Raw genomic sequence first — 56,859 nt, forward strand, 5'->3', positions numbered from 1 at the left:
CAGCATGGCCGAGATCAGTTGGCGGTCCTGGTCATTCAGGCGAAGCTGCCCGGCGTAGGTGCGCGCCAGGAGGTCGACGACGATTGCCAGTTTGATGGTCGACGCGGTCCAGATGAGCGCTCCCGCATTGGGATTGCGGTATGCGGCGCCGGTGCTGCGGTCGCGCAGCACATATCCGACGGTGCCGGGCCGCGTGGCCAGGTAGGCATTGGCCGCGGCAATACGGGCCGACAGGTCGTCCGCGCGCGCCACCGGGGCGGGAACGATCAGAGCGAGGGTCAGAAACAGGACGGAGAGCGCACGAATCATGTTTCAGCTCAGCAGCATTCGCGTCGATCGCTCGAGGAGTTCGGCGATCTGCTGATACGACGCGTAGCCCATCCCGGCGCGCACGAGGGCGCCGGCGTACAGCAACTCGAGGGTTTCGACGACGGCCGGGTCGGCATCGGGGCCCAGGGCCTCGGCCAGCCGCCGGTTGATCTCCTGGGCGATCCGCAGCCGCAGGTGTTCGACGTCGGGATCCTTGCCCAGCAGCGCCGTGGTCACGGCGCCGGCCAGTTCGGGTTCGTCCGAGACCAGCAGGGCGGTATCGCGCAGTACGGCGACCGCACGGGTGGTCGGGTCGGGGGAGTCGTTCGGCGGGGCGGGGGTGTTGGCGAGTCGGCGCCAGAACACCTCGGCGACCAGATGTTCCTTGGAGGAGAAGTAGGTGTAGGCAGTCGCCGCGCCGACGCCGGCCTCCGCGGCGACCATCCTGATGGTCAGCCCGGCGAATCCCTCGCGGCTCAGGACGTCGACGGCCGAGCGGCCGAGGCGGTCGACGGTGTCGGCCTGCTTGGCCGTCAGCCGACGGCGAGTAGCCTCTCTGGCCACCGGTTCGGACACATGTCCGGACGCTACTACACCCCTTTTACCTCGGCAATGGCGACGCGCTAGGTTGCCTACATGCCAGATTCCCAGACCGCCCGCCTCTTCGACCTCGCCGAGCGGGTCACCGGGTTCATGCCCGCCGACGAAGGGCAGGCGCTGTATGACGCCGCGTGCCGCTACCTCGACGGTGGGGTCGGCGTGGAGATCGGGACGTACTGCGGCAAGTCCACGGTGCTGCTGGGCGCGGCGGCCGCCGACACCGGCGGGGTGCTCTACACCGTCGACCATCACCACGGCTCCGAGGAACACCAGGCCGGCTGGGAGTACCACGACACCACCATGGTCGACCCGCACACCGGGCTGTTCGACACGCTGGGAACCTTCCGGCACACGCTGGACGCGATGGACCTGCCCGACCACGTGGTCGCGGTGGTCGGCCGTTCACCGGTGGTTGCTCGCGGGTGGAGCACGCCGCTGCGGTTCCTGTTCATCGACGGCGGGCACACCGACGAGGCCGCCCAGCGCGACTTCGACGGCTGGGTGAAATGGGTCGACGCCGGTGGCGGGTTGGTGATCCACGACGTGTTCCCCAACCCGGACGAGGGGGGCCAGGCGCCCTACCGGATCTACCGCCGCGCGCTGGACAGCGGTGCGTTCCAGGAGGTTTCGGTCACCGGATCACTGCGGGTGCTGCAGCGGGTCACGGGTTCGGCCGGCGAGTCGGTGGACTAACCCCGGGTCACGCACTCGCAGTCGAAGTCGCTCTCCAGGCCCCGGGGCAGTTCATCGCGGAAGATGCCGCTGCCACCGGTGGCGCCGGACAGCGCGTCGGCGGCCAGCACCACGGCCGCCCCGGTCCAGGTGGTCCGCTCCACCGGCCAGCGCTTGCCATCGCTGAACACCAGGCCGGTCCAGTAGGACCCGTCACGCTCGCGCAGGTGCTGCATATTGGCGAACTGTTCCAGGGCGCGGTCACGGTCGCCCAGCGCGTCCAGGGTGAGTACCAACTCGCAGGTCTCGGCCCCGGTGACCCAGGGCCGGTCGTCGACGCAACGGATGCCCAGGCCGCTGACCACGAAATCGGCCCACCGAGCGTCGATCCGGGCCTCGGCGTCCGGGCCGCGCAGGGCGCCGCCGAGGATCGGGTAGTACCACTCCATCGAATGGTGCGGTTTGTCGGCGAAGGACTCCGGGTGCGCGACGATGGCGTGCCCCAGGGCTCCGACGGCCACCTCCCATTCCGGCTGCGGCCGGTCCAGGTGATCCGCCAGCGCCAACGCGCACCGGATGCTGTGGTAGATGCTGGCCGAACCGGTCAGCAGCGCTTCCGGGAGCACACCCGAAGATGAACGAGCCCAACCGATTTCGCCACCGGGCAGTTGGAGTCCGAGGACGAAGTCGATGGCGGCCCGCACCGTCGGCCACATCCGTTCGGCGAACGAGTGGTCGCCGGTGACCTGGAAGTGATGCCATACGCCGGCGGCGATATAGGCGCAGAAGTTGCTGTCGGCGTTGGCGTCCTCGATGACGTCACCGCGAAACTGGATGGGCCAGGAACCATCGGCGCGCTGGGTGCGGCGGCTCCACTCGAAGGCGGCCCGGGCGGGCTCGATCAGGCCCGCGGCGGTCAGGGCCATCGCGGACTCCACGTGGTCCCACGGGTCGGTGTGACCGAACGTCGACCACGGGATCGCCCCGCTGGAATGCTGTGTCCGCGCGATGGACGACGCGGTGTCCACGCATTGTTGCGCGGACAGCACGCCGGCTACGTCCGGAACGTCAGCCAACGGCCGTCTCCCGGAGAACCTCACTGCGCGCGGGCTTCTCGAAGTAGAGCGCCACGCTCTTACCGATCAGTGGATCCAGGGCGGCCTCGGCGGTGCGGGTCAGGGCCGGTGCCGACATCATGTCCCAGACCAGCAGCTTGTGGTAGGCCGAGACGGCCGGATTCTTCGTGTCCTCCACGCCCACCGCACACTTGAGCCACCAGAACGGCGAATGCAGGGCGTGCGCGTGATGCGTGTGCACGAACGTCATACCGCGTGACGCGATCTTCGCCCGCAGATCGCTGGCCCGGTAGATCCGCACGTGCCCGCCCTCGTTGGCGTGGTACTCGTCGGAGAGCAGCCAGCAGATCCGTTCGGGTAGCCAGCGGGGGACCGTGACCGCCAGTGTCCCACCGGGTTTGAGCACCCTGACCAGTTCGGCGATGGCAGCGTCGTCGGCCGGGACGTGCTCGAGGATCTCCGAGGCGATCACCACGTCGAAGGTGCCGTCGTCGTAGGGCAGCTCCAGCGCGTTGCCCACGACGGCCTTCGCGCGGGCGGACTCACCCACCTGACCTTCCAAGGCCATGGCCTCGAACATCGTTGCCACATCGGACATATCGGATTCGCTCATGTCGAATGCGGTGATGTCCGCACCACGCCGGTAGGCCTCGAAGCTGTGCCGGCCGGCGCCCGCACCCACATCGATCACCGAGACGCCCGGCCCGATCCCGAGCCGGTCGAAGTCCACTGTCAGCATGCCCGGCTCCGTTCGATCGCGCGCTGATAGACGGAGACCGTCTGGGCGGCAACGGATTCCCACGAATACACATCCACGGCCCGTTGCCGGCCGGCGATCCCCAGCTGGTAGCGCCGCTCGGGTGAGTCCAGCAGGTTCCGAAGCACAGTGGTCAGTTCCTCCGCATCGCCGGGTTTGACGAGCTCGGCGCACAGCCCCTCGGAACCGAGCACTTCCGGTAGCGCGCCGGCCCGGCTGGCCACGATGGGCGTCCCGCTGGACATGGCCTCCACCGCCGGCAGTGAGAAGCCCTCGTACAGCGACGGGATGCACGAGATCTCCGCGGAGGCCAGCAGCGCGGCGAGTTCGGCGTCGGACAGCCCGCTGGAAATGTGCACGATATCGGAGATGCCGAGCTCGGCGATCCGTTTCTCGGTGGGGCCATTGGGTTCCAGCTTCGCCACCAGCTGCAGCTCCACATCGCGCTCGGTGCGCAACTTGGCGACGGCCTGCAGCAGGTTCGACACACCCTTGAGTGGCACGTCGGCGCTGGCGATGGCGATGATCCGGCCCGGCACCCGGGGCTGCAGGGTCGGCTTGAACAGCTCGGTGTCCACGCCGAGCGGAACGACGTGCAACTGATCGGGGTGGACGCCGAAGTCGTCGGCGATATCGGCGGCCGAAGTGGTGGACACGGTCAGCAGGTCGGGGATCTGCCGAGCGACGTCCTTCTGCATCTCGGCGAACCCGTACCAGCGGTGCACCAGCGGTTTGCGCCACCACTTGGCGGCGGCCAGGTCCAGCACCCGGTCCCGGGTGATCGGATGGTGCACGGTGGCCACCACGGGGGTGCCGCCGGCGGCGATCTTCAGCAGACCGGTGCCCAGGCTCTGGTTGTCGTGCACGATGTCGAACCGGCCGGCCGGGTCGCGCTGGCGGTCGGCCAGGATGCGCGCGGTCCGCAATCCGAACGTGCGGGGCTCGGGGAAGCCGGCCGTCCACATGGTCAGCAGCTCGAGCAGGTCGATGCCGTCCCGGATCTCGCTGGGCCGTGGCACCCGGAACGGGTCGGGCTCGCGATACAGGTCCAGGCTGGGCACCTCGCGCAACATGACGCGCTCATCCAGGCCGCCCGGGTACGGCGGGCCCGAGAAGACCTCGACGTGGTGGCCGAGTTCGACCAGCCCGCGGCTGAGATGGCGCACGTAGACGCCCTGCCCGCCACAGTGGGTCTTGCTGCGGTAGGACAGCAGCGCGATCCGCAACTTCTGGCTCACGCGGCCACTCGGAAATCACCGGGGATAAAGCTGGACATGTGTCTGGACCTTAGTTCGCTGAGCTAACTGGCGCAACGCGCCCGGTTTCCGGTGACCGGTCACCAACCGGTGCTGAGTACCCGCTCGAGCGTGTCGGCAAAAAAGTCGGCGGCCGTGACGGACAGGCACATCGGTGGCTTCATCTTCAGCACGTTCATCCGGTCGCCGGTGGGCTGGACGATGATGCCCAGCTCACGCATGCGCTCGCAGATCGCCGATGTCTCCGCCACGGCCGGTTCCAGCGTCACCGGATCGCGTACCAGCTCCACTCCCATATACAGCCCGCAACCGTGCACCGCTCCGACCAGCGGATGACGGGTGGCGATGTCGGCCAGCCGCGCACGCAGGTGATCCCCGACCACCAGGGCGTTGTGCTGCAGGCCCTCGCGTTCGATGACGTCCAGGACGGTCAGCCCGACCACGCACGACACCGGACTGCCGCCGGCCGAGGAGAAGAAGTAGCCCTGGGTCCGGTAGGCGTCGGCGATGGCCCGCGTGGTGATGACGGCACCCAGCGGCTGACCGTTGCCCATCGATTTGGCCACCGTGACGATGTCGGGCACGACCTGCTGGCCCTGGAATCCCCAGAACCAGCGGCCCAGGCGGCCATAGCCGACCTGGACCTCGTCGGCGATGGCGAGCCCGCCGGCCGCGCGCACCGCCCGGTAGACCGCGGGCAGGTAGCCGTCGGGCAGCGCGATGCCGCCGGCGTTTCCGTAGAACGGTTCGCAGATGAACGCGGCCGGTGAATGGCCCTCGGCGACAAGGGTTTCGATGATGTCGACCGCCTCGTCGGCGTACCGTCCGGCCGCCGCGCCGCGATGCTCACCCCGATAGCTGTTCGGGCTGGTGACGGTGTGCACCCAAGGCGGCCGGGTGGTCAGGGCGTTGGGATTGTCGGCCACCGAGGTCGAGATCGCGTCGGTGGCGTAGGTCCAGCCGTGATAGGCCTCGGCCACGGCGACGACGTCGTGGCGCCCGGTGGTGGCCATGGCCAGCCGCAGGGCCAGGTCGACGGCCTCGGAGCCGGAGTTGACCAGGAACACCGTGTCCAGGGGGTCGGGCAGGGTGGCGGCCAGGCGCTGCGAGAAGTCGGCGATCGCGCGGTAGTTGAACCGGGAGTTGGTGTTGAGCCGGCGCCACTGCCGGGCGACGGCGTCGGCCAGGTCGGGGTGGCCGTGCCCGATGGCCGCGACGTTGTTCACCATGTCCAGGTAGCTGCGGCCGTCGACGGAACACAGGTACTCGCGCCAGCCCCGTTCGATCCGGGGCGGACGCCGGTAGTACTGCTCCTGCACGCCGGCCAGGGCCCCCTCGCGGCGCCGGACCAGGTCGTCGGCGTCCTCGTCGGCCCCCGATCGCGGGGCCAGGCCCAGCAGTGGCGCCGGGTCGGCGGACAGGGCCAGCCAGCCGGGCGCGTACTCGGGCCGGACGAATGCCGGCACCGAAAGGTCGGAGTCGCCGGTGCGGATCTGCAGCCAGACCCGGCCCGGACCCGCGGTCGCCAGGGGCGCGCCGGCGGCCACGGCGTGTCCGGTGAGCTCAGCGGGCCGGACCGAAGGCCCGCGCACCACCACGACGACGCCGTCGGGGCCGGCCAGGATCACCTCGCCCTCGGCGGCCGACTCGACCACCCCGTCCAGTGGCGCCGTCACGGACGTCGCGTCGGCGAGCCACACGTCGATACCGGTCGGCACGGTAGCCGGTGAGTCATGGTGCAGTGCAACGGATCTGGTCAGTCGCGGAGCGCCGTACCGGGTCACGGCGGCCGGTGCCCCGGCGGCCAGTGCGCGCGCGGCGGCATCCTGCTCGCACCCGGTGTCGAGCCAGGCGCCCGCGTCCACCAGGTCGGACAGGGCCGAGAAGTCCAGCAGCACAACGTCATCGGCCACGACACCGGCGAGAATCGGAGCCAGCTCCGGCGTGTGTGCGGCTGCCGGGCGGCGCACCGCGTCGGCGATCAGCGCGGTCATGACGTCACTCGGCACGGACACGGCGCGCTCGAAGATCCGCCATTCGAACTCGAGGGCTCCGGAGGCGTACTCGTTGTCGGCGTCGACGGCGGCCTGCTGATTGCCGCTGACCACCAGGGTGGCCGCGCGCAGCACCACCAGCGGCCACAGGGCGGCGATCTCGCTGTCGCGCAACGGCCGTACCTGGTGGAAGGCGGCGATCAACGGCAGTGCCGCGGCGGGCTCGCCGCCCTCGTGGCGCAGCACCGCGGACACCGTCACGGCGAGCTCGCCGATGGCCCACGAGTGGGTGAGGTCGCCGAAATCGATGATGCCGTCCGGTGATTGGTCGGCGCCGCCGAGGCCACGTCCGCAGACGACGTTGTCGTCGGTGATGTCCCCGTGGATCGCCTGCATTGGCAGATCGGCCGCGAGGCCGGCCACCGTGCGCCAGGCGGCCGCGGTGGCGGTCTGCACCAGATGCCGTCGGCTGGGTTCGGCGACGTAGTGGGCCAGCAGCTCGATGGTGCGATCGGCGTGCCGCAGATCCCACTGCAGTGTGCGCTGCAGACCGGGATGGTCGAACCCGGCCAGCGCGGTACCGGCGCGCCCGACCAGCGAGCCCAGCGCCGCCCACCGGTGCGGCGGCACGTAGCCGTCGCCACTCATGGTGCCGCCGTCGAGGAAGTCGATGATCCGGGCGAACAGCGTGCCGCCCGAGCCGTCGGGCACCTCGGCGATCGGCGTGATGTTGCGGGCCGCCCGCAGGCCCGCATCGGCCAGGAACGTCGCCGCGGCGTCCTGGGCCTCGATCTCGACGCGTCCGAATGCCGGGTTGGCCACCTTCAGCACCCCGACCGGTTCACCGGTGGCACCACGCAACAGGAAGTTGGCGTCCTGCTGGCTGCCGAGCGCGGTGGCGGTGACGGCGAGTCCGAAATGGTCCCGCGCGATGGCCACCGCATCGGGCACCGAAACGACCGGCGCGGGCAGTTCACCCGCCTGGAAGAAGTCGAACGGCTCGCTCATCCTCATCGGAGGTCATCTTAGATACGGTGGGTGCATGCGTGCGCTGATCATCGTCGACGTGCAGAACGATTTCTGCGAGGGCGGCTCCCTGGCCGTCGCCGGCGGGGCGGCCGTGGCCCGGGCGATCAGCGACCGGCTCGCGGGGGAGCATGGCTACGACCATGTGGTCGCCACCAAGGACTTCCATATCGACCCGGGCGCGCACTTCTCCGACCATCCGGATTTCGCCTCGTCCTGGCCGCGGCACTGCGTGGCGACGACGGCCGGCGCGGAGTTCCACCCCGACCTGGACACCCAGGCCGTCGAGGCCGTCTTCCGCAAGGGCGCCCACGCCGCGGCCTACAGCGGGTTCGAGGGCGCCGACGACACCGAGACGCCCCTGGCCTCGTGGCTGCGCACCCACGACGTGGACGCCGTGGACGTGGTGGGCATCGCGACCGACTACTGCGTGCGGGCCACGGCGGCCGACGCGGTCGCCAACGGATTCACCACCCGGGTACTGCTCGACCTGACCGCGGGGGTGGCCCCCGAATCCATCGAGGAAGCGCTGGCCGCGCTGCGCGCCGCCGGGGTCGAACTCGTCGCCGGACCTGGGAACGCGCGCTGAGTACCGCCACGGAATTCCTTGCCGCAGCCGAACTCTCGCTGGATGCGGCCGGCCGGCGCGACCGCGCCGAATGGCTCGGGCTGTTCGCCCACGACGGCCGGGTGGAGGATCCGGTGGGGTCCACCCCGCACGTCGGCCACGTCCAGATCGGCCGGTTCTACGACACGTTCATCGGGCCCCGGGAGATCACCTTCGACTCCCGCGCGGATTTCGTCGCGGGGTCGACGGTGGTGCGGGATCTGACGCTGAACGTCCGGATGAGCGCGGCCGTCGCCATGCAGATCCCGGCGGTGCTGGTCTACCGGCTGACCGACACCGCCGAGGGGCTGAAAATCGCTTCGCTGCAAGCCTATTGGGAACTCGCGCCGATGATGGTGCAGTTCGCCAGGCAGGGCGTGCCCGCGATGAGCGCCGGCCTGACGCTCTCGCGGGCGCTGCTGGCCAACCAGGGCGCCGACGGTGCGTTCGGGTTCGCCCGCGGGCTGCGCCGGCCCGGACGCCGGGCGCGGGCCAAGGTCGACGATCTGCTCGCCGCGCTGTCCGGCGGCGACGAGCTGTCGACCCGCCGGATCCTCGGTCACGGCGCCAAGGTGGACGTCGATCTCGGGCTGCTGGACCAACGGTTGCGCGGTGCTCACACCAGCAAGATCCTGGCGGCCGGCCACTCGATCACGGTGTCGCTGACCGCCGGCCGATCGGAGCCGCGCGGGGTGCTCATCTTCGACTTCGCCGACGACGAGACGTTCCGCGCGGTGCGCTTCTTCGCCTGATTTCCCGGATCAGTTCAGATGTCGCGCTTGCGGCGGTAGAGCGTCCCGACCGCCAGCAGGATCAGGCTGACCAGCAGAATGGCCGTGGCCAGCACGTCGATCTGCGGCGGTACGGCGGCCTTGACCGCCGCGTTGACGAACAACGGATACGTCACCGTCGAGCCGCTGACGAAGTACGTGATGATGAAGTCGTCGAGGGACAGCGCGAAGGACAGCATTCCGGCGGCGACGATGCCTGGAACGATCAGCGGCAGGGTCACCTTGAAGAACGTCCGGGCCGGTCCGGCGCCCAGGTCCAGCGACGCGTCCTCGAGCGTCCAGTCGAAGCCGCGAACCCGGGCGCGCACGGTCATCGCGATGAAACTGATCTGGAATGCCACGTGCGCGATGATGATCGTGGCGAACCCGGTGGCCCAGCCCAGGTCGAGGAACAGCGTCAGCAGCGAGGCACCCATCACCACCTCGGGCGCGGTCAACGGCAGCACCAGGAACGTCTCGACGGTCTTGCTGCCCCGGAATCGTTGCCGCACAAGGGCGATCGCCAGCAGGGTGCCGAGCACCAGTGCGATCGCCGTCGAGACCGCGGCCACCGTCAGGCTCATCTGCAGTGCCTTGGTCAGGGCCGGGTACTTGAACGGATTGAGCCAGTTCTCCAGGGTGAAGCCCTGCCACGTGTAGTTGAACTTGCCGGCCGGCTTGTTGAAGGAGAACAGTACGATCACGAAGATCGGCAGGAAGATATAGAGCATCACCAGACCGGCGACGATGCGTAGCGCCAGATCGCCGAATCGCCCGTTGCCTCGGAAACCCCAGGACCCGCGCAGCCCGCGCCGCGCGGCCCCAGCCTTCTCCAGGGACTCCGCCACCGCGGCCGGCGCCGTCATACCAGGTCCTCCGTGCCCAGGGCGCGGGCGTACGACAGCACGCCCACCAGGATCATCGCCATCAGCACGAAACTGAGCGCCGCGGCGGCCGGATAGTCCTTGACCACCAGGAACTGTTTCTGGATGACGTTGCCGATCATCGTGGTCTGCGTGCTGCCCAGGTAGTCGGCGTTGATGAAATCACCCACGGCCGGGATGAACACGAGCATGGAACCGGCGATCACACCCGGCAGCGACAGTGGCAGGATCACCTTCCGGAACGCCCGGAACGCCGAGCTGTACAGATCCTTGGATGCCTCGATCAGCCGCGGGTCGATCTTCTCCAGGCTCACGTAGAGCGGCAGGATCATGAACGTCATCGAGTTGTAGACCAGGCCGCCGATGACCGCCCACGGGGTGGACAGCAGCCGGCCGTCGACCAGTCCCAGCGTGTCCAGCAGCCGCACGAAGAAGCCGTCGTCGGCGAAGATCGTCTTCCACGCCAGGGTGCGCACCAGGAACGTCACGAAGAACGGCAGCACCACGAGACCGAGCAGGAGGTTCTTGTAGCGACCCGATTTGAATGCGATGACGTAGGCCAGGGGATAGGACAGCAACAGCGAGATCACGGTTGCCGCAAGGGCATACACCAGTGACCGGACGATCTGCTCGTGGTACAGCGTGAACGCCTGCCCGTAGTTGCCGAAGTCCCACGCGAAGGTCAGCTTCGGCAGGTACACCGAGCCGCCCATGGTGGACAGCGACGTACGGAACAGCGAGATGAACGGCACCACGAAGAAGATCGCGAGATAGGCCAGCCCGGGCAGGATCATCAGGTACGGCGCGATCCTGCTCCGCTGGCGACTGCTGCTGGCTACCCCTGCCATCGGCGCTCAGCTGCCGGTGACGGCGGCGTATGCGGCGTTGAACGCCTGCGTGTCCTCGTCGGACAGTGCCGGCCAGGTCTTGAGGTTGGCCTTCATCGCGTCGGTCGGGTTGATCAGTGGGTTGGCCGCCAGCTTCTTGTCGATCTTGTCGAGTTCCTCGGTCATGTCCGAGAGAACGGGCACGTACTGGGTGAATGCGACCAGCTTGGCGTAGTTGGGCCGGTCGTAGACGTAGTCGATCCACGCTTCGGCGGCATGCTGGTTCTGCGTGGTGTACGGGATCACCTGGGTGTCGATGAACCAGTCGCCGCCGGACTCCGGGATGATGAAATCCAGGTCCGGGTTATCGGCCTGCAGCTGCACGATGTCACCCGAATATGCCTGCGCCACAACGATATTGCCGGCTGCCAGATCGTCGGCGTAGTCGTTGCCGGTGAAGCGCCGGATCTGGCCCTTGTCCTTCTGTTCCTTGATCAGGTCGACCGCCTTCTGGACGGTCGCCAGGGTGGGTTGCTCGGGGGAGTTGCCCTGTGAGGACATGATCATGCCCAGGCCGTCCTGGGTGTCCGACAGCAGGCTGACCTTGCCCTTGAAGGCGGGATCCCACAGGTCGTCGATCTTGGTGATCGGCCGGTTGGTGGCCGCCTTGTTATAGGCCAGCCCCACCATGCCCGTCATGTAGGGCGCCGTGTACTTGCGGCCCGGATCGGACGCGTCGTTCAGCAGGTCGGGCCGCAGGTTCTTGCGGTTGGCCACCCGGGTTTCGCTGATCTCGTTGAGCCAGCCGAGTTGCTTGAGCCGCAACGCCATGAACTGGGTGGGCACCACCAGATCGGCGCCGATGTCCTGCTTGCGCGACAACGGCTCCTTGTTCTTGGCGAACCATTCCTCGTTGTCGTTGAAGTCCTCCTTGTAGTCGACCGTCAGGCCCGAGGCGGTCTGGAACCCGGCGACGAAGCCGTCGGCCATGTACAGCGGCCAGTTCGAGATCCGCAGATGGCCGGAGGCCTTGGCGCCGTCGTCCGCGGTGGTTGCCGTGGCCGTCGTGCCGCCACCGCCGGAGTCCTTCGACCCGCAGGCGGCCAGGAACGACGGCCCGAGAACGAGGGCCGCCGCGGCGGCGCCGCCCCGTCCCAGGAATCGGCGCCGGGACGTGCGGTTGGCGCCCAGTCGAGCGGCCAGGAGTTGGGGATCGAATTCGTCGTTGGAGGCCATGCCTGCGCTGCCTTTCGTCGGGGGGATTGGGGATTGGGTGGGCTCGATGCTCCGGGTGGGTCAGGAGTCGTCGAGCATCTCCTCGAGATCCTCGGTGGTGGGGATGTCGGCGGCCGGCAGCACCAGCGACGCCGACGGCGCCCAACTGACGTGCACCTGATCGCCCGGACGCAGCATCGGCAGATCGTCATCGGGCCCGATGTGGGCAACGATCGGGGAATCGTCGGCAGCCGCCAGGCCCAACCGCACCACCGGCCCCTGGAAGGTCAGATCGGTGACGGTGGCGGGGATGACGGCCAGATCGCCGGCCGGGGAGGCTGGGATCTCCATGCTGACACGCACCCGCTCGGGCCGGATCATCAGCGTGGCCTGACCCCCGGGCTCGATCGTGGTGGCGCCCGGTGCGGCCGGCAGTTTGGTTCCCAGCACCTCGACCTCGACCAGATCCTGCCCGCCCGCCCGGCCCGCGCGGCCCGTCTGGCGGCCGTGCCACAGGTTGGCCTGGCCGATGAAGCTGGCGACGAACACGGTCGAGGGCCGGTCGTAGATCTCGGTGGGCGTGCCGATCTGCTCGACGTTCCCGGCGTTCATGACCGCGATGCGGTCACTCATCGTCAGCGCCTCCTCCTGATCGTGGGTGACGTAGACGAACGTGATGCCGAGCTCACGCTGGATGCGCTTGAGCTCGAACTGCATGACGTGGCGCAGTTTGAGGTCCAGCGCACCGAGCGGCTCGTCGAGCAGCAGGGCGCTGGGATAGTTGACCAGGGCGCGGGCCAGGGCCACGCGCTGCTGCTGGCCGCCGGAGAGCTGCGCCGGTTTGCGCAGGGCGAAATCGGTCAGCCGAACGACCTCGAGCAGTTCGTCGACGCTGCGCTTGACCTCCTCTTTTCCCTTCTTCTGGCTGCGGGGCCCGTACGCCACGTTGTCCCACACGCTCATGTGCGGGAACAGGGCGTAGTGCTGGAAGACGGTGTTGACGTTGCGCTTGTGGGGCGGTACTCGCGATACGTCGGTGCCCTCGAGCCGGATGGCGCCGTCGGTCGGCGTCTCGAAACCGGCGATCATCCGCAGCGTCGTGGTCTTGCCGCAGCCCGACGGTCCCAGCATCGAGAAGAACTCGCCGGAACCGATGGAGAAGTCGGCGTCGGCAACCGCGACGTAATCGTCGAACCGCTTGGTGACGTGATCGATCTCGATCACAGGAGCGCCCCCGGGAGGCGCTACTCGGCGTTGCTGCTGTCCTGAGTGGCTGTCTGTGGCCTGCGTGCCGATCTCGGTCAGGACTCGACCTCTCTGCTCGTTTCCCCCGTCCGATAACGATCACCCATCCGTGCGGATGCCGCAACCGATTCCGTCCCCAAAGTTCACTTCGGCGATGGATTCTGTTGTTCAGTCGACGGCCGCGAACCAGATCCGGTCGACGTCGCCGGGACCGGGTTCGGCCGGGCACAGTTCGTCCCGCAGCGCCTGGCCGACCAGTAGGCGCCCGGTGTTGACCAGGTGTGCGCGCATCGCGGCGGCGGCCGCGTCTGGCTGTCCGGCCAGGATGGCGTCGACGACGGGCGTGTGTTCGGCGTCGATGTCGGCGATCGACCGGGTGCGTTCGGCGGTCGAGGCCCCCAGCAGGCGGGTGGCCTCGCGCAGGGCCCTGACGATGTCGCGGGCACGCTGGTTGCCGGCCCACTCCAGGATCAGATCATGCAACCGCAGGTCATGGCGCATGAACTCGTCCTCGCCGCCGGCTTCGGCCGCCGCGCGCATCAGTGCGCGTTCGGCCCGCAGGGCGTTGGCCAGCCCGTCGTGCGCGGCGCCGGCGGCGCGTCGGACCGCGGGCAGTTCCAGGGCCAGGCGGACCGCGAAGATGTCGGCGATGTCGGATGCGCGGGGGAGCCGGATCCGGAATCCCTGACGCGCCTCGAAGGTGATCAGCCCGACCTCCTCGAGGCGCAGCAGTGCCTCGCGGACCGGCGTGCGGGAGACGCCCAGGGACGCGGCGAGTTGGTAGGCCGAATACCGCACCCCGGGCTTCATCCGGCCGTCGTCGATGGCCGCTCGCACGGCGGCGACCGCCTGCTCGACGCGCCGACCGCCGGACGGATCGAGCGGTTCGAGGTCGGGGAGACCCTGCGCCACCGGCGAACTGTAGCATGCCACGTGTGTAGCATGCTACCTGTGAGTGATGCCGACAACCTGCGCCGGCGCCTGCTGCAGGCCGGGCTGGCCGACGTCCGCAGCGACGGCACCACCCGCGCCCTGTACTCGTCGGACGCTTCCCTGTATCGCGTCCCACCGCTGCTGATGGCCGCCCCGCGGGACGCCGATGAGGTGGCCGTCGTGCTCGAGGTCTGCCGGGCCGAGGGCGTTCCGGTCACCGCCCGCGGCGCCGGGACATCGATCGCGGGCAACGCCGTCGGCACCGGCGTGGTGCTGGACTTCAGCCGGCATATGGGCCGGGTGCTCGCGGTGGACCCGGACGCGGCGACGGCCACCGTGCAGCCGGGCGTCGTGCAGGAGGACCTGCAGCGCGCCGCCGCCTTGCACGGCCTGCGGTTCGGACCGGATCCGTCATCGTCGTCGCGCTGCACCATCGGCGGGATGATCGGCAACAACGCGTGCGGGACCCGCGCGCTCGGATACGGCCGGACGAGCGACAACCTGTTGGGGGTCAAGGCCATCACCGGAACCGGGGCGGCGTGGGACGCGCCCGCGGTACGCGACGGTCTGCGCGAGGTCACCCGCGCCGGTCTGGCGACCATCCGGACCGAATTCGGCAGATTCGGCCGGCAGGTTTCCGGTTTCGCGCTGGAGAATCTGTTGCCCGAGAACGGTTTCGGCGCACACCGATTGCTGGCGGGCAGCGAGGGCACGCTGGCGGTCATCACCGAGGCCACCGTGCGGCTGGTCTCCGAACCGGCCCATCGGGTGCTGGTGTTGCTGGGCTATCCGGATATCGCCGCGGCCGGCGATGCGACACCACAGGTGCTGACGTACGGTCCGGTGGCCTGCGAGGGCATCGATTCCCGCATTGTCGACGTGGTGCGCGATCGGCGTGGCCCGGCCGCGGTGCCGCCGCTGCCGCGGGGTGCGGCGTGGCTGTTCGTGGAGCTCACCGGCGATGAGCCGGCCGAGCTATCGTCACGTGCGTCGGCACTCGGAACCGGCTGTGAGGCAGTCGAATCCATGGTAGTGACCGACACCGGCCAGGCGGGTGCACTGTGGCGGATCCGGGCCGACGGCGCCGGGCTGTCCAGCCGCAGCCCGGCGGGCCTGCCGGCGCATGCGGGTTGGGAGGACGCCGCGGTGCCCCCGGACCGGATGGGGGACTATCTGCGTGACTTCGACGCACTGATGACCGAATACGGCCTGACCGGCCTGCCGTACGGTCACTTCGGCGACGGCTGCCTGCACATCCGGATCGACTTTCCCCTGCAGAAGCCCAGCGGGACAACGGTTTTCCGGGAATTCCTGCTGGCCGCCGGGCACCTGGTGGCCGGTTACGGCGGTTCGCTGTCGGGTGAGCATGGCGACGGCCGGGCCCGGGGCGAACTGCTCCCGCTGATGTACTCGCCGGCGGCGCTGGCATTGTTCGCGGCCGTCAAGAATGTGGTCGATCCCGACAACATCCTCAACCCGGGTGTGATCGTCGATCCGCGTCCGCTGGACGCCGATCTGCGTGAGCCGGCCCCGGTGTGGCGCCGGGATCTGGCCTTCGCCTATCACGGCGACGGTGGGAACTTCACCCAGGCGGTGCACCGGTGCACCGGCGTCGGGAAGTGCCGGGCCGATAACACCGCCGCGGGCGGCGTGATGTGCCCGTCGTACCAGGCCACCCGGGAGGAGAAGGATTCGACCCGGGGCCGGGCCCGGGTGCTGCAGGAGATGATCAACGGAACCGCGGTCACCGGCGGGTGGCGTGCTCCGGAGGTGCACGACGCGCTGGATCTGTGCCTGTCCTGCAAGGGATGTCTCTCGGATTGCCCGACCGGAATCGATATGGCGGCCTACAAGGCCGAGGTGCTGTACCAGAGCTACCGGGGCCGGATGCGTCCGGCCGCGCACTACTCGCTGGGCCGGCTGCCGCGCTGGGCGGCCCTGGCCTCCCGGTTGCCGCGGGTGGCCAACGTCGCCACGGGTCTGCCGGGCGTGCGTGCGGCCGGAATGTCGATGGCCGGAGTGGATCCGCGCCGCAGCATTCCGCCGTTCGCGCGCAGGACATTCCGATCCTGGTTCCGCGGTCGTCCGGCGGCCCCCGGCGATCCGGTGCTGCTGTTCGTCGACACCTTCACCAACTACTTCACACCCGACGTCGGGGTGGCCACCGTCCGGGTGCTGGAGGCTGCCGGTTATTCACCCCGGCTGACCGACCGCCAGCAGTGCTGCGGGCTGACCTGGATATCGACCGGGCAACTGGATGCGGCCCGCAAGATCCTGGGCCGCACCGTGACCGCCCTGGCCGGTTCGGTCCCGATCGTCGGCATGGAGCCCTCCTGCACGGCAGTGCTGCGTTCCGATGCCGCCGAGTTGTTGCCGGCGCCGGGTGCGGCGGAGGCCCTGGCGGTCGCCGAGCGCACCCGGACCCTGGCCGAGCTGCTGGTCGAGCGGGGCTGGGAACCGCCCGCCCTGGACGGTACTTCGGTTGTGGCCCAACCGCATTGCCATCATCACGCGGTGATGGGGTGGGGTGCCGACGAGCAACTGCTGCGGTCGGCGGGTGCGACGGTGCAGCGCCTGGGCGGCTGCTGCGGGCTGGCCGGGAACTTCGGCGTCGAGAAGGGGCACTACGAGGTGTCGGTGGCCGTCGCCGATCAGCAGCTGCGTCCCGCGGTGGCCGCCGCGCCGGCCGACACCGAGATCCTGGCCGACGGCTTCTCCTGCCGCACCCAGCTGGCCGATCTGACCGACCGGCGCGGCCGGCACCTGGCCCAGCTGCTGGCCGACGGGCTATGAGATCGCGTCGATGACCCAGGCCGACAACAGCGGGGCGCGTAGGAAAGCGTGGTCGGTCAGCCCGAGCCGACGCAGCAGCATCTGCATGCGCAGGATGCAACAGCCCATCCGGATCATCGAGAACATCTCGTACCACTCCAGGCCCCGCAGCGGCCGACCGATCATCTCTTCGTAGCGTTCGATCACTCGGGCGCGGCTGTCGAAGCCGGGTAGCTCCGGATCAGCCTGCATCCCTTGGGATTCCAGCATCTGCCGCCGGGTGGCCAGCCACCAGCCGAGGTCGGCCTCGGCCGGGCAGACACAGGCCTGCTCCCAGTCGATTACTCCCACGATGGTTCCGGTGTCATCACAGATGGTGTTGGACAACCGGGCATCCCCCCAGCTGACCGCCAGCGGCCCGGCATCAGTGGGCTGGTTGCGTTCCAACCAGCCGAAGGCGCGGATCATCAGCTCGGGTGCATCACTGTCGGTGGCCCAATCGAGATATTCGCGCCACCAACCCAATTCGCCCGCGGTGCCCACTCCCTGGCTGCGTTGCAACCACGGGGCCTCGGCGACGGGAACCCGCTGCAGTGCCGCCAGGGTGTCCAGGAAGCCGTCGTGCAGACGCCGCTGCACCTGCGGCCCGGCGTCGTGCAGCCAGCCCCGGCTGGCGTAGGTCATATCGGAATGCGTGTGACCGGTGATCCGTGGCATCACCATGAATCGGGACCCGATCCACCCGCTGTCGGGCTCGTAGTGGATCGGTGACGGGGTGGCAATGCCATAGCCGTGCAACAGTTCCTGCGTCCTGGTCTGGCCCGCCAGGTCATACTCGTCGAAGATGCCGCCACCGGCCGGCGGAATACGGATGACGTACTCGGATGTCGAGCCGTCCCTGCCGGCGCTGAACACCAACGACTCGCTGGACCAGCCGGAGGCCTTGTTGGCTGCCCGCAGCTCGGACAGTTCGACGTCCGGCTGGCCCAACCGCTCGCCGAACCAGGCGGTGAGCTGGGTGCGGGTCTCGACGAGGTCGCGCTGGGCGAGGGAAATGCCGGCCATGCCGGTTACTTTACGTCAGAACCTCCGTATGTAACATGACCGGCGTGACTGATTCTTCGGCGGCGCCGCACCACGTGGCCTTCGGACCGTTGGATGATCCGCGCCGGCCGCTGGCCGTCCTGGTGCACGGCTTCCCGGACACCCCGCACACCTGGCGGCACCTGGGCCCGCAGCTGGTGGCCGACGGATATCGCGTGGTGGCGCCCTGGCTGCCCGGCTACCTGGACCCGGGCGCCGGCGCCGTGACCGTCGGCACCTACGTCCACCGGATCCTGGAGCTGTACCGGGAACTCGGGGGCGATGAACGGGCGCTGCTGATCGGACACGATTGGGGCGCCAACGCCGGCTACGGCGTGGTGAACCGTGAACCGGCCGCGTTCTCGCGGTTCATCGCCCTGGCAGTGCCCCCGACCGCGGCGCTGGGGGCCGGCCTGTTCAGTTACCCGCAGTTGCGGCGGTCGTTCTACGTCTGGTTCATCCAGCAGGTGGGTCTGGCCGAACCGGCCCTGCTGGCCGAGGGCTTCTGGGAACAGCTGTGGGCCGACTGGTCACCGGGCTACGACGCCCACGACGACCTCGCCGAACTGCGCCGGCACGTCACCGCCGAGACCATCGCCGGTGTGATCAACCCCTACCGGGCCAACTTCCACCCCGAACTCAACGATCCGCGGTTCGCCGACGAGGCCGTCGCCGCGCTCTGCCCGCCGACGGTGCCCACCCTGTATCTGCACGGCGCGGACGACGGCGCGATCGGAGCCGAGCTGCTCACCGACGTCCAAAACCACTTGCCGGCAGCCGGTTCGGCATTCGAATTGGTCGATGGTGCCGGACACTTCCTGCACCTCGAACGTCCCGATGAGGTCGCGGGGCTGATCCGGGCCTGGCTCGCTTAGATCGCGGAGCGCGCCGCGATCCGCTCGGCGCTGACCGTGCTCCTCACGAAACCGACGAACGGGTTAGACCGTCTCGGGCGAATCCGCCCGTTCGTCCGTTTCGGCGTATGTTGGCCTGGCGCGGGTCCAGCCCGGCCGCCAGCCGCAACTCGGCCAGGAAATCTTCCGGACTGCCGGCCTGGACCAGGTAGTGGCACACCGCGATCCGCACCACGGCGGCCGCCGCGATGTCCGAGTTGGAGCCGGGGATCACCCGTGCGATCCGCTCGTGCATGATCGGGAGGACCCGCTTCATCTGACTCAGTACGTGCTCGGGTTCGATGTCCACGATCGATCCCAGGGAATAGGAATCCTGGAAGTCGACGACGAACCGCAGCGCGGCATCCAGTCGCGCGGGGCCGTCCAGTCCGGCCATCGCCTTGGCGATCCCGGCGTCGAAGTTGTCCTGCTCGTACAGGGCGAACGCATTGAGCAGGCCCTCGCGTGACCCGAAGTAGCGGTACAGCGTGGGCCGTGACACCTTGGCCTCCGCGGCGACATCCGAGAGCTGCAGATTGCGATGCCCGCTGCGGGCGAACACGACGTGGGTGGCGTCCAGGATGCGCCGACGCGTCGACGGTTCCAGATCGCCGATCGCCATTCGAGATCACCACCCAATCGAGTCATAGTGCTTTACATGTATAGCCCATAATGTCACACTGGGGCGGTCCGTGTCTTGGGTCGAGCGCGGTAGGAAGAAGGGGCGCGGCGATGACGGATCTGGTGATCCGAAAGATCCCGTGGGAGTTCGACGCCGACGTCCCGTTCCGTTGGCAGCCCGCAAACCCGAACTTCGGAATCTTCTGCAACGCTTTCACATTCATCGCGGTGCCGTTCGAGAAGTACATCATCGCCTCGCTGCGCCAGGCCCAGGACCGGCTCGACCAGGACCCCGCCGTGGCCGCGGAGGCCGAGGCCTTCCTGCGGCAGGAAGCGCAACACGCGGCGGCCCACCGCAAGCACATGCTGGCGCTGATCAAGCGTTACCCGGAGCTCGAAGAGTGTTACCAGGAAACCGTCGCCTCCTACGACCGGCTGTTGGCAGCGCACCCGGTCGAGTATCACGCGGCGTACGTCGCGAACCTGGAGGCGACGTTCACGCCGCTGTTCAAGGTGTTCCTGGACAATCGGCAGTCCATGTTCGATGGTGGCGAGCCACGGGTGGCCGCGCTGATGATGTGGCATTTCGTGGAGGAGATCGAGCACCGCAGTTCGGGATTGATCCTCTACCGCCACCTGTGCCCGAACCCGTTGTACCGCACCAAGCAGTTCCGATCCACGTTCCGCCACACCTCCGAGATCGCCGCCAATATCGCCCGGGCGTTCGACCGGCACATCCCGTTCGAGGACCGCGGCGCATCGGCCGAAGCCCTCATGTCGCCGGCACTGCTGGTCGATGAGCTGAAGTTCCGTGGTCCCGGTGGTGCGGGCCGCCGCGCCCGGGCAGGCGGTGTGCCCACGCTGTTCGAAGCGGTGCCGACGGCCGATCTGACGAAAATGCTCTGGCGGCTGACGCTTTCGCAGCTACCCAACCACGATCCGGCGAATCAGCCGCTGCCGCCCTGGGCCGACACCTGGATGCAGGAGTACGACCGGGGTGCTGACATGACCCGTTTCGTCGGCACGCTGCCGGCCGACCGAGAGGACTGACCGACACGTGCTGTCGACCAACTACGGCGATCTGGTGCCGGAGGACGAGTTGTTGACCCATCAGATCGTCGACACCTTCGCGACCGTGAGCCAATCCGATCCGTCCTGGACCGAGAAGATCTGGACCATCGCGCACGCCAGGGACAACTCGCTGCAACTGGTGCTCGGGGTCGGCAAGTACACCAATCGCGGCGTGTTCGACGGCGCCGCCGGGGTGTGCCGAGGCACCGAACAGTGGACCGTGCGAGCGGGCCGCCGGCTGGCCAGTGATCCGTCGACCGCGGACGTGGGACCCGTGCACTACCGGGTGGTCGAGCCGCTGAAGTCAATTCGCGTCAGCCTGGACCGCAATGAGCACGCGCCCATCGCGTTCGACGTCACCATGACGGGGGATTTCCCCGCGGCACTGGAGGATCCGTGGCCGGATCGCAGTCCCGACGGCTACCGGGTGACGCACAACGTGCTGCGGTATCACCAGGTGGGAACCGCGGAGGGCTGGGTCGAACTGAACGGTGAGCGCACCGAGGTCACCAGTGAGAACTGGATCTCCATCCGGGACCACTCCTGGGGCATTCGGCCCGGTGTGGGCAAGCCGATCCCGGGCCTGCCGCGGCGGGGCCGGCACCGGATCAACCAGATGTTCATGACCTGGCTGCCCATGACGTTGACCCGTCCGGACGGTTCGCGGTACTCGCTGTTCGTGTTCCGCCAGGAGGAGCGCGGCGACGGGTACAGCGAGATCCGTTGCCAGGCCGAGGAACAGAACGACGACGGCACCTGCCGGCGGTTCTCCGACGTCATCCAGGATCTGCATTTCCGGGATGACAACCGGCGGTTCACCGAGGGCACCCTGACGCTGGTGGGTGGCGACGGCACCCAACGACCGCTGCGCCTGACCGCGGCCGGACCCGGTGGATTCCATCTCGGCACCGCCGGATACTACGGCTGGAACGACTGGGTGTACGGCGAGTGGGTGGGCGAGCTGAAGGTCGAGGGCAATCACGTCGCCGACTGTGACAGCCCGGAGAATGCCCGCAAGCTGCATCAGCTGCGCGATCTGCTGGTGCGGGTCGAGGATCCGGTCGGTGGGGGCGTCGGACTGGGCAACCTGGAATCATTCGCGCTCGGTGCCGTACCGGAACTTGGCCTGACAGAGGAGAATTCGTTCCTGTGACCCTGTTGCATCACGCTGGCATCTGTGTCTCCGATATGGCGGAGTCGCTACGCTTCTACGTCGACGGCGTCGGGTTGGAGGTCCTGGTCGACACGGTGCTCCCGGCCGATCTGCACCCGCTGCTGGGTGTGCACACCGCCTCGGTGCGCACGGTGTTCCTGGGCGACCCGGCCAACAGCTACGCCGGCATCGTCGAACTGCTCGATCTCGGGGTGCCGGAACTGGTCTCGGCCCCGGCCCAGTCCGGTCTGCCGGCCCGCGGGGTCTTCCTGCTGTCGGTCCAGGTGGACGTCACGGCCACCCTCGCGCGGCTCGCCGGACTGGGGCTCGGTGGAACGCCGCGCACCCTGCCGACGCCCGACGGGGGACAGGCCGCCACCGTCGTCGACCCGGACGGGGTGATGGTGGAACTGCTGAATCGGGGCCGGCTGTCGCTGATGAAGGACTAGGTCGCGCCGACTTCTGCGTCAGGGTCGTCGCCTGGCCCGGCGAGCAACCAAGGCGCAGAACTCGGCGTGGTCCGACTAGCGCTCCCGCTCGGCCGCCAACGCTGAACGGTTGACCTTCGTGGCGGCGCTGCGTGGGATCGCATCGATGAACTCCACCGTCTTGGGCACCTTGTACCCGGCCAATCGGCCTTTGGCGAAGACGATCACGTCCTGTGCGCTCGGCGGGGTAGTCGGTTCGCTGGGCTCCACGATGGCGTGCACGCGGCGACCCCATTGTTCGTCGGCCAACCCGATCACCACCACATCGGCGATTCCCGGATGGTCGATCAGCGCAGATTCCACCTCGGCCGGAAAGACATTCGCACCGCCCGAGACGATCATGTCGGTGCGCCGGTCGGCAATATAGAGGTAGCCCTCGGCGTCGAGGTGCCCGAGGTCGCCGGCCGAGGTGAAGCCGTCGGCGGTGGTCGGCAATGGGGCGGCGCCGCCGATATAGCGGTATCCGCCCGTCATCGGCGCACGCAGATAGATCTCGCCGAATTCGCCCGGCCCCAGCGGGTTTCCGTGATCGTCGGTGATGCGGATCTCGGTATCGCGGAATCCCCGCCCGACGCTGCCGGGACGCTCGAGCCATTCATCACCGCGCAATGCGGCCAGACCGAGGTTCTCGGTCATCCCATAGGCCATCACCACCTGCTGCGGGCTGAGTAGTTCGAACCAGCGGCGCAGCAGCGTCTGGGGCATGACGGCCGCGCCCTGCAGGATCCACACCACGCTCGACAGGTCGCGGGACTCGACCCCGGGCACATCGGCGATGCGCGCCAGCATGGTCGGGGTGGCGGTGAAATTGGTGATCCGGTGGCGTTCGATGGCGTCCAGCACCTGGCCGGCGTCGAACTTCTCGAGGACGATCAACCGGTCGCCGCCCAGCAGGTAGTTGAGCGTCCCGAAACCGTTGGTGTGGTACATCGGCGCGGGCACCAGGATGATCTGCGGGGTATCGACGGGCGTCCATTGCGCCATGAACGGCTCCGCCTTCTCCACGGTCCACAGCGCCGGCGCGGTGTTGAGGATTATCTTCGGCAGGCCCGTGGAACCCGAGCTGCAGATGCCGTTGACCGCCGGGGACACAATGTCGGGCAGAGCGGAATCGTCTAGCGTCGCCGCCGTCGCGGCCAGTTCGGCGACGTTGTCCTCGGTGAGGACGAACGCCGGGGAGATCACCTCGAGCAGACGCTCCTGCTCCCAATCCGGCAGGTCCCAGCGCATCGGGATCGGTACCGCGCCGATCTTCCAGGTGGCCAGAGCGGCGGCGACGAGCTCTACCGAGTTCGGGACCGACAGTGCGACAAAGGATTCCGGTGTGGCTCCGGAGGACTGCAGGGCCCGGGCCCATTGATTGGCCAGCCGCTCGAGCGCATCCCAGCTCAGTGTCACCTCGCCGCGGTCTCGCCCGATCACCGTCAGCGCCGGGCCCAACGGATCGGTCTCGGCGCGGATGGTGAGTTGGCGGCCGTAGGGCACGCCCTCCTCGGGGTCAGGAGTCACCAGCGCGCCTCCGAACCTCGAGCGGAACCACCGGCGGCCGGGCCGACGGCCCGCGGACCACGGCGTTCAACCGGATCTCCGGCAGATCCACCGCTGGCGCGACGGTGTCCAACCAGGCAACCGCCTCGGCCACATCGTGTGCGGTGATGGCGTACATCTCGAACGGAACATCCTGCAGCATCTCGGTTTCCACCGGCCCCGGGGTGACGATGTTGACATTGATGCCATCCCGGTCGACCTCCAGCGCCAGCGCACGGGCGAACGCATTCATCCCAGCCTTGGCGGCCGAGTAGGCGGTGCGTCCCGGCATCGGCTCGTGGGCGGCCGACGACGACAGGAAGATGAATCGCGATCCGGGCCGCATCAGCGGCAGGGCGGCGTGGGTCACCACGAAGCAGGAATCCAGGTTGGCCGATAGGGTGGTGCGCCACTGCTCGAACGTCTGCTTTCGGGCATACGTCCCGCCCAGCACACCGCCGGCGTGGACCAGGAGGTCGACGTGGCCCAATTCGGCCAGCGCACTGGCGAATCCGACCGGATCGGACGCATCGGCCACCAAGGTGCGCGCACCGATCTCCGCGCCGGCGGCCCGCAACTGCTCCTCCCGGCGGGCCATCAGGACCACGTCGTAGCCGCGTTCGACCAGGGCGGCGCCGCAGGTCTTCCCGATACCGCCACTGCCGCCGACGATCACGGCATTGCGCACGGTCACCGAATTACGCGCACGGGGACGTTGTGCCAGCCGATGACGTTCGACATCGCGACCCGCTTCAGTCCGTCGCGGCGGATCTCGTAGCGCGGCATGAAATCCAACATCCGGTCGAGCGCGGCAATGCACTCCATCCGGGCCAGTGCGGCACCCAGACAGCTGTGCTCGCCGTAGCCCAGGCCGAGGTTCTGCGCTGCGCCCCGATCGCGGGTGATGTCGAAGGTGTCCGCGTGCGGGAACGCCCGCTCGTCGCGGTTGGCCGCTCCCACGCAGATCATCACCGCGTTGCCGGCCGGAATGGTCTGCCCGTGCAGCTCGGCGTCCTCGAGCGTGTATCGCACCAGATACTGGGCGGGTGCCTCCCAACGCAGCAGTTCCTCGACCGCGGCGGGGATCAGGCTCCGGTCGTCGAGCAGCAGCTGCCACTGCTCGGGGTTCTCGGCGAAGGTGACCGCGGCGTTGCCGACGAGTTTGGTGACCGTCTCGGCGCCGGCGCCACCGAGCATCGAGGCGAACGCGGTGATCTCGACGTCGTCGAGCCGGGTCATCTGACCGTCTCCGCGGTCGACCTCGGCGGCGATCAGGTCGCTGATCATGTCGTCCTGCGGCTGGGCGCGGCGCTCCTGGATGATGTTGAAGTACATCATTCCGGTCTCGACGGCGGCCGCGATCCCGGCCTCGGGCATCTCGATCTTCCCGTATTCGCGTTCCAGGGTCTTGTCGAGCAGCAGCCGGACCTGCTGGCGCAGTTCGGCTGGGACGCCGAGCATCTGGGTGATGACCTCGACCGGGAAGAGCGCCGAGAAGTCCTGCACCACGTCGAAGTTGTCGGGATCAGCGGCCGAGAGGAAACGGTCGATCTGGGTCATGACGGTCTGGCGCTGCCGTTCGATGGCGCGCGGTGTGAACACCTTGTTGACCAGACTGCGCATCCGGCGGTGCTCCGGCGGGTCCATCATGATGATCAGCGGGGGCGGCGGTTCGCCGGACTTCACCATCTGCAGGTCGATCCCGCGCGACGAAGAAAACGTGGAGGTATTTTTCAGTGCCGCGGTGACGTCCGCGTGCCGGGTCAGCGCGTAGAAGTCGTAGACGTCGTTGTAGTACACGGGCGCCTCGTCGCGCATCCGCCGGTAGGTGGCGTAGGGATTATTGAAGAAGTCGTCGGAGAACGGGTCGAACACCACCTGCGACATGGTCACTGTCTCTTGCCTCTTCCGTTGTCGCGCTTCGTCATCGCCGACAGACCTTGACAGCCCTCGCGTCGTGGTGTGATAGTCGGCCGGAAACGAAAATAGCATTTTCGAAACTGGTTTGGCGATAGGCGGGACGGAAGAACTTTTGGCGGACACGACCCCCGAGAACCCGATGGCCTGGCTGCCGCACTCGATCGCCGAGGCGGCGCTGTCCGGCTCCGGTGTGCCCGACGTCGACATGGACACCGCCTGGGCCCACCTGCAGGAGCGGCTGGGCGCCGCGGAGGAACTGGTCCGGACGGCTCCGGTCAACCGGAACGCGCTGGACCATGCCGCGGGGATGCGCCACCTGATGGTGCTGATGGCGGTGGGTATCGACATGGCGCTGCGGGTTGACCCGGATCCCGTGCTCGCGGTCACCCGGTCCAAGATGGACGACATCGTCACGTGGGGGATGGAGTGCCCGGACTGCGTGTACCTGAACGCCGAGATGCGGGCCGGGGAGAGTTACCGGCTGTTCGGGAAGCGGGGGACCGCCCGCTACGTCGGTCTGCAGACCATGGACGGAATCGCCGCCACCGCGAACTGCCTGGTCGACGAGCTCGAGGTGGACGACGACGGTAATTTCGAGGTGATCCTGTCGGCCGACGAACAGCCGGGCAACTGGCTGCGCCTGGTGGGTGAGCATCCGGTGCTGACCGTGCGGAACTTCCTCTACGACTGGGACACCGAGACGCCGGCCGCCCTGACGATCGAGCGTATCGGGCCCGGGGTCGATCCCGGGGAACGCGCGGTGGCACCGGAGGTTTCGGTGGCCCGCCAGCTGTATGCGCTCGGGGACTTCGTGCCGGGCAATTTGAAGTTCTTCCTGGACTTCGGCGGCGCGCCGCCGACCAACGGTTTCCTGCCCCCTGCGGATATGAGCTCGATGGGCGCCGCGGCCGAGAACCGGCCCGTCATCGGCAGATTCGAGCTCGAACCCGGTCAGGCGCTGATCCTCGAATTCGAGCCACCCACCGGGGTGTACTGGAGTGTGTCCCTGGGCAATCCGTGGCTCGAGACGATCAACTACGCCCGCCACCAGTCGAGCCTCAACGGACATCAGGCGATACGCGACGACGACGGCAAGGTTCGGTTCGTGCTCGCCGCGGCGGACCCGGGTGTGGCCAACTGGCTGGACACCGCCGGGCACAGCAACGGTGCGATGCTGTTGCGTTGTGTACGAACCGATTCCGCGCCGGTGCCGGACGTTCGTATCGTCCCGTTGGAAACGGTGACCGCCGAACTGCCCGCGGGCACCACCATGATCACGCCAGCCGAGCGCGCCCGGGTGCTCGAAGACCGGCGTCGCGCCGTCCACGAAAGGCTCTACTCGTGACCCTCCCAGAGACGTTCCGCGCCGACGAACTCGAGGCCGGCGCCCGTGCGGCCACCGGCCTGGACGACTTCGGCACCGACTACTACCGCGAAGGTCTGGAACGCACCGTCGACGGACTGAACACCGAGGCCGAACTCAACGACCTGGGCCGGGTGATCCAGCACGCCACCATCAGCAACGCCCTGATCCAGCGACTGAAGGTCATCGACACCTACAAGCAGCATCCCGAGATCGACGACGAAGTGGTCGCGGGGCCCGTCGTCATCCTCGGACTGCCCCGCACCGGCACCACCGCGCTGGGCCAGCTGATTGCGAACGACCCACAGTTCCGGTCGCTGCGGACGTGGGAATCCCAGCAGCCGACACCGCCACCGGAGCAGGACACCGAACGCACCGACCCGCGGATCGCGCAGGCGGCCGAGGGAATTGCGATGATCGACCAGATGTTCCCGGACTTCAAGACCATGATGAGCTCGGAGGCCGAGGCGGCCACCGAATGCCAGGACCTGATGGGCATGAGCTTTCGGACCTACCACTTCGACGGCGTGGTCCGGGTGCCCAGCTACACCGCGTGGTTGATGGATACCGACATGCGCGAGACCTACACCTACCACCGGCAGGTGCTCAAACTGCTGCAGTGGCACTGCAAGCCGAACCTGTGGCACCTGCGGACGCCGGTGCACATGTTCGCCCTGGACGCCTTCGTCGAGGCCTATCCGAACGCGAAATTCCTGTGGAGCCACCGGGATCCGGCCAAGGTCCTGGGCTCGGTCTGCAGTCTGATCGGCTACGTGCGCAGCTGGAGCAGCGACCGCCGCGACCCGCACGAACTCGGCGCCGAACAGCTCGCCTGGTGGGCCAAGGGTGTCGGGCGGGCCATGGACTTCCGGAAGCGCGTCGGCGACGACCGGTTCGTCGACGTGTCCTTCGCCGATCTGCAACACGATTCGGTCAAGACGGTGGCGGACGCCTATGGCCAGCTCGGACTGGAGTTCTCGGGTGATGCCCGGGCCAAGGTGCAGGCCTGGGCCGACGGCCACCGGCCCGGCCACCGCGGCACCCACGACTACGAACTGGCGGACTTCGGACTCACCGAGGCCCAGGTGCGCGATGCGTTCTCCGACTACCTCGCGGCCTACGACGCCAGTGCGTGAGTCGGCCCTGGGAGAGGCGGTGCCGGCGACAACCGGCGGACGTAAACGCCTGGAACCCGACCCGCAGGTGCGGGCCGCGATCCTGGCCGCCGCCGGCCGGATCGTGCTGACCGACGGTGTCGGTGCGCTGAGCATTGCCGCGGTGCTCGGGCAGACGCAGTTGGGCACCCGGGCCTTCTACCGTCACTTCGGTTCCAAGGACGAACTGCTGGCAGCGCTGTTCGTCGACATGGCGCGCGCCGAGATGGAACGCACCCGCATCCCCATGGAGGCCGCCGCGGATCCGGTGCGCGCGGTGGCGGCCTGGATCGACGGCCGACTCGAGATGGCCTTCAACGACGAGGTTGCCGCGGACCTGCGCCGCATGTCCGTCGAGGCACAGTCCCAGATGTCCAACGCGCCGGAACTCGTGGCGGCCGCGTATGGCGAGATCCTGCACCCACTCGTCGAATATCTCCGCCGGGGAATGGATCTGGGCCTGTTCACCGATATCGAACCCACGACCGAGGCGCAGTCGCTGCACGGTGTGGTGTGGGCCAACGTCAACCGGCACTGGGCGGTGGGAACCGGTGGGGTTGCGTCGAACCCGCACGATGTCGCCGCCCTGCGGGACCGTGTGCAGCGGTTCTGTCTGCGGGGTCTGGGCGTCGCACCCGAAACGATCGACGCTGTTCTGAACAACAACCGTTAGGGAGAACATGGATCTGGGTCTGGCAGGAGCAATTGCGGTCGTCACCGGCGGCAGCAAGGGAATGGGACTGGCGATCGCCGAGACACTGGCCGCCGAGGGCGCCAAGGTTGCGGTGATGGCCCGCGGCCAGGAAGCTCTCGATGCCGCCGTTCAGTCCTGTCTGGCGGCCGGCGCACCGGATGCCGTCGGCATCAGCGTCGATATGACCGACGCGGACTCCATTGCGGCTGGTTTCGCCCAGGTGGGTGAGTGGTGGGGCTCGATCAACAGCCTGGTGCACACCATCGGACCCGGCGACGGGTACTTCGAGGATATGACCGACGCCGACTGGGACGCCGCGTTCAGCCTGGGCACCATGGCCGGTGTCCGGTCGATCCGGGCCGCGCTACCGCTGCTGCGGGCGGCCGACTGGGCGCGCATCGTAACGCTCTCGGCACATTCGATCCAGCGGCAGAACCCGCGCATCATCGCCTACACCGCGGCCAAGGCAGCCCTGAGCAGCCTCAGTAAGAACCTGTCGAAAAGCCTTGCCAAGGACGGCATCCTGGTGAACTGCGTGTGCCCGGGCACCATCGTGACGGCCAGCTTCACCGAGAATCTGAAGGACATCCTGGCCATCGACGGCCTGGACGCCACCAATCCGGTGGACGTGATGACGTGGATCGAGAACAACTTCCACCAGCCGTGCGACCTCGGCCGCGCCGGGCTGCCCGAGGAGATCGCGTCCATCACCACCTACCTGGCGTCGAAACGCAACGGCTACGTCACCGGCGCGACGGTCAACGTCGACGGGGGATCGGACTTCATCTGATGGATACGCCCGACGTTGCCGACCCCGAATTCTGGAGCAACGAACCCGATCACGCGCTGGCCGAGTTGCGGCGGCAGTGCCCGGTGGCACCCCGGGCGGACGGCAAGTTCTGGACGGTGGCCGCACACGATGACATCGTCGCGATGAGCAAGGACCCGGCGACGTACACATCGTCCAAGGGTGTGTTGATCGGCGACCTCAAACGCACCGTGACCGGCACCGAGTCCATCCTGTACGTCGATCCGCCGCGGCACGTCACCATGCGCCGGATCGTCAACCGCGGCTTCACCGTTCGCAAGGTCGCCGAACTGGCGCCGGTGGTGGAGCGGATCGTCGGCGATGTGCTGGACGCGATCGATCCCACCACGCCCGTCGATATCGTGGACGCGTTGTGCGCTCCGGTGCCGCTGCTGGTGATCGCACACATGCTCGGCGTGCCGGCCGAAGATCTGCCGACCTTCCGGGAGTGGTCCGATGCCATTGCGATCGCGGCCACCGATGCAACCGATCCGCGTGCGATGGCGGCCATCGACTTCTTCGTGTACTTCAACACCAAACTCGATGCTCGTGCCGCGGAATCGGATCCCCCGCAGGACATCCTCACCGCCCTGACGGCGGACTCCGATCTGGATCGCGGCGAGCAACTCGGCTTCTGCATGAGTCTGCTGGTGGCCGGCAACGAGACCACCCGTCACCTCATCAGCGGGGGATTGATCGCGCTGGCGCAGCACCCGCAGCAGCGGGCCATGCTCGCCGCCGATGAGTCACTGATCTCGGCGGCCGTCGAGGAGATGTTGCGCTGGGTCACGCCGATCGTGGCGATGGGGCGCACCACGAACTGCCCGGTGACGCTGCACGATACGGACGTCGGCGCCGACGAGTATCTGGTGATGCTCTACGCCGCGGCCAACCGGGACGAGACGGTATTCGGCTCGGATGCCGATGAATTCGATGTCACCCGGTCACCCAATCCGCATCTGGCCTTCGGTATCGGCGAGCACTTCTGTCTGGGCGCCCAGCTGGCGCGGCTGGAGGCCAAGATCGTCTTCACCGAACTGCTGCGGCGCTGGCCCGATTATCGGGTGCTCGACGGCGTCCGGATGGGCCCCTCGACCCTGCTTCGGGAGACCGCGGAGTTGCCGATCCTGTTGGCGCCCTAGTCGACTCGCGCCCATATCGACGAAATGGCGGAACCCTCTCGAACTTTCCCGCCCAAACGTACGTTTCGGCGTGTGTGGGGCGGTCAGGACGGGTTGACGATCACCGATCGAATTCCGTTGCCCTGCTCCAGGTCCGCGAAGGCATCGTTGACGTCCGCCAGGTCGATCCGCCGGGTGATCAGCCGGTCGAGCGGTAGCCGGCCGGCCCGCCACAGGTCGAGCAGCATCGGGAAGTCCCGGGCCGGGACCACCGAGCCGTACTGACAGCCGACCACCGTCTTGCCCTGCATGTACAGGTCATTGGCCGGTAGTGAGATGATCTCGGACGGCGGCGGCGCGCCCACCACGCACGTGGTTCCGCCGGGACGCGTTGCGGCGAAGGCGGTCTCGATGGTGGCGGCCCGGCCCACCACTTCGAACGCGATGTCCGCGCCGCGCCGCCCGGTCAGGGCCTTGATGGCTTTCACGGTGTCCTCGGCGCCTGGGTCGATCACGTGCGTGGCGCCGAGCTCCACTGCGAGGTCGCGCCGGGAGGCCACCGGATCGACGGCGATGATCTGCGCCGCCCCACGCACCCGGGCACCCATCAGGACGGCCAGCCCGACCCCGCCGAGCCCGAGCACTGCCACCGCGCTGCCGTGTGGCACCGGGACGGTGTTCAGGGCGGCCCCGGAGCCGGTGGCGACGCCGCAGCCGACCAGGGCGGCGATCTCCAGCGGAATGTCGTCGTCGATCTTGACGACGGCCCGGCCCAGGCAGTTGGTCGCGGTGGCGAAACTCGACACCCCCATCGACGTGAACAATGCCGTACCGGCGCCGTCACTGGCGTACGGCATGGAGTAGACATCGCGGATTGCGTTGCGGCACAGGTGCACCTCGCCGCGCTGGCAGTACCAGCATCGCCCGCACGCCGCCACCCAGGCCATCACCACATGGTCGCCGGGCGCGACGTGCTGGATCTGGGCGCCGACCTCCTCGACCACGCCCGCGCCCTCGTGCCCGAGGACACAGGGTGTGCCGGCCGGCAGCACGCCGGTGGCCTGCGAGAGGTCGGAGTGGCAGACCCCGCTGGCTGCGATGCGGACTCGGACCTGATCGGGTGCCAGTGGGGCCAGGGTGATCTCCTCGAGCACCAGCGGGTCGCCGATGCCACGGAGTACCGCGGCGCGGGTAGGGGCGCTCATCACAGATATCCGATCGTCTTGGTCTCCAGGTACTGCTCGAATCCCTCGATACCGTTCTGTCGCCCGATGCCGCTGGATTTGTAGCCGCCGTACGGTGCGTCGGCGCCATAGAACAGCCCGCCGTTGATGCTGAACGATCCGGCCCGGACCCGGTCGGCGAAGTCCATGGCCCGCTGTGGCGAGGACGAGAACACCGATCCGGACAGGCCGTACCGGCTGTCGTTGGTGATCGCCAGCGCTTCGTCGTCGCCGTCGTAGGGCAGCACCACCATCACGGGTCCGAAGACCTCCTGCTGGGCGATCTCGGACGAGTTGTCCACGCCGGCAACCAATGTCGGGGTCAGGTAGAAGCCGCCGGCCAGCTGGGGGTGCAGCCCCTCGGCCTTGCTGCCCCCGGTCAGGATCTCGGCGCCGGCGGCACGGGCCCGGTCGACGAAACCGAGGATGCGGTCGCGCTGTTTGGCGCTGATCACCGGACCCAGCACGGTGTCCTGCCGGGCCGGATCGCCCGGCGGCAGCATCGAGTACATCTCCAGGACCCGGTTGACCACATCGTCGTACATTGCCGCGGGCACCAGCAGCCGGGTGTTGACGGCGCAGCCCTGGCCGGCGTGGAAGCACACCTGGGCGGTGTTGGGCAGTGCGGCGTCGACGTCGGCGTCGTCGAGCAGCACCATCGCGGACTTGCCGCCGAGTTCGAGGAACACCCGCTTGAGGGTGTCGGCTCCCTTGCGGGCGATCAGGCGGCCGACGTCGGTGGATCCGGTGAACGACACCAGATCCACCCGGGGGTCGGTGACCAGCAGTTCGGCCACCGAATTGTCCGGGGTGGGCACGACATTGACCACCCCGGCGGGGATATCGGTGTGTTCGGCGATGATCCGCCCGATCCGGGTCGCGGTCCACGGGGTGTTCGGATCCGGTTTGAGCACAACGGTGTTGCCGGTGGCCAGGGCCTGGCCGAGCTTGTTGGAGATGATCTCGAACGGGTAGTTCCACGGCGCGATGGCCGCGACCACGCCGACGGCTTCCTTGGTGACGCGGCGCCGGCCGTCACCGGCCGTGCCCACGCCGAGGTCACGTTCCCAGGTGAAGGAGTCGATGAGGTCGGTGGGGAAGCGCAGCGCGTCGTGCAGCGGCCAGTCCACCTGTGCCATCACCGTCGTCATCCAGGGCGCACCCACCTCGGCGATGATCTCCTCGCGCAGGTCCTCGGCCTCGCGTTCCAGGGCTTCCTGCAGCTGCAGCAGGCACCGCTTGCGCAGGGTCCGGTCGGTGCTCCAGGTGCCCTGGTCGAACGCGCGGCGGGCCGCGGCGATGGCGGCGTCCATGTCCTGCGGATCGGCCGCGGTGGTGTCGCCGAGCACCAAGCCGGTCGCGGGACTGATGTTCTCGAAGGTGCGACCGGCGGCCGATTCGCGCAGCTCTCCGTCGATCAGCAGCCGGGATTCGGCGCGTTCGGCGACGCGGGCATTGAGCGCGGTCGACTCGGTGGGTTCAGGGGCCATTGTGATAGACAACCGTAGGACTTACGGTAACGTTGTGTCAATGAATTCGGCGACGTCGCCGGCGAGACCGTCCGTCGCCGCTCTGATCCGGGCGCGCGCGGATGACGATGCCGTCGGACTGGTGGCGGGGGACCGGACCTGGACGTGGCGGCAGGTGGTCGCCGAGGCCGCCACCCGGGCCGCCTGGATGCGCGCAACGCTGGACCCGCAGCGCCCGCCGCACATCGGGGTCCTGCTGCCCAATGTGGCCGAATATGTGTTCCAGATCTTCGGTGCGGCCCTGGCGGGCACGTGCATCGTCGGCGTCAACTCGACCCGGCGCGGTGCCGAACTGGCCCGCGATATCAGCCACAGCGCATGCCAATTCGTACTCGCCGACCAGACCTACGCCGACCTGATCGAGGACCCCGTCCTGGTGTCCGACGAACCGTGGGCGCCGTTTGCGGGTGCGGCGTTGCCCGACATCGACCCCGACCCGTCCACGCTGCTGTTCCTGTTGTTCACCTCGGGTTCGACGTCGGCGCCGAAGGCGGCCCGCTGCAGCCAGGCCCGGTTGGCCACGGTGGGCGCCATGGGCCTCAAACCCGACGCGGTGCTGTACTGCCCGATGCCGCTGACACATGGAAATGCGCTGAGCGCCATCCTTTTTCCGGCGCTGGCGGCGGGTTGCACCCTGGTGCTGCGCGACCGGTTCTCGGCCACCGCCTGGCTCGATGATGTCCGCACCCATGGGGTGACCTTCACCAGCACCGTCGGCCGCGCCCTCGGTTACATCCTGGCGACCCCCGCCGGCCCCGCGGACCGCGACCACCAGCTGCGAGTGGTGCTGGCCCCGGAGTCCTCGCCACGCGACGCCGATGCCTTCCGGGAACGGTTCGGCGCCCGGGTGATCAGCGGGTACGGCTCCAGTGAAGGTGGGATCGCGTTGATGCCGGCCGCCAAACGCGGATCGCTGGGCACCGCGCCGCCCGGCGCCGATATCGCGGTGGTGTCCGAGGACGGCCGGGAGTGCGAGACCGCCTTGTTCGACGAGCATGGCCGGCTCACCAACACCGAACGGGCCACCGGGGAACTCGTGCGCCGCGACGCCGCGGGATCGTTCGAGGGCTACTGGGACAATCCCGAGGCCGACGCGGACCGGTTGCGCGACGGTTGGTTCTGGTCCGGCGATCTGGCGTACCGCGACGCCGACGGCGTGTTCTGGTTCGCCGGCCGCGTAGGCGACTGGCTGCGGGTCGACTCGGAGAACTTCGCGGCCGGACCGGTCGAGCGAATCCTGGCGCGCTACCCGGCCGCCGCTGCGGTTGCGGTGATCGGCGTCCCGGACCCGCTGGCGGGTGATCAGGTGATGGCCGTGGTGGAACCGGTTGCCGGCGCCGAGTTCGACGCCGCCGACTTCACCGAATTCCTCTCGGGGCAAGATGATCTGGGCACCAAGTGGACGCCACGGTTCGTCCGGGTGACCTCCGCGATCCCGGTGGTGGGCCACGGCAAGATCGACAAGAAGCCGTTGCGGCGTGAGGCCTGGCTGTGCGACGACCCGGTCTGGTGGCGGCCCCCACGCACCAGCTCGTACACCCTGATGACCGAGGCCGACCGGGCCGCGCTGCACGAACAATTCGTCTCCCACGGCCGCATCCAGGCCTACCCCGATCCCCAGCAGAACTGAACGGAGAATTCCTGTGCCGGTCCATTACGAACTCGGGACCCGTCCCGGCGCCGAACACGTCGTGCTCATCACGCTCGACCGGCCGGAGGCCCGCAACGCCTGCGACCTCGAACACTTCCACCAGCTGGCACAGGCCTGGAAGCGGTTCGACGCCGATGACGACGCCTGGGTGGCCATCTTCACCGGCGTCGGCCGGTCCTACATGTCCGGCGCCGATCTGAAGACCTACGTACCCGAGATCACCGCGCTGGCAAAGGAACTCAAGGCCGGCACGGCCACGTCGGTCAAGGGTTACTCGCTGGCCGACGGCACCGAGGCGGTCCTGCGCGGGACGAAGATCTACAAGCCGATCATCGCCGCGGTCAACGGGCCGTGCGTGGCCGGCGGCATGGAGATGCTCGGCGGTGTCGATATCCGGGTGGCCAGCGAGCACGCCACGTTCGGGGTGCTCGAACCCGCCCGCGGGCTGTTCGCCGGCGGCGGGACTACGGTTCGACTGCCGCGACAGATTCCGTTCGCCCAGGCGATGGAGTTCCTGCTGTGTGCCGACATCATCGATGCCGGCCGGGCGTTCGAGATGGGCCTGCTGAACGCGGTGGTGCCCGAAGAACAACTGATGGACAAGGCGTTCGAATACGCGGCCCGCATCGTCAAGAATGCGCCGCTGGCGATCCAGGCCACCAAACGCAGTGTGCTCGAGGGCCTCAAACTCGACCTGCGCGAGGCCTACCGGAACGAGGCGAGCATCTCCCGGGAGGTGTTCGCCACCGAGGACGCCAAGGAGGGCCCGCGGGCCTTCGCCGAGAAGCGGGAACCGCGCTGGAGCGGACGGTGACCGACCCCCGCCAGCTCTGCATCATCGGCGCCGATCAGCAGACCGTCCGCGACGCCGAGGCGCCCGAACCCCTGGTCAGCTGGGAGCAGCGGGCGCGGGCGGCAGCCGCCCAGGCCGGGTCGGAAAGTATTCTCACGCAGCTCGATTCGCTGCAGGTGGTGTACTGCCAGACCTGGCCGTACGACGATCCGGTCGGCCGGTTGGCGACCGCGTTGGGTGCCGATCCCCGGCACCGGCTGTATTCGGGAATCGGCGGCACCACCCCGCAGGTGCTGGCGAACCAGACCGCCGAGGCCATGCGGCGCGGCGAGTTGGACCTGGCCCTGATCTGCAGTGCCGAAGCGCTGGCCACCACCCGGGCGGCCAAGAAGCGCGGCGAACGGTTGCCGTGGAGCCACCGGCAGCCCACACCGTTCCCGTGGGAGCCGCCGCACGCCAGCGAACTCAACCACGAGGTGGTGCAGGCCTGGGAGACGTTCCCGCTGTGGGACACCGCCCGCCGCGCCCGGCGCGGTGCATCATTGGCCGCCGACGCCGCGGAGGCCGCCGCCGTGATGGCCGGAATGACACCCATTGCCGCGGCCAACCCGCATGCGTGGCGACCCGAGGTGCTCGACGCCGCGACCATCGGCACCCCGACCGCCGCCAACCGATACGTCGGCTGGCCCTACACCAAACATGAAGTGGCCGTGATGGATGTCGATATGTCCGCCGCGCTGCTGGTGGCCACCCGGGACAAGGCCGATGCGCTGGGCGTGCCCGACGACCGCCGGCTGTACCTGTCCGGCTGGGCGTATGCGGCGGATCCGGCGACGGTGGCCGAGCGGGCCGATATGTCGCGGTCGGCGGCGATGGCGGCGGCGGGCCGACACGCCCTGCACCACGCCGGAGTCGACCTCGGGCAGATCGACGCCTTCGATCTGTACTCGTGCTTCCCGTCATCGGTCCGGTTCGCCTGTGATGCACTGGGATTGGCACTGGATGATCCGCGCGGGCTGACCCTGACCGGCGGCCTGCCCTATGCGGGCGGTCCGGCCAGTGGATATGTCACGCACTCGATCGCCGCAGCGCACGACCGGTTCGCCGGCGCATCCGGTCGGGCGCTGATCACGGGGGTGGGTATGCATATGGAGAAACATGTTGCGGCCGTGTGGTCTTCGGAGCCCGCCGAGACTTCCGGGCCCGCCGGCGCAACCGACGTGCAGGCCGAGGTGGACGCCGATCAGCCGCGCCTGCCGGTGCTCGCCGACTACTCGGGGCCGGCCACGGTGCTGGCGTACACCGTTGCCCATGGCCGTGACGGGTCGGCCGAACGGGGACTGGTGGTGCTCGACACGCCCGCCGGCCGGGCGATGGCCCGGGTGCACGACGCCGGGCTGCTGGCCGATGCCGAATCCCGCGAGTTGGTGGGGCAGGCGGTGACGGTGAGCACCGACGGCAAGCGGAACGAGGCCCGCTGGTAGGGCGGGCTACTTCTTGTTGTTGCGGGGCGTCTTGGCCGCGCTCTTCGACTGTGCGAGAGCCTTTTCCGCGCCGGCGATGATGGCGTCCAGGGTGAACTCGAACTCCAGACCGTCGATCGAGTGGCCCTGGTACTCGAGTTCGTGCAGCAGCGGATGCTCGGCGGATGTGACACCGGTGGGCTGGCGGCCGCGTGCACTGCGCTGACTGGCATTGAGATGCTCGATCATGGCGGTGCCCCGGCTGTGCGCGGACAGCGCGATGTAGACGGTCAGGGCATCGTCCGGGGTGAAGCCGGCCTCGACCATGGTGCTGATGGCCGACTCGAGGTTGTCGACCGCGCCCTTGGTGGCTTCTGGACCGATCTCCCCGGTGCGCATCAGGATCAACTCGCAGAGCAGGGGATGGTCCCGGAACACCGCACGCATCTTGCGAAAGTGGTTGCGCAACGCGTCCTGCCAGGTGGTGTCGTCCACGAAGGGTGTGTTGAAGTGGTACTGCCGGGCGGCCCGCTCGGCCATTGCGTCGAGCAGTTGCTCCTTCTTGCGGAAGTGCCAGTAGATGCTGGTGACCGGGACGTCGAGATGGCGGGCGAGCACCGGCATGCTGAGGCCCGCGATGGATACATCGTCGGCCAGTTCGAAAGCGCCGGTGATGATGTCCTCGATGTCGAGGGAGCCGCGGGGGCGGCGTTTCGCTTTCGCGCCGGGCGCGCTGCGCTTGGTCGCACTGGATCCCGCCACGCTCCGATGATACACGGCTTTCGATTCCTACGGTATGTCTTACGGTAACCACCGGACCTGAGTATGCTCGGATGCACTGACGACCGGAAGGTGTTCCCAGATGCCGACAATGCCGTCACCTCCGGCGGTCCGTTCGTACGATCAGATCCTGGTCGGCGGGCAGTGGCGCGACCCGGCGGGCGGTGCCCGCATCGAGGTGGTGTCGCCGCACACCGAACAGCCGATCGCGCACGCCGCCGCGGCCGATCCGGCCGATGTCGACACCGCGGTGCGCGCCGCCCGGGCGGCCTTCGACACCGGGCCCTGGCCGCGGCTGCCGGTGGCCGACCGGCTCGGGGTGGTACGGCGGCTCGCCGAGGTCTATGGCACCCACCTGGACGAGATGGCCGACCTGATCACGGCCCAGATGGGATCGCCGGCCAGTTTCAGCCGTCTGGGCCAGGCGGCCGGCGCCGCGTCGATGATGCATCTGACGATGCAGAGCGCGCAATCATTCCCGTGGCAGGAACGCCGGCAGGGCCTGCTCGGTGAGGTGCACCTGCGCCGTCAGGCCGTCGGTGTCGTCGGGATCATCATCCCCTGGAACGTCCCGCAGAACCTGTTGATGCCCAAGCTGATTCCGGCGCTGATCGCCGGCTGCACGGTGGTGGTCAAACCCGCCCCGGAGACTCCGCTGGACTCGCTGTGGGTGGCCGAGATGTTGACCGATCTCGGGTTGCCCGACGGCGTGGTGTCGGTGCTACCGGGCGGCGTCGAGGTCGGGGAGGCGCTGGTGCGGCACCCGGGTGTCGACAAGATCGCCTTCACCGGCAACTCGGCCACCGGCCGGCGCATCGCATCGTTGTGTGGTGAGGAGCTCAAGCGCTACAGCCTGGAACTCGGCGGCAAATCGGCCGCCATCGTGCTCGATGACGCCGATATCGGTAAGACCGTCACGGGGCTGAAGATGGCGAGTCTGATGAACAACGGTCAGGCCTGCGTGGCGCAGACCCGGATCCTGGTCGGGCGAGATCGGCACGACCAGTTCGTCGATGCGCTGGCGGCGATGATGTCCGAACTGGTGATCGGGGATCCGGCCGACCCGGCCACCGATATCGGTCCGCTGGTATCGCGCCGGCAGCAGCAACGGGTGCAGGACTACATTCGCTCGGGTGTCAGCGAGGGCGCGAAACTCGTTCTCGGCGGCGATGATTCGCCCCGCGACGTTGGCTGGTACGTTCGGCCCACGTTGTTCGCCGACGCCCGCAACGAGATGACCATCGCCCAGGAGGAGATCTTCGGGCCGGTGCTGACCGTCATCCCGTACACCGACGAGGACGAGGCCGTGGCCATTGCCAACGACAGCGATTACGGCCTGGCCGGCTCGGTGTGGACCAAGGATGTGGCGCGCGGACTGGAGATCTCCGGCCGGATCCGCACCGGTACCTACGGCATCAACATGTACATGCTCGACATCTCCAGCCCATTCGGTGGTTTCAAGAAGTCCGGCGTGGGACGGGAATTCGCCGAGGAGGGGCTGGCGGAATACACCGAGCTGCAATCGGTGGTCAGCGCGGCGAAGCTGCCGGAATTCGGCGGATGACGCTCAGCCCGGCCGTTGCGGTCATCGGTGCCGGACCCGGCGGCATCGCCATGGGGGTCCAGTTGGCGGCCGCGGGATACGACTTCACCATCTTCGAGCGCAGCGCCGGGTTCGGCGGCACCTGGCGGAACAACACCTACCCGGGTGCCGCGTGCGATGTTCCCTCACACTTCTATTCATTCTCCTTCGCGCTGAACCCGTACTGGAGCAAGACGTTCGCCGGTCAGCCGGAGATCATGGCATACCTCGAGGGCGTAGCCGGCGATCACGGACTGGGCCGACACCTGCGGTCCGACACCGCGGTCGTGGCGCTGGACTGGGACGGCGATGAGCACCGGTGGACGGTGACCACAGCCGCCGGCGAGCAGAGCCGGTTCGACGTAGTGGTCAGTGCGGTCGGCATGCTCGACGTGCCCAACATTCCCGACATCCCCGGGGCGGAACAGTTCACCGGCCGGCTGTTCCATTCCGCGCGCTGGGATCATTCCCGATCGCTCGCGGGCGAGCGCGTCGGCGCGATCGGCACCGGGGCGAGCGCGATCCAGTACATCCCCGCAATCGCGCCCGAGACGGAACATCTCACCGTCTTCCAACGCACCCCCACCTGGGTGGCACCCCGCATCGAGGAGCGGTTCACCGCGGAGCAGCACGACGCGTTCGCGCGGGATCCCGAGCTGGCGTTGCACCTGCGCCAGAAGGCATTCGAGGACTATGAACTGGCGAATTTCGATGCCGACTCGCCGCTGACCGAACACCTGACCAAGACCTCGCAAAAGCACCTCATGGCCGGAATTCCCGATCCGGAGTTACGGGCAAAACTCACCCCCGACTACCCGGTGGGCTGCAAACGCCCGTTGTCGTCGATGACATGGTTCCCCACCCTCATGCGGACCAACGTGACCGTCGAGACATCCCCGATCGTGGAGTTCACGACCGGTGGAGTGCGCACGGCCGACGGTGCCGAGCACCTACTGGACACGGTGATCTACGGTACGGGCTTCAAGGCGGCCGACTATCTGGCCGGCCTGGACGTTTGCGGTGCCGGTGGTCGACGGTTGCGGGACGACTGGTCGGACGGTGCGGAGGCCTACCTGGGCACAGTGGTGCCCGGTTACCCCAACTTCTTCACGTTGTACGGCCCCAACACCAACGGGGTGACGTCGATGATCTACATCCTGGAAGCGCAGGCGGAGTTCGTCCGGCGCACGCTCGACGAGATGGTCGAGCAGGATGCCGCGGCCGTCGAGATCAGGAGGGATGTGCACGATGCCTACAACACCGAGATCCAGGACGCATTGGTCGGCACCGTCTGGCAGGCCAACTGCAACAACTACTTCCGGCATGTGAGCGGCAAGATCGTGACGCAGTTCCCCTACAGCGGAAAGGTTTTCGCGGAGCGGCTGGCCCGAGCCGAATCGTCGGACTTCGTCTGGACATCCAGGGCTGGCGCGGGCGGTCGCCGGTGATCGGGGTCCACCACACCGCGATCGTCACTGCGGATGTCGAGGTCGCGCTGCGATTCTGGCGGGACGGGCTCGGATTCAGCGAACTGATGGACCATCACTTTCGCGGCGACTGGCCGACGCTGTTCGGTGCGGCCTCGGACCGGTTGCGATCGGTGTTCCTCGGAGACCCGGAGACACCGGGAACCGGCATCGTCGAACTCGTCGAATTCGATGATCCGTCGGCCGCCCAGCCCCTTCCGCCGGGCCCAGCCCCCGGTTTCTTCTTGATATCGCTGGAACGCGACGTCGACACGACCCTCGCTCGTCTGGCGGAACTGGGATTCACCGACGGTGTTCGTTGCATCAAGGTGCCGGCGCCGGGCGGCGGGCAGGTGCCGATGGCCGTTGTGACGGCGCCCGACGGCGTGCGTGTCGAGTTGATCGGAGGAGCGCAATGACGACGATCGTGACCGGGGGAGCGTCGGGAATCGGAGCCGCTGTCGCCACTCGGCTACGTGACGCTGGCCGAGACGTCGCTGTCTGGGATGTGAGCGGTGGTGAGATCCATTGCGATATCGGTGATCCGGAGTCGGTGACCGCTGCGCTGGCGACGACTCAGGAGGCGCACGGAGTCCCGGACCGCTTGGTGGCGTGCGCGGGGGTTGGTGCGTCGGGACAATTGGTCGATCACGACGTCGCAGATTGGAAGCGGGTGATCGATACCAACCTGACCGGGACCTGGCTGACGATACGCGCGGTGGCCGCGGCGATGATCCGGGCCGGATCGGGCGGTTCGATCGTTGCGGTATCCAGTATCAGCGGCACGGTCGCCGACCGCGATATGGGTGCCTATTGCGTGTCGAAGGCGGGGGTCGACATGCTGGTTCGGGTGGCCGCGGCCGAATGGGGCTGCCATGGCATCCGCGTCAACGCCGTCGGCCCGGGAGTCACCCGCACTCCCATGCTCGCCAAACCCGAACAGCTGCCGGGCTGGGTCGAGGGGCTGACGGAGCGCACCGCGCTCGGTCGGCTGGGGGAGGCCGACGACGTCGCGGCGGTGATCGTGGACGTGCTCGAGATGCAGTGGGTGACCGGTCAGACGATCTTCGCCGACGGCGGGCTGGCGCTGCACAGCCCGATCGATGCATACGGCCAGCTGCAGCGAGTGCTCAGGGCCGGCCGATGACCGGGCCCTGCATCAGGGCGACGATTGCCTCGATCAGTCCGTAGGCGGCCGCGGACCAGTCCGGCCAGGGTGACGGAGTCCCGTGGGCGAGTTCACGTTCGAACTCGGCGCAGGTGTAGATCAGCATCGTGCGCATCATGATGCCGCGCTCGGCATGCATCTTCGTCGGAAGAGCGCGACTGATCTGTTCGACGATGTGGGGCAGGGTCGGCGACTCGAACTCCTGCTGGATGATGACCCCTCGGTACGCGGGATCGGTGACCGCCTGAACGGCGAATCGCGCATACCAACTGGGATTGCCGATGGCAGCCAGATGATCCGTCAGGGGCTGCACGAGGCACGCCACCCAGTCCCGTAACCCGGCGGCTCCGCCGATCTCGTCGAGCATGCGGGTGCGGCCGGATTCGATGCGCACCCGGTGCTTGTCCTCGATGGCTCGTGCGACATCCGCTTTCGTGCCGAAGTGATGGGCGACGGCTGCGTTGTTGCCCTGCCCGGCGGTTTCGATGATCTGCCGGTGCGACACGCTGGCGCCTGCAGCGGACCACCGGCCGCGACAACGAGATCCTGTTCCTGCAACTCATGACCCGTCACCATCAGGGCGGTATCGAGATGGCCGCGTACGCCGTTCGGCACACCTCTACCGCCGCCGTCCGCCAGACCGCGGTCGGCATGGTGGACGAACAGAATCAGGAAGTCATCGTGATGGCCGCGATGCTGGAAGCCAGGGGAGCGGTGCCACTCCCGTATCCGTGACCGACGAGAGCTTGTGCGTTCACCGGAGCGCGTCGTAGCGCGAACGCAGTCCGTCGATGAAGGCCGAGAGCGCCAATTCGAAACTGGCGGTGTCGATCTCGTCGGCCTTGGCGCGCAACAGGTGCGCCCGCTCGAGGTGCGGGTAGCGGTCTCGGTAGACCTGCACATCGTCGACGAAACCGCGCGCGAACGAGCCCACCGAGGACCCCATGACGAGGTGGCGGGTGGCCGCGCCGATCAGGGTGGCCTCCCGGGGCGGCCAGCCCGCGCCGACCAGGCCGCCGTGCACCGCGTTGGCCATTCGCATGCCCTCATCGCGGTGGCCGGGGCCCTCCGCGACGTACGGCACCAGATTGGGGTGTGCGGCCAGGGCGGTGCGGTAGGACCGGGCCCAGGCGGCCAGCGCCGACGGCCAGTCGTCGCCGCGTTCGAAGGCCGAGGTGTCCACCCCGGAGATCACCCGGTGGACGATGGCGTCGAGCACCTGATCCTTGGTGGGGTAGTGCTTGTAGAGCGAGGCGGCCTGTACGCCCAGTTCGGCCGCGAGCTTACGCATGGACAAACCGGCCAGACCGTCTTGGTCGATCAGCATCAGCGCGGTGTCGCGGATGCGGTCGCGACTGAGCAGCGGTGTCCGCGGCCTGCCCATGTGTCCTCCTCCCCGGGGTTGCGTCGGCTAACGATGTTAGCTTATCCTGAGGGAGAAAAGCTAACACCGTTTGCTAAGGATTGGTTATGCGTAGAACCGTTTACAACCAGGACCACGAAGACTTCCGCGCCATGATCCGCGACTTCATCGAGGCCGAGGTCGTGCCGTACTACGACGAATGGTTCGAGGCCGGCATCGTGCCGCGCGACTTCTACCAGAAGCTCGGCAAGCTGGGCATATTCGAGATCGAGGTACCCACCGAGTACGGCGGCTCAGGCGTGGACTCCTACAAGTTCCAGGCGATCGAGTCGGAGGAACTCTCCCGCGCCGGGGTCTCCTTCGGTGGCTCGGGCGTGCATGTCGCCCTGTGCCTGCCATACCTCAAGTCGCTGGCCACCGAGGAGCAGAAGCAGCGCTGGTTCCCCGGCTTCATGTCCGGCGACATCATGTTCGCCATCGCAATGACCGAACCGGGTACCGGGTCCGATCTGGCCGGAATGCGGACCACCGCAAAGCTTTCCGATGACGGCACCCACTACGTGCTGAACGGATCGAAGACCTTCATCACCGGTGGTGTGCACGCGGACCGGGTGATCGTGTGCGCGCGCACCGCGCCGCCGCGCGAGGACGACCGCCGCTTCGGGATCTCACTGCTGGTGGTGGACACCAAGTCGCCCGGTTACACGGTGGGCCGCAAGCTGGACAAGCTCGGCCTGCGGACCTCCGATACCGCCGAACTCAACTTCACCGATGTCAAGGTTCCGGTCGAGGACCTGCTCGGCGAGGAGAATCGCGGCTTCTCGTACCTGGGGCAGAACCTGCCGCGGGAGCGGCTCAGCATTGCCGTCGGCGCCTACTCCCAGGCCAAGGCGGCCGTGCAGCTGGCCACCGAATACACCAAGCAGCGAACGGTTTTCGGTCAGCCGGTGGCCGGCTTCCAGAACACCAAGTTCGAACTGGCCGCGTGCCAGGCTGACGTCGAGGCCGCCGAGGCCGTGGTGGATCGGGCGATGGATGCCGACGATCTCGGTGAGCTGACCCCGGCGGATGCGGCCAAAGCCAAGCTGTTCTGCACGGAGGTGGCCGCCCGGGTGATCGACCGGTGCCTGCAGCTGCATGGCGGCTACGGCTACATCAACGAGTACCCGATCGCGCGGCTGTACGCCGACAACCGGGTGACCCGGATCTACGGCGGTACCAGCGAGGTCATGAAGATGATCATCGCCAAGGACATGGGCCTCTGACCTCACCCCTGTGGCCCACGACACAGCCGCTCAGGTTTGTCGCCGGTGCGGCCCGGGAATGCGAGGGCGGCAAGCAGGTCGCGTTGAGCCAACAGCGCGCCGCCACCTATCGCATGAGCGGGAGGACGTGAACATGGCTGACAAGAATGGTGCTGCCGAGGGAATTTCCGGTGTCGTCGAAGGGGTGAAGGGCAAGGTCAAGGAGGCCGTCGGCGCCGTGACCGGTCAGGACGATCTGCGCCGGGAGGGCGAGGCACAGCAGGACAAGGCCGACTCGCAGCGGGAAGCCGCCAAGAAGGAGGCCGAGGCCGAGAGCGCCCGGGCCGCCGCCAAGGCCAACGAGGCTCGCCAGAAGTCCGAGCAGTAGCAGCAGCAAAAGATCAGGCCCCCTGAAAACCTCAGGGGGCCTGATCTTTTGTGGTTCACGGCCGGCTGAGCCCGCTGGGCCAGTGTTCCAGTCGCGGCGGCGCGGACACACCGGGTTTCAGGGCCGCCAGGATCAGGCGCAGGGGCGGCCAACCGGTTCGGCCCCGTCGGGTGACCGCGTAGGCGGTCATCACGGCGCCGGGACCGGGGAGCGTCAGCACGGTGACCCCGGGGCGGGTTCGCCGATGCAGCGGCAGCAGGCCGACGCCGTAGCCGTCGAAGATCAGATCCTCGACCAGTTCGAGGCTGTCGATCTGGTGGGCGATGCGTGGGGTGAAGCCGGCCAGCGAGGCAACCGTCCGGACGGCGATCTCGTCAGCGCTGTTGCGGGAGTTGACGATCCACGGCACGTCGGCGTAATCGGAGGGCGCGAAAACCTCGGGTGCCGGCTCGGGCACGCCGAGACCCCAGCGGGCCGACCACAGCGCGACCGACTCCAGGACGCTGTCGAGCCCGGCCGGTGCCAGGTTGTAGTCGTAGGTCAGCGCGAGGTCCAGGTCGTCGTCGGCGAGCAGCCGGAACGCCTCCACCGGCTCGAACTCACTGATGATCACCTCGATGCCGGGGTGACTCCGGCCGAGGTCGGCCAGCACGGGCAGTAACGAGACGCGGATGCCGGTGGCGAAGCCGCCGACGCGGACCGTTCCACGCGGCTCGGCCCCCGGGTCCAGATCGTGCAGGGCGGCGTCGACGCCGGCCAGGATCTCCACCGCGTGCTCGGCCAGCCGGCGGCCCGCCGGCGTGAGACGCACCCGCCGGCCGTCCGGCTCGATCAGCTGGACGCCGGTGTCCCTGGCCAGCGCGGCCAGCTGCTGGGACACCGTGGAGGTGGTCAGGTGATGCGTATCGGCCACCGCCCGCATCGAACCGAGCCGGGACAACGCCAGCAGCAGTCGGAGGCGGCGGAAGTCCACGGGCTCGATTGTTCACGATCAATGAACGGTATGTCCAACATAATCACGTGGACATGAATGATCTGACGGGTCTTGAATGGCAGGCATGCCCCACAACCCCGCCCGGACCGGCTCTCTGATGGCCATCGCCTCGATGGCGTGCGTCCAGCTGGGCCTGGCGGTCGCCGTCCTGCTGATCGACCGGATCGGCGCCGCGGGCACGGCGTGGCTGCGGCTGGCGTTCGCCGGCATCATCCTGCTGCTGATCGCCCGTCCTCGGCGGTCGGATTTCACCGCCCGCACCTTCGCCGCGTGCGTGCTGCTGGGCGTCGTGACCGCGGGGATCACCATCCTGTTCATGATCGCCGTGTCGCACATTCCGCTGGGCACGGCCAGCGCGCTGGAGTTCCTGGGGCCGCTGGCCGTGGCCGTCGCGGCGGGCAGCGGGCGGAACCGGCTGATCTGGCCCGCGCTGGCCGCCGTCGGGGTGGTGCTGCTGACCGAGCCGTGGAGCGGCAGCGTCAACCCGACCGGAATCCTGTTCGCCCTGGCCGCGGCGGTCTGCTGGGGCGCCTACATCCTGTTGACCCAGCGCGTCGGCGACGGGGTCGACGGCATTGCCGGCCTGGCGGTGTCGATGCCGGTGGCGGGTCTGGTCGCCACGGCGGTGGTCGGGCCGTCCATCGTGACCGCGCTGACCCCCGAGCTGATCCTGATCGGCATCGGCCTGGCGATCCTGTTGCCGGTGGTGCCGTTCATCCTCGAACTGTTCGCGCTGCGCCGGCTGACCACCGCGGCGTTCGGGACACTGATGAGCCTGGAACCCGCCTTCGCGATGATCCTGGGCCTGATCGTGCTGGCACAGGTACCCGGCCCGCTGGCCATCCTGGGTATCGCCCTGGTGGTGGTGGCCGGCGTCGGCGCCGCACGGTCGGGGGCCCGGGTGGAGCAACCCCCGGTGCCCGCCGCGGCCACCGCGTGACACCATGCCGGAATGACCGAACGCCCCGCACATTTCACCGCGATCGAAGGCGGGTTCCAGCCCACGGCCTACGCGCACAGTCACTGGGGTGAGGATCATCTCAACGGCCCGGCGGTCGTCGGGCTGGCGGCGCGCGCCCTCGAACTGGATCACGGTTCCCCCGACTTCCTGCCGGCCCGTCTGACGGTCGACCTGTTCCGCGCGGCCCGCGGGGTCACCACCACGATCGCCACCCGGCTCGTGCGCGACGGCAACCGGGTGCGCAACGCCGAGTGCGACGTCCTGCAGGCCGGCCTCGCCGTCGCGCACGCGACCATGGTCTGCTATCGGCGCTCTGCGCCGCCGCCGGGTGAAGAATGGTGCTCCACAACGGAATTCGGCTATCCGGACGGCCCGCTGCCCGGCCCCGACGAGTTCACCGGGCCGTATGTGGCCAGCGAGCGACTGGGCTGGACCCGGGCGATCGTCGAGCATCAGAACGCCGAGCGCACCCGCTTCCTGGACCGGCCGATCGACGTGGTCGCCGGGGAGCCGAACACCCCGTTCGTGCGCGCCGTGATGATCGCCGAATCGACCAGCCTGGTGACCAATGTGGGCACCCGCGGAATCGGTTACATCAACGGCGATCTCACCGTCGGGTTGGCGCGACTGCCACTCGACGACTGGGTCGGAACGCTGGCCGACTCGCACTGGACCGCCGACGGAATCGCGGTGGGCACCGCGACGCTGTTCGACCGGCAGGGCCCGTTCGGGTCCGGAATGGTGACCGCCGTGGCCAACCCCACGGCCCAGATCGATTTCGCCACAACGCGATTCGGGGGAATGCGGCTGCAGTGATCGCGGCCCGCGAGCGGCCGCTCTTGTACAGCTGCAGCGGCGTGTCGCTGTACAGACACGGACGCTCGCGGGGGGTTTGGTGCAGATGGTGGGGCCGGGGGCCGGGGGCCGGGCCTAGCCCCACTCATGATTCATCGCCCGTGAATCGAGGGCGGCATCGGGCGACTCGGCCCGCGGCACCCGCCCGGTCAGGGCGATCAGCACCGTCGCGAGCCCGGCGGTCACCGCCCCGGCGGCGAAGATCCCGACGAACGCGGACTCCGACGGGATGCCGGCGGGTCCGGCGTGCCCGAGCAGCACCGCCACGATGGCCGCGGCCACCGAACTGCCCACCGTCCGCGCGATCGCGTTCACCCCGGTGGCCACGCCGGTCTCGCCCGGTCCGGCCTCGCCGACGACCAGCGCCGGCAGCGCCCCGTAGGCCAGGCTGATGTAGGCGTTGGTGGCCACGCCGGCGACGATCACCTGCCACGGCGCCGAATGCCACAGCGCCAGCGCGGTGAACCCGACGACCCCGGCGGCGGCCCCGGTCATCAGCACCGGGCGCGCGCCGAACCGGTCGATGAACCGACCACTGGCGGTCGCGGTGACGAATCCGGTCAGCGCCCCCGGCAGCAGGAACACCACGCTGGCGTGCAGCACCGACGACGAAAAGCCGTATCCGGCAACCGAACGCGGCATCTGGACGAACTGGGTCAGGCCGAGGAACCCGAAGTACAGGCCCATGCCGACGAAGACCGTCGCCAGGTTGGTCAGCAGCATCGCCCGCCGGGCCAGCATCCGGGTGGACACCAGCGGATGGGCGCGGCCGCGCTCCCAGATCCACCAGCAGCCCAGCACCGCGGCGCCCACCGCGGCGCACCCGAGCGTGCGCGGCGCGGCCCAGCCCCACGCGTTGCCCTGCGTGATGGCCAGCAACAGGGCCGTCAATCCGGCCGCCAGCCCGAACGCGCCGAGCCAGTCGATGGTGCCGGTGCCGGACCCCGGACGGGCCGGGACCCATCGCGCCACGACGGCGAGCACCAACACGGTGAACCCCAGGCTCAACCAGAACACCCGGTGATACCCCGCCGAGCCCGACATCAGCAGGCCGGTCACCACCAGACCGGTACCCCCGCCGAAACCGAGCGTGCCCGACAGCACCGCCAACGCGCCGACGATGCGCTCCTCGGGCAGTTCGTCGCGCAGGATCGCCACGCAGATCGGATAGAGCGAGAACGACACGCCCTGCAGCACGCGGGCGACGATCAGCCACAGCAACGACGTCGTCACCGCCGCCAGCAGCGAACCCAGCGCCACCACCAGCAGGACCGCCATGAGCACGCGTTTCTTGCTGTACAGGTCCGCCAGTCGCCCGATCAAGGGGGTGGCCGCCGCAGCGGCCAGCAGGTTGGCCGTCACCGCCCAGCTGACCGCCACCGAGGACACCCCCAACTGATGTGCGATGACCCCGAGCACCGGCACCACCGCGGTCTGCAGCAGTGCGACGGTGAGGGCGGCCAGGCTCAGGGCGGCCACCAGCACGCCGGTCGACGACCGGGTTTCGGTGGCGGGCATGGTGATGAGTATGTCGGGCCGCCGCCGTGGTCGAATGGTCGGCATGGATCCCCACACCGAACGTCCGTTGACCGCCGCGGTGTTCACCGGCCACCGGCCGACCGCCGCCGGCGACCTGTCGGTGGAGACCCATGGCATCGCACCGATCCCGGAGACGGAACGGTACGGCCGTCCCGGTCGGATGTTCACGGTGTGGTTCGCGCCGCAGATCACCATGACCGGCGTGTTCACCGGCACGCTGGCGATCACACTGGGGCTCGGCTTCTGGTTGGGTCTGCTCGCGATGACCATCGGCACCGTCGTCGGATCGCTGGCAGTGGCCTATCTGTGCACCTGGGGACCGCGGACCGGGACCGCCCAATTGCCCAACGCGCGCATGGCTTTCGGGCCGACGGTCGTGCTGCCGGCCGCCCTACAGTGGGTGTCGTCGGTCGCCTGGGACGGCCTGGTGGGCCTGTTCGGCGGTGAGGCGATGGCCCGGCTGCTGAACATCCCGTTCCCGGCCGCCGTGCTCATCGTGCTCGTCCTGCAGGGCGCGGTCGGCTTCTTCGGATACGAGTTGATCCACCGGGTCCAGGCGGTCCTGACCGTGGTGCTGCTGGCGACCTTCGTGGTGTTCGCGGTCAAGCTCGTCGGCGGCCATGAGGTGATCACCGCGCCGGCCGCCCACGGCGCCGATCTGGCGGGCGCCTTCGTCCTCGAGGTCACCATCGCGCTCAGCCTGGCGATCTCCTGGGCCAGCTACGCCGCCGACTTCAGCCGCTATCTGCCCGCGCAGTCGTCGTCGCTGCGGGTGTTCGCGTTCAGCTTCGCCGGGATCGTGTCGGCCTACGTGTTCGTCCAGGGTATCGGGATTGCCGGGGCGGACCTGCTGTCCGACCAGACCGCCGACGGTGTGCACACGGTGATGGGGGGCGGCGTGCTGGGGGCGGTGGCGCTGCTGGCCATCGCCCTGGCCTCGGCCGGATCCAGCGCGATGAACGACTACAGCGGATCGCTGGCGCTGCAGACCCTGGGCGTGCGGGTGCGCCGGCCGGTGTCCGCGGTGGTGGTCACCGTGTTGGCGTTCGTGTTGATCATGTGGCTGCATGCCGGTGACGCCGGCACCCGGATCACCCGGTTCACCGATGTGCTGCTGCTCGTGGGCTATTGGATCCCGGCGTTCGTCGCGATCGTGGTCGTGGACTGGTGGATGCGGGCCGACGGGCGCCGCAGCTTCAACCCGGCGACCGAGCCCACCGCCGGCCCGGATGCCGCCGCCGCCGTCGTGGCGTTCGTCCTCGCCTACGGCGCAGCCGTGCCGTTCATGAACACCTCGCTGATCCAGGGGCCGGTGGCGCGGGCCTGGCACGGCGCCGACGTCGCGTACTTCGTGAACTTCGCGGTCGCGCTGGTGCTGTACGGCGGGTGGCGCGTTATTTCCGCGCGGCGGAAAGCATCTCGTCGATAGCGACGATCTTCACCCGGGGGCGCGCTGTGCCGGCGCCGCGATCGCGCTCGGCCGCATCGATGCCGCGCCAGCCCGCCCAGTCGACGGGTGCCAGCCCGCGGTCGGCGAGCAGGGCCCGCAACCGGTCGCGCCCGCCGGTGTCCGTGCCGCTACCCAGGACCCCGGCGTCGAAGTCCTCGAACAGGTGGTCCACGGTCTCCTCGGCGCACGTCCGGTTGGTGCCGATGACCCCACGGGGCCCGCGTTTGATCCAGCCGGTGACGTAGACCCCCGGGACCGGCCGGTCCGCCGCGTCGAGCACCCGGCCGTCCGCGTTGGGCACGATGCCGGCGGCCTGATCGAATTCGAGGTCACCCAGCGGCGCGCCGCGGTAGCCGATGGAACGCAGCAGCAGCGAGGTCGGGATGTCCTGCACGGCACCGGTATCGGTGCCGGTGACCCGCAGACCGGTCACGGCGTCGGTGCCGAGCACCTCGGTGGGCGTGGCCAGGAACTTGAACACGATGCGCTTGTTGCCCGGAGTGGCCGGGCGGGCGGCGTGGGCGCGCGCCGCCGCCAGCTTGATTGCGGTCTCGACGTCGTCGGCGGGGTCCGCGCTCGGATCGTCGCCATCGATCACGACGTCGATACCGTCGAGGTGGCCGAGTGCCAGGAACTCGCCCGCCGAGAACGCCGCGGCGCGCAGACCGCGTCGAGCCACGATCACGACCTCACGAATATTGCTGTGCGCCAACGCATCCAGGGCATGCTGGGCGATGTCGGTGTTGGCCAGCTCGACTGCGGGCATCAGCAGGATGCGCGCGGCGTCCAGTGCGACGTTGCCGTTGCCGACGATGACGGCCCGTTCGCCGGACAGATCGAAGGCGCGGTCGGCGTGATCCGGATGCCCGTTGTACCAGCCGACGAACTCGGCCGCGCCGTGATTGCCGGGCAGTTCCTCGCCCGGGATGCCGAGCTGGCGGCTGTGGGAGGCGCCGACCGCGTAGATCACCGCGTGATGGTGTGCCATCAGATCCGCATGGGTGAAGGTCTCGCCGACCTCGACATTGAGGTGGCAGCCGAACCGTTTATGGGTGAATGCCCGCTCGAACAGCTTCACCACGGACTTGGTGTGCTGGTGGTCGGGTGCGACGCCCGCTCGGACCAGGCCGAACGGGGTGGGCAGCCGCTCGAAGAGGTCGACCTCCACGCCGTCGACCGCCAGCAGTTCCAGTGCGGCGTAGCACGCCGCGGGTCCGGCGCCGACCACCGCGACGCGCAACGATCCCGCCGGCACCGGCGCGTGCGGTTTGCGGGCCGGCCCGGCATCCGGTTCGAGGGGGTGCTGGCGGAAGTAGGCCGCGTTGATCTCGCGGTAGGCCTCGAGCTCGGCGGTCAGATCGTCCTCGTAGTGGATGGCGCCGACGGGGCACTCCTCCATGCAGGCCCCGCAGTCGATGCAGGACTCGGGATCGATGTAGAGCATCTCGGCGTCGGTGTTGCCCACTGGCCGGATGCAGTCCACCGGGCAGACGGGCACGCAGCTGGCGTCCTTGCAGCAGTTCTGCGTGATCACGTAGGCCATGATGGTTCTTCCTCCGACATTACTGGACAACTGTCTAGAACTATAGATGGTCGGTCGGCCGCGCTCAACCCGGCGAGCGTCCGGGTTTGTACGTCTGTGGCGGCGTGTCGCTGTACAAACACGGACGCTCGCGGAGAAGGGTCACAACTGGAGGGCGGCGAGTTTGGTGGCGAGGCGTTCGACGTGGCTGGCGATGTCGTCGGGGGATTTGTCGGGTAGGCCGAAGAGGACTTCGGTGACGCCGAGGTCTTTCCAGTGGGCCAGTTTGTCGGGGTCGGGTTTGAAGTCCAGGGCGACGATGGTGGGGGTGCCGTCGCGGTCGGCGCCGGCCCAGGTGTCGTGCAGGAGTTTGACGGAGTCGTCGATGACGAAGTCGCGGGGGGTGGTGATCCAGCCGTCCGCCGAGCGGGCGATCCATGTGAAGTTCTTCTCGGTGCCGGCGGCGCCGACGAGGACGGGGATGTGGGATTGGATGGGTTTGGGCCAGGCCCACGATGGGCCGAAGTCGACGAATTCGCCGTGGTACTCGGCGACTTCGTCGGTCCATAGGGTGTTCATGGCTTCGAGGTATTCGCGCAGCATGGTGCGGCGCCGGGCTGGGGGGACGTTGTGGTCGGCCAGTTCGTCGGTGTTCCAGCCGTAGCCGACACCGAGGGTGACGCGTCCGCCGGAGAGGTGATCGAGGGTGGCGATGGATTTGGCCAGGGTGATGGGGTCGTGTTCGACGGGGATGGCCACGGCGGTGGAGAGCCGCACGCGGGTGGTGACCGCGCAGGCGGTGCCCAGGGCGACCCAGGGGTCCAGGGTGCGCATGTAGCGGTCGTCGGGCAGGGTTTCATCCCCGGTGGTGGGGTGTGCGGCGTCGCGGCGGGTGGGGATGTGGGTGTGCTCGGGGACGTAGAAGGTGGTGAAGCCGTGGTCGTCGGCCAGTTTGGCCGCCGCGGCGGGGGTGATCCCGCGATCACTGGTGAACAGCACGAGCCCGAAATCCATTTGGTCATACCAACTTTCGATAAGTGTGCAGGTCAGGAGATGGAGGCGCCGAGGATCAGATCGACGGAGTCGTCCAGTTGTGCCGAAATCTGTTCGTAGGTAAGGAATCTCGCGCTCATGAGCGCACCCGCGAAGGTCAGTCCGAGGGTGTGCTGGACCGACGGGCGCAGACCGCGACCGAGCGCGCTGCGCAGACGACGGGCGACCTCGCCGACGAATTCCGTGCGCACCGCCTCCACTGCCGGTTCGTCGGCGAGCATCGCGGTGGCACACGCGGCCGCGAGTTCAGGTTCCTCGGCGGTGGCCAGCAGCATCCCGCGCAGGGCCGCCTTCACCCGGGCTCGCGGGTTGTCGGTGCTGAATGGTTGTGGCGCAACGGTTTTCAGCGTCTCCAGGTACAGGGTTGCCACCAGAGCGTTCTTGGAGGGGAAGTAGGTGTAGGCGCTCGCGGGGGACACCCCGGCCCGCGCGGCAACCGAGCGCATGGTGAGGCCGGAGAAGGACGCGACCCGGAGTTCGGCGGCGCCGGCATCGAGCAGCCTGCGGATCGTCTGGGCGGGCCGGCGATCGGGCCGCCGGGGCGCGGCCGTCTCGATAGATCTGGACATCTGTCCAGTATAACCGAGACTCAGGTGGCCAGGGGAGAGGGCGGCCCGGGTTTGGCGCCGGCCGCGTCACGGCGCCGGGCCGCCATGCCGGCGAGCGCCTCGAACGCCACCCGGTGCGCGGCGTTCACGGTCAGCTCGGCGTGGTCGTAGGCCGGGGCCACCTCGACGATGTCGACCCCGGCCACGTCGTGCTCATGGCAGAGCTGGCGCACCATCCGCAGCAGGTCGGCGCTGGTGATCCCACCGGGCTCGGGGGTGCCGGTGCCGGGCGCGTGCGCCGGATCCAGCACGTCGATGTCGACGGACACGTACAGCTTGTCGGCCTTGGCCAGGGCTTCGTCGACCGCGGTACGCATGACCTCCTTGAACCCGCGCTCCCAGATCTCCTGCATGGTGTGCCACACCATGCCCTGTTCCTGCATCCACTCGAAGGTGTCCTGCGGGGGCCAGTAGCCGCGCAGTCCGACCTGCACGAAATGCGTTCCGGGCACCGCGCCCGACTCGATGAGCCGACGCATCGGGGTGCCGTGGCTGGCCAGGTTGCCCTCGATGATGTCGGCGGTGTCGGCGTGGGCATCGAAATGGACGATGCCCACGTTGCCGTAGCCGTGCACGTCGGCGACCGCTGTGGCCGCCGGCCAGGTGATCGAGTGATCGCCGCCCAGGATCAGCGGCACGATGCCGCGCGAGGCGATGGTGTGCACCCGCTCGCGAATGTTGGCGTGCGACACGTCGGTCTGGCCGTGCGGGCAGTACGCGTCGCCGAAGTCGACGACCTCGAGCCAGTCGAAGATCTCCAGCCCCAGATCCATGTGATAGGTGCCGGGCTCGTAGGCGGTGGCGCGGATGGCGCGCGGGCCGAACCGCGCACCCGGCCGGTTGGTGGTGCCGACGTCGAACGGCGCCCCGACCACCGCCACGTCGGGCTTCCACGAATCCAGCTGGGCGGCTTCGGTCAGGAACGGCCGCTGGCCGAAGGACACCATCCCGGAGTAGGCGATCTCGAGTTGCTCGATCATTCCCGGGGGCAGTTCGCGCTCGTGATCGTGGTCGTGATGGTCAGAGCCCATCGACCGACCCTACTGCGCCGGCGCGGGCCGGTAGCAGGCTTGCACCGAAGCGGGGTAACCGATTCCGTGCAACAGCACGCTGCCGAGCACCACCACCGTCGTCACCAGCAGGACCCGGGTTTCGTGGCCGGCGTCCAGCACGTTGTAGGACAGCAGGCCGAACACGATCGACGGGGTGCCGCGGGGACCCAGCCAGCCGACCATCGCCCGGTCGCGCAGATCGAAGCCCGATCCCGTCAGCGCCAGGACCACCGGCGCCACCCGCACCGCGGTCAGCGCCAGCACACAGAACAGCAGCGTGCGCCAGGGCACCCCGTCGGCCAGCGCCAGCACCGACGCGCTGCCGAAGACGAACCACATCGCCAGGGTGAGCAGGAAGCCGATGTCGTCGAGCAGCTCGAGGTCGCGCTGCAACTCGCCGGTGGCATGCAGGTAGTGGAAGGCGATACCGCAGACGAACGCGGCGACGAAGCCGTTGCCGTGCAGCCCGACGCTCACGCCGTGGCTCAGGATGGGCGCGATCACCAGCAGCACCCGCATGGACTGCGCGGTCATCAGGCCGCGGCGCTGGGCCAGATTGCTCAGCGCCGCCAGGGCCGCGCCCAGCGCGGCGCCCACCACCACGGCGACCACCGCGTCGGGCAGCGCGTGCCGTAACGCCAGCCCGGGCGCCGACCACGGGGCGCCGGTGTCGTCGTCCGAACCGGATTGCGACCCGGCCAGGGCGAGGGCGAACACGAAGACCGGCGAGACGATCCCGTCGTTGTAGCCCGCCTCGACGTTGAGCAGGTTGCGAACCCGTTCGGGAATGCGGGTGTCCCGCAGGATCGCGGCGGCCGGCGCGAAATCGGTCGGCACCACGATGCAGGCGATCAGCAGCAGCACCGCCAGCGACATCCCGGGCAACAGCCACGCACCCAGCAGCACGGCGAAACACATGCTCAACGGCAGAGCGATCAGCAGCATCCGGGCCGCCGCGCGTGGGTTGCGGCCGAACAGGCCACCCCGGACGTCGGTGGCGTCGACGAACAGCAGGATCGACAGGATCAACTCGGCGGCGTGCTCGGTGGCCCGGGCGTTGAGCGTGGTGGCCAGCGCGTCGTGTGTCGACAACCCGACCAGGACGCCCGCGCCGACGAAGACGATGGGAACGGTCAGGCGGCGTCGTTCGAAGCCCTTGGCGACCAGCGCCCAGCCGGCGATCACCAGGCTCAATGCGACCAGGGACAGCAGCACGCTGCGATCCTGCCATTCTCGGCGCGTATTGCCCGGTTGTACGCGGCGGACATGAGACGGTGAATGGACTATGGACAAGCGCGATCCCGCCGGGCACCAGGAACTGCCGGACGCCCACGAC

Annotated in this window: 55 protein-coding genes (2 of these 55 cut by a window edge); 27 read left to right on the top strand and 28 right to left on the bottom strand. The window is 68.5% G+C overall.

Annotated features, from left to right (window positions below):
* A protein-coding gene (locus U0R18_RS01135; RefSeq protein WP_526365106.1) for a serine hydrolase crosses the window boundary here: on the bottom strand, positions 1 to 309 show its 5' end (the start). Its footprint begins 483 nt before the window's first position; only the first 309 of its 792 coding nucleotides appear in the window; the start codon lies at positions 307 to 309; its stop codon lies off the left edge, out of view.
* A 3-nt stretch (positions 310 to 312) separates the two neighbouring features.
* The gene (locus U0R18_RS01140) at positions 313 to 885 is read right to left on the bottom strand and encodes a TetR/AcrR family transcriptional regulator (RefSeq protein ID WP_526365108.1); all 573 of its coding nucleotides are present in this window, start codon (positions 883 to 885) and stop codon (positions 313 to 315) included.
* Between the two features lie 60 nt (positions 886 to 945).
* Here U0R18_RS01140 and U0R18_RS01145 point away from each other — a divergent pair, with 60 nt between their 5' ends.
* Positions 946 to 1,602: a class I SAM-dependent methyltransferase gene (locus tag U0R18_RS01145; protein WP_526365110.1), complete on the top strand. Its 657-nt coding sequence runs from the start codon at positions 946 to 948 to the stop codon at positions 1,600 to 1,602.
* Here the strand turns inward: U0R18_RS01145 and mmpH are convergent.
* From mmpH to U0R18_RS01165, 4 genes are all read right to left on the bottom strand, one after another.
* Entirely contained in the window at positions 1,599 to 2,657 is a 1,059-nt protein-coding gene (gene mmpH, locus U0R18_RS01150; protein ID WP_526365112.1) for an MMP endo-(1,4)-3-O-methyl-alpha-D-mannosidase, read from the bottom strand. The genes U0R18_RS01145 and mmpH overlap by 4 nt on opposite strands.
* Positions 2,650 to 3,396: a class I SAM-dependent methyltransferase gene (locus U0R18_RS01155; protein ID WP_526365114.1), complete on the bottom strand. Its 747-nt coding sequence runs from the start codon at positions 3,394 to 3,396 to the stop codon at positions 2,650 to 2,652. The genes mmpH and U0R18_RS01155 overlap by 8 nt, the downstream gene beginning before the upstream one ends.
* Complete coding sequence (gene manT, locus U0R18_RS01160; RefSeq protein ID WP_526367339.1) at positions 3,390 to 4,640, bottom strand: MMP alpha-(1->4)-mannosyltransferase; 1,251 nt, start codon at positions 4,638 to 4,640, stop codon at positions 3,390 to 3,392. The genes U0R18_RS01155 and manT overlap by 7 nt, the downstream gene beginning before the upstream one ends.
* A 110-nt stretch (positions 4,641 to 4,750) precedes the next feature.
* Positions 4,751 to 7,672, bottom strand: a complete 2,922-nt coding sequence (locus U0R18_RS01165) for an aminotransferase (protein WP_526365116.1) — start codon at positions 7,670 to 7,672, stop codon at positions 4,751 to 4,753.
* A 34-nt stretch (positions 7,673 to 7,706) separates the two neighbouring features.
* On the opposite strand from U0R18_RS01165, the gene pncA reads away from it, so the two are divergent.
* A complete protein-coding gene (gene pncA / locus U0R18_RS01170) occupies positions 7,707 to 8,279 on the top strand; it encodes a pyrazinamidase PncA (RefSeq protein WP_526365118.1) in 573 nt (190 codons plus the stop codon).
* Between the two features lie 38 nt (positions 8,280 to 8,317).
* Entirely contained in the window at positions 8,318 to 9,049 is a 732-nt protein-coding gene (locus U0R18_RS01175) for a nuclear transport factor 2 family protein (protein ID WP_526367341.1), read from the top strand.
* Positions 9,050 to 9,063: 14 nt separating this feature from the next.
* Here the strand turns inward: U0R18_RS01175 and U0R18_RS01180 are convergent, their stop codons facing one another.
* From U0R18_RS01180 to U0R18_RS01200, 5 genes are all read right to left on the bottom strand, one after another.
* Positions 9,064 to 9,933, bottom strand: coding sequence for an ABC transporter permease (locus U0R18_RS01180; RefSeq protein WP_526365120.1), 870 nt, complete (start codon positions 9,931 to 9,933; stop codon positions 9,064 to 9,066).
* The gene (locus U0R18_RS01185; RefSeq protein WP_526365122.1) at positions 9,930 to 10,799 is read right to left on the bottom strand and encodes an ABC transporter permease; all 870 of its coding nucleotides are present in this window, start codon (positions 10,797 to 10,799) and stop codon (positions 9,930 to 9,932) included. The genes U0R18_RS01180 and U0R18_RS01185 overlap by 4 nt, the downstream gene beginning before the upstream one ends.
* A 6-nt stretch (positions 10,800 to 10,805) precedes the next feature.
* On the bottom strand, positions 10,806 to 12,014 hold the full coding sequence (locus tag U0R18_RS01190) for a polyamine ABC transporter substrate-binding protein (protein ID WP_526365124.1): 1,209 nt from the start codon (positions 12,012 to 12,014) through the stop codon (positions 10,806 to 10,808).
* Positions 12,015 to 12,074: 60 nt separating this feature from the next.
* Positions 12,075 to 13,217: an ABC transporter ATP-binding protein gene (locus U0R18_RS01195; protein WP_526365126.1), complete on the bottom strand. Its 1,143-nt coding sequence runs from the start codon at positions 13,215 to 13,217 to the stop codon at positions 12,075 to 12,077.
* A gap of 189 nt (positions 13,218 to 13,406) precedes the next feature.
* The gene (locus U0R18_RS01200) at positions 13,407 to 14,150 is read right to left on the bottom strand and encodes a GntR family transcriptional regulator (protein WP_526365128.1); all 744 of its coding nucleotides are present in this window, start codon (positions 14,148 to 14,150) and stop codon (positions 13,407 to 13,409) included.
* A 30-nt stretch (positions 14,151 to 14,180) separates the two neighbouring features.
* Between U0R18_RS01200 and U0R18_RS01205 the strand changes: the two genes are divergently transcribed.
* Complete coding sequence (locus tag U0R18_RS01205) at positions 14,181 to 16,964, top strand: FAD-binding and (Fe-S)-binding domain-containing protein (RefSeq protein ID WP_526365130.1); 2,784 nt, start codon at positions 14,181 to 14,183, stop codon at positions 16,962 to 16,964.
* Here the strand turns inward: U0R18_RS01205 and U0R18_RS01210 are convergent.
* Complete coding sequence (locus U0R18_RS01210; RefSeq protein WP_526365132.1) at positions 16,959 to 18,008, bottom strand: phosphotransferase family protein; 1,050 nt, start codon at positions 18,006 to 18,008, stop codon at positions 16,959 to 16,961. The genes U0R18_RS01205 and U0R18_RS01210 overlap by 6 nt on opposite strands.
* Before the next feature lie 44 nt (positions 18,009 to 18,052).
* On the opposite strand from U0R18_RS01210, the gene U0R18_RS01215 reads away from it, so the two are divergent.
* On the top strand, positions 18,053 to 18,901 hold the full coding sequence (locus tag U0R18_RS01215) for an alpha/beta fold hydrolase (protein WP_526365134.1): 849 nt from the start codon (positions 18,053 to 18,055) through the stop codon (positions 18,899 to 18,901).
* A 43-nt stretch (positions 18,902 to 18,944) separates the two neighbouring features.
* Here the strand turns inward: U0R18_RS01215 and U0R18_RS01220 are convergent, their stop codons facing one another.
* A complete protein-coding gene (locus tag U0R18_RS01220; RefSeq protein ID WP_526365136.1) occupies positions 18,945 to 19,541 on the bottom strand; it encodes a TetR/AcrR family transcriptional regulator in 597 nt (198 codons plus the stop codon).
* 110 nt (positions 19,542 to 19,651) lie between these two features.
* Between U0R18_RS01220 and U0R18_RS01225 the strand changes: the two genes are divergently transcribed.
* Genes U0R18_RS01225 through U0R18_RS01235 form a run of 3 tightly spaced genes read left to right on the top strand, consistent with a single transcriptional unit; the run spans position 19,652 to position 22,213 of the window.
* Positions 19,652 to 20,590, top strand: a complete 939-nt coding sequence (locus U0R18_RS01225; RefSeq protein WP_526365138.1) for a metal-dependent hydrolase — start codon at positions 19,652 to 19,654, stop codon at positions 20,588 to 20,590.
* A gap of 7 nt (positions 20,591 to 20,597) precedes the next feature.
* Complete coding sequence (locus U0R18_RS01230; RefSeq protein ID WP_526365140.1) at positions 20,598 to 21,764, top strand: Rv3169 family protein; 1,167 nt, start codon at positions 20,598 to 20,600, stop codon at positions 21,762 to 21,764.
* Positions 21,761 to 22,213, top strand: a complete 453-nt coding sequence (locus U0R18_RS01235; RefSeq protein WP_526365142.1) for a VOC family protein — start codon at positions 21,761 to 21,763, stop codon at positions 22,211 to 22,213. The genes U0R18_RS01230 and U0R18_RS01235 overlap by 4 nt, the downstream gene beginning before the upstream one ends.
* A gap of 75 nt (positions 22,214 to 22,288) precedes the next feature.
* Here the strand turns inward: U0R18_RS01235 and U0R18_RS01240 are convergent, their stop codons facing one another.
* The 3 genes from U0R18_RS01240 to U0R18_RS01250 are packed head-to-tail and all read right to left on the bottom strand — an operon-like array spanning position 22,289 to position 25,672.
* Positions 22,289 to 23,761, bottom strand: coding sequence for a class I adenylate-forming enzyme family protein (locus tag U0R18_RS01240; protein ID WP_526365144.1), 1,473 nt, complete (start codon positions 23,759 to 23,761; stop codon positions 22,289 to 22,291).
* Positions 23,751 to 24,467, bottom strand: coding sequence for an SDR family NAD(P)-dependent oxidoreductase (locus U0R18_RS01245; protein ID WP_526367343.1), 717 nt, complete (start codon positions 24,465 to 24,467; stop codon positions 23,751 to 23,753). The genes U0R18_RS01240 and U0R18_RS01245 overlap by 11 nt, the downstream gene beginning before the upstream one ends.
* Before the next feature lie 2 nt (positions 24,468 to 24,469).
* Positions 24,470 to 25,672 (bottom strand): cytochrome P450, encoded by a 1,203-nt coding sequence (locus tag U0R18_RS01250; protein WP_526365146.1) that lies wholly within the window; start codon positions 25,670 to 25,672, stop codon positions 24,470 to 24,472.
* 166 nt (positions 25,673 to 25,838) lie between these two features.
* Here U0R18_RS01250 and U0R18_RS01255 point away from each other — a divergent pair, with 166 nt between their 5' ends.
* From U0R18_RS01255 to U0R18_RS01275, 5 genes are read left to right on the top strand one after another with little or no spacing between them, the layout of a single operon-like run.
* Entirely contained in the window at positions 25,839 to 27,044 is a 1,206-nt protein-coding gene (locus U0R18_RS01255; protein WP_526367345.1) for a DUF1214 domain-containing protein, read from the top strand.
* Positions 27,041 to 28,198, top strand: a complete 1,158-nt coding sequence (locus U0R18_RS01260; protein ID WP_526365148.1) for a sulfotransferase — start codon at positions 27,041 to 27,043, stop codon at positions 28,196 to 28,198. The genes U0R18_RS01255 and U0R18_RS01260 overlap by 4 nt, the downstream gene beginning before the upstream one ends.
* Positions 28,199 to 28,217: 19 nt before the next feature.
* A complete protein-coding gene (locus U0R18_RS01265) occupies positions 28,218 to 28,889 on the top strand; it encodes a TetR/AcrR family transcriptional regulator (protein ID WP_526365150.1) in 672 nt (223 codons plus the stop codon).
* Between the two features lie 7 nt (positions 28,890 to 28,896).
* Entirely contained in the window at positions 28,897 to 29,700 is an 804-nt protein-coding gene (locus U0R18_RS01270) for an SDR family NAD(P)-dependent oxidoreductase (RefSeq protein ID WP_526365152.1), read from the top strand.
* The gene (locus U0R18_RS01275) at positions 29,700 to 30,860 is read left to right on the top strand and encodes a cytochrome P450 (RefSeq protein WP_526365154.1); all 1,161 of its coding nucleotides are present in this window, start codon (positions 29,700 to 29,702) and stop codon (positions 30,858 to 30,860) included. The genes U0R18_RS01270 and U0R18_RS01275 overlap by 1 nt, the downstream gene beginning before the upstream one ends.
* A gap of 83 nt (positions 30,861 to 30,943) precedes the next feature.
* Here the strand turns inward: U0R18_RS01275 and U0R18_RS01280 are convergent, their stop codons facing one another.
* A complete protein-coding gene (locus tag U0R18_RS01280; protein WP_526365156.1) occupies positions 30,944 to 32,044 on the bottom strand; it encodes a Zn-dependent alcohol dehydrogenase in 1,101 nt (366 codons plus the stop codon).
* Positions 32,044 to 33,552, bottom strand: coding sequence for an aldehyde dehydrogenase family protein (locus U0R18_RS01285; RefSeq protein ID WP_526365158.1), 1,509 nt, complete (start codon positions 33,550 to 33,552; stop codon positions 32,044 to 32,046). The genes U0R18_RS01280 and U0R18_RS01285 overlap by 1 nt, the downstream gene beginning before the upstream one ends.
* A 40-nt stretch (positions 33,553 to 33,592) precedes the next feature.
* On the opposite strand from U0R18_RS01285, the gene U0R18_RS01290 reads away from it, so the two are divergent.
* Genes U0R18_RS01290 through U0R18_RS01300 form a run of 3 tightly spaced genes read left to right on the top strand, consistent with a single transcriptional unit; the run spans position 33,593 to position 37,519 of the window.
* Positions 33,593 to 35,221: an AMP-binding protein gene (locus tag U0R18_RS01290; RefSeq protein WP_526365160.1), complete on the top strand. Its 1,629-nt coding sequence runs from the start codon at positions 33,593 to 33,595 to the stop codon at positions 35,219 to 35,221.
* Between the two features lie 13 nt (positions 35,222 to 35,234).
* Positions 35,235 to 36,056 (top strand): enoyl-CoA hydratase/isomerase family protein, encoded by an 822-nt coding sequence (locus U0R18_RS01295; RefSeq protein WP_526365162.1) that lies wholly within the window; start codon positions 35,235 to 35,237, stop codon positions 36,054 to 36,056.
* Positions 36,053 to 37,519 (top strand): TLP1 C-terminal extension domain-containing protein, encoded by a 1,467-nt coding sequence (locus U0R18_RS01300; RefSeq protein ID WP_526365164.1) that lies wholly within the window; start codon positions 36,053 to 36,055, stop codon positions 37,517 to 37,519. Before U0R18_RS01295 ends, U0R18_RS01300 begins: the two co-directional genes overlap by 4 nt.
* Before the next feature lie 6 nt (positions 37,520 to 37,525).
* Here U0R18_RS01300 and U0R18_RS01305 read toward each other — a convergent pair whose 3' ends face one another.
* Complete coding sequence (locus U0R18_RS01305; protein WP_526365166.1) at positions 37,526 to 38,260, bottom strand: TetR/AcrR family transcriptional regulator; 735 nt, start codon at positions 38,258 to 38,260, stop codon at positions 37,526 to 37,528.
* 109 nt (positions 38,261 to 38,369) lie between these two features.
* Here U0R18_RS01305 and U0R18_RS01310 point away from each other — a divergent pair, with 109 nt between their 5' ends.
* The 4 genes from U0R18_RS01310 to U0R18_RS01325 are packed head-to-tail and all read left to right on the top strand — an operon-like array spanning position 38,370 to position 42,473.
* Positions 38,370 to 39,842 (top strand): aldehyde dehydrogenase, encoded by a 1,473-nt coding sequence (locus U0R18_RS01310; protein ID WP_526367347.1) that lies wholly within the window; start codon positions 38,370 to 38,372, stop codon positions 39,840 to 39,842.
* Positions 39,839 to 41,308: a flavin-containing monooxygenase gene (locus tag U0R18_RS01315; RefSeq protein ID WP_526365168.1), complete on the top strand. Its 1,470-nt coding sequence runs from the start codon at positions 39,839 to 39,841 to the stop codon at positions 41,306 to 41,308. The genes U0R18_RS01310 and U0R18_RS01315 overlap by 4 nt, the downstream gene beginning before the upstream one ends.
* A complete protein-coding gene (locus U0R18_RS01320) occupies positions 41,305 to 41,745 on the top strand; it encodes a VOC family protein (RefSeq protein WP_526365170.1) in 441 nt (146 codons plus the stop codon). Before U0R18_RS01315 ends, U0R18_RS01320 begins: the two co-directional genes overlap by 4 nt.
* Positions 41,742 to 42,473, top strand: coding sequence for an SDR family NAD(P)-dependent oxidoreductase (locus tag U0R18_RS01325; RefSeq protein WP_526365172.1), 732 nt, complete (start codon positions 41,742 to 41,744; stop codon positions 42,471 to 42,473). Before U0R18_RS01320 ends, U0R18_RS01325 begins: the two co-directional genes overlap by 4 nt.
* Here the strand turns inward: U0R18_RS01325 and U0R18_RS01330 are convergent.
* On the bottom strand, positions 42,457 to 42,999 hold the full coding sequence (locus U0R18_RS01330) for a TetR family transcriptional regulator (protein ID WP_526365174.1): 543 nt from the start codon (positions 42,997 to 42,999) through the stop codon (positions 42,457 to 42,459). The genes U0R18_RS01325 and U0R18_RS01330 overlap by 17 nt on opposite strands.
* Positions 43,000 to 43,007: 8 nt before the next feature.
* On the opposite strand from U0R18_RS01330, the gene U0R18_RS01335 reads away from it, so the two are divergent.
* Positions 43,008 to 43,229 carry a DUF305 domain-containing protein gene (locus U0R18_RS01335; RefSeq protein ID WP_526367349.1) on the top strand — a complete coding sequence of 74 codons (222 nt, stop codon included), beginning with the start codon at positions 43,008 to 43,010 and terminating at the stop codon, positions 43,227 to 43,229.
* 19 nt (positions 43,230 to 43,248) lie between these two features.
* Here U0R18_RS01335 and U0R18_RS01340 read toward each other — a convergent pair whose 3' ends face one another.
* The gene (locus U0R18_RS01340; protein WP_526365176.1) at positions 43,249 to 43,878 is read right to left on the bottom strand and encodes a TetR/AcrR family transcriptional regulator; all 630 of its coding nucleotides are present in this window, start codon (positions 43,876 to 43,878) and stop codon (positions 43,249 to 43,251) included.
* A gap of 86 nt (positions 43,879 to 43,964) precedes the next feature.
* Between U0R18_RS01340 and U0R18_RS01345 the strand changes: the two genes are divergently transcribed.
* Both U0R18_RS01345 and mbp1 read left to right on the top strand, forming a co-directional pair.
* On the top strand, positions 43,965 to 45,122 hold the full coding sequence (locus U0R18_RS01345; RefSeq protein ID WP_526365178.1) for an acyl-CoA dehydrogenase family protein: 1,158 nt from the start codon (positions 43,965 to 43,967) through the stop codon (positions 45,120 to 45,122).
* Between the two features lie 133 nt (positions 45,123 to 45,255).
* On the top strand, positions 45,256 to 45,489 hold the full coding sequence (gene mbp1 / locus U0R18_RS01350; protein WP_526365180.1) for a microaggregate-binding protein 1: 234 nt from the start codon (positions 45,256 to 45,258) through the stop codon (positions 45,487 to 45,489).
* Positions 45,490 to 45,544: 55 nt separating this feature from the next.
* Here the strand turns inward: mbp1 and U0R18_RS01355 are convergent, their stop codons facing one another.
* Positions 45,545 to 46,462, bottom strand: a complete 918-nt coding sequence (locus U0R18_RS01355; protein ID WP_526365182.1) for a LysR family transcriptional regulator — start codon at positions 46,460 to 46,462, stop codon at positions 45,545 to 45,547.
* 85 nt (positions 46,463 to 46,547) lie between these two features.
* Between U0R18_RS01355 and U0R18_RS01360 the strand changes: the two genes are divergently transcribed.
* Positions 46,548 to 47,423, top strand: coding sequence for an EamA family transporter (locus tag U0R18_RS01360; protein WP_526365184.1), 876 nt, complete (start codon positions 46,548 to 46,550; stop codon positions 47,421 to 47,423).
* Positions 47,424 to 47,435: 12 nt separating this feature from the next.
* The gene (locus tag U0R18_RS01365; protein ID WP_526365186.1) at positions 47,436 to 48,260 is read left to right on the top strand and encodes an acyl-CoA thioesterase domain-containing protein; all 825 of its coding nucleotides are present in this window, start codon (positions 47,436 to 47,438) and stop codon (positions 48,258 to 48,260) included.
* A 114-nt stretch (positions 48,261 to 48,374) separates the two neighbouring features.
* Here the strand turns inward: U0R18_RS01365 and U0R18_RS01370 are convergent, their stop codons facing one another.
* Positions 48,375 to 49,817, bottom strand: a complete 1,443-nt coding sequence (locus U0R18_RS01370) for an MFS transporter (RefSeq protein ID WP_526365188.1) — start codon at positions 49,815 to 49,817, stop codon at positions 48,375 to 48,377.
* Positions 49,818 to 49,860: 43 nt separating this feature from the next.
* Here U0R18_RS01370 and U0R18_RS01375 point away from each other — a divergent pair, with 43 nt between their 5' ends.
* Entirely contained in the window at positions 49,861 to 51,267 is a 1,407-nt protein-coding gene (locus U0R18_RS01375) for a purine-cytosine permease family protein (RefSeq protein WP_526365190.1), read from the top strand.
* On the opposite strand, the gene U0R18_RS01380 is transcribed toward U0R18_RS01375, so the two are convergent.
* The 5 genes from U0R18_RS01380 to U0R18_RS01400 form a co-directional block, all read right to left on the bottom strand.
* The gene (locus U0R18_RS01380) at positions 51,233 to 52,831 is read right to left on the bottom strand and encodes an FAD-dependent oxidoreductase (RefSeq protein ID WP_526365192.1); all 1,599 of its coding nucleotides are present in this window, start codon (positions 52,829 to 52,831) and stop codon (positions 51,233 to 51,235) included. The genes U0R18_RS01375 and U0R18_RS01380 overlap by 35 nt on opposite strands.
* A gap of 141 nt (positions 52,832 to 52,972) precedes the next feature.
* Positions 52,973 to 53,824 carry an LLM class F420-dependent oxidoreductase gene (locus U0R18_RS01385; RefSeq protein ID WP_526365194.1) on the bottom strand — a complete coding sequence of 284 codons (852 nt, stop codon included), beginning with the start codon at positions 53,822 to 53,824 and terminating at the stop codon, positions 52,973 to 52,975.
* 32 nt (positions 53,825 to 53,856) lie between these two features.
* A complete protein-coding gene (locus U0R18_RS01390) occupies positions 53,857 to 54,432 on the bottom strand; it encodes a TetR/AcrR family transcriptional regulator (protein ID WP_526365196.1) in 576 nt (191 codons plus the stop codon).
* A 20-nt stretch (positions 54,433 to 54,452) separates the two neighbouring features.
* Entirely contained in the window at positions 54,453 to 55,451 is a 999-nt protein-coding gene (speB, locus tag U0R18_RS01395) for an agmatinase (protein WP_526367351.1), read from the bottom strand.
* Between the two features lie 60 nt (positions 55,452 to 55,511).
* Positions 55,512 to 56,738 (bottom strand): cation:proton antiporter domain-containing protein, encoded by a 1,227-nt coding sequence (locus tag U0R18_RS01400; RefSeq protein ID WP_526365198.1) that lies wholly within the window; start codon positions 56,736 to 56,738, stop codon positions 55,512 to 55,514.
* Between the two features lie 70 nt (positions 56,739 to 56,808).
* Here U0R18_RS01400 and U0R18_RS01405 point away from each other — a divergent pair, with 70 nt between their 5' ends.
* Positions 56,809 to 56,859, top strand: partial view of a hypothetical protein gene (locus tag U0R18_RS01405; RefSeq protein ID WP_526365200.1) — the start only. 549 nt of this gene lie beyond the right edge of the window; 51 of the gene's 600 nt are visible here — the first part of the coding sequence; the start codon lies at positions 56,809 to 56,811; its stop codon lies beyond the right edge, outside the window.

Source organism: Mycobacterium sp., assembly GCF_046330795.1.
Taxonomy (GTDB): domain Bacteria; phylum Actinomycetota; class Actinomycetes; order Mycobacteriales; family Mycobacteriaceae; genus Mycobacterium.

Bases quoted from the DNA above. Each gene is read 5' to 3' on its own strand.
- U0R18_RS01145 (WP_526365110.1), top strand. From the start codon at position 946: ATGCCAGATTCCCAGACCGCCCGCCTCTTCGACCTCGCCGAGCGGGTC.
- U0R18_RS01155 (WP_526365114.1), bottom strand. From the start codon at position 3,396: ATGCTGACAGTGGACTTCGACCGGCTCGGGATCGGGCCGGGCGTCTCG.
- U0R18_RS01165 (WP_526365116.1), bottom strand. From the start codon at position 7,672: ATGAGCGAGCCGTTCGACTTCTTCCAGGCGGGTGAACTGCCCGCGCCG.
- pncA (WP_526365118.1), top strand. From the start codon at position 7,707: ATGCGTGCGCTGATCATCGTCGACGTGCAGAACGATTTCTGCGAGGGC.
- U0R18_RS01180 (WP_526365120.1), bottom strand. From the start codon at position 9,933: ATGACGGCGCCGGCCGCGGTGGCGGAGTCCCTGGAGAAGGCTGGGGCC.
- U0R18_RS01185 (WP_526365122.1), bottom strand. From the start codon at position 10,799: ATGGCAGGGGTAGCCAGCAGCAGTCGCCAGCGGAGCAGGATCGCGCCG.
- U0R18_RS01190 (WP_526365124.1), bottom strand. From the start codon at position 12,014: ATGGCCTCCAACGACGAATTCGATCCCCAACTCCTGGCCGCTCGACTG.
- U0R18_RS01205 (WP_526365130.1), top strand. From the start codon at position 14,181: ATGCTACCTGTGAGTGATGCCGACAACCTGCGCCGGCGCCTGCTGCAG.
- U0R18_RS01210 (WP_526365132.1), bottom strand. From the start codon at position 18,008: ATGGCCGGCATTTCCCTCGCCCAGCGCGACCTCGTCGAGACCCGCACC.
- U0R18_RS01220 (WP_526365136.1), bottom strand. From the start codon at position 19,541: ATGGCGATCGGCGATCTGGAACCGTCGACGCGTCGGCGCATCCTGGAC.
- U0R18_RS01225 (WP_526365138.1), top strand. From the start codon at position 19,652: ATGACGGATCTGGTGATCCGAAAGATCCCGTGGGAGTTCGACGCCGAC.
- U0R18_RS01255 (WP_526367345.1), top strand. From the start codon at position 25,839: ATGGCCTGGCTGCCGCACTCGATCGCCGAGGCGGCGCTGTCCGGCTCC.
- U0R18_RS01270 (WP_526365152.1), top strand. From the start codon at position 28,897: ATGGATCTGGGTCTGGCAGGAGCAATTGCGGTCGTCACCGGCGGCAGC.
- U0R18_RS01275 (WP_526365154.1), top strand. From the start codon at position 29,700: ATGGATACGCCCGACGTTGCCGACCCCGAATTCTGGAGCAACGAACCC.
- U0R18_RS01280 (WP_526365156.1), bottom strand. From the start codon at position 32,044: ATGAGCGCCCCTACCCGCGCCGCGGTACTCCGTGGCATCGGCGACCCG.
- U0R18_RS01285 (WP_526365158.1), bottom strand. From the start codon at position 33,552: ATGGCCCCTGAACCCACCGAGTCGACCGCGCTCAATGCCCGCGTCGCC.
- U0R18_RS01290 (WP_526365160.1), top strand. From the start codon at position 33,593: ATGAATTCGGCGACGTCGCCGGCGAGACCGTCCGTCGCCGCTCTGATC.
- U0R18_RS01310 (WP_526367347.1), top strand. From the start codon at position 38,370: ATGCCGTCACCTCCGGCGGTCCGTTCGTACGATCAGATCCTGGTCGGC.
- U0R18_RS01315 (WP_526365168.1), top strand. From the start codon at position 39,839: ATGACGCTCAGCCCGGCCGTTGCGGTCATCGGTGCCGGACCCGGCGGC.
- U0R18_RS01325 (WP_526365172.1), top strand. From the start codon at position 41,742: ATGACGACGATCGTGACCGGGGGAGCGTCGGGAATCGGAGCCGCTGTC.
- U0R18_RS01340 (WP_526365176.1), bottom strand. From the start codon at position 43,878: ATGGGCAGGCCGCGGACACCGCTGCTCAGTCGCGACCGCATCCGCGAC.
- U0R18_RS01345 (WP_526365178.1), top strand. From the start codon at position 43,965: ATGCGTAGAACCGTTTACAACCAGGACCACGAAGACTTCCGCGCCATG.
- mbp1 (WP_526365180.1), top strand. From the start codon at position 45,256: ATGGCTGACAAGAATGGTGCTGCCGAGGGAATTTCCGGTGTCGTCGAA.
- U0R18_RS01360 (WP_526365184.1), top strand. From the start codon at position 46,548: ATGCCCCACAACCCCGCCCGGACCGGCTCTCTGATGGCCATCGCCTCG.
- U0R18_RS01365 (WP_526365186.1), top strand. From the start codon at position 47,436: ATGACCGAACGCCCCGCACATTTCACCGCGATCGAAGGCGGGTTCCAG.
- U0R18_RS01370 (WP_526365188.1), bottom strand. From the start codon at position 49,817: ATGCCCGCCACCGAAACCCGGTCGTCGACCGGCGTGCTGGTGGCCGCC.
- U0R18_RS01375 (WP_526365190.1), top strand. From the start codon at position 49,861: ATGGATCCCCACACCGAACGTCCGTTGACCGCCGCGGTGTTCACCGGC.
- U0R18_RS01380 (WP_526365192.1), bottom strand. From the start codon at position 52,831: ATGGCCTACGTGATCACGCAGAACTGCTGCAAGGACGCCAGCTGCGTG.
- U0R18_RS01385 (WP_526365194.1), bottom strand. From the start codon at position 53,824: ATGGATTTCGGGCTCGTGCTGTTCACCAGTGATCGCGGGATCACCCCC.
- U0R18_RS01390 (WP_526365196.1), bottom strand. From the start codon at position 54,432: ATGTCCAGATCTATCGAGACGGCCGCGCCCCGGCGGCCCGATCGCCGG.
- speB (WP_526367351.1), bottom strand. From the start codon at position 55,451: ATGATCGAGCAACTCGAGATCGCCTACTCCGGGATGGTGTCCTTCGGC.